We start from the raw sequence: 57,671 nt of genomic DNA on the forward strand, positions 1-57,671 counted from the left end.
ACTTCTGAATCGCATACCTTGTTGTAAATGCGTTAAATTGTCATCTACACAACAAAACACCCAAATGATAAAATCTTGCTGTGACATAGCCTTTGTTCCTTTATTTCTCTCAGTTTGGCGACTTAAAGTTATAAAGGAGCGGCTATGTCATTTCAACTCACCACGAAAGTCGAGCATCGCGTTATAAATCAAATAATAATTTAGCCACGGATGGCCACAATATTTTTTTATCTTGATCATCTTCAGCAATTATAACCCCTCCCATTTTGCCATATAGTCATATAGTTATTTCCCGTCTTTAAATTCTTCCTGTAACATAGCCGAAGTTGTTTTCGCAAAAAAAGAGCCTCTTTTTTTGTAATCAATAAGTTAATAAAATTTTGCATAGTTTGGATAACAAGCCTACTGTTAAGTAACAGGCTTTATCAAGAAAGGAGATATGATGGGGCTGAATCTGAAATCATACCGATCCCTGTATCGGATATTTGTGATGTTATTCATCACCATCACTGCCAGCACAGGCTTTATATTTTGGAGATTATTTTCCAATTATCAGGATAATATCCAACCAGATGTAGAATTTGCATGTGTATTTATTTTATTGTCTCTGCTTACGTTCATATCAGCGGTATTTTTTTATAAACATACCAAAACCATTACTATCCCAGAATATCGTTTGAAAAAAGCGATTAAAAATCAGCAATTCATCCCCTATATACAGCCCATTATTTGTAGTAAAAACAATGAAATCATTGGATGTGAAATCCTTGTTCGCTGGCAACACCCAATTTATGGTTTATTGACGCCAAATAAATTTATCGCACAAATTGAAAAATCAGATTTGATTATTCCCTTAACGCATAACCTAATCACCCAAGTGAGAGACTATTTTTCGCCTATTGCTCATCAATTACCGACAAATTTCCATTTTAACTTCAATATTAGTGCAAGACATTATAAAGATATTAGGTTAATTGATGATTGTCATTATTTTCTGACATCATTTCCAGCAGATTCCATCAAACTGATTTTGGAAATTACCGAACGAGAATTATTGGAACTCGATAATCATACTATTAGTTTATTCAATAAGCTGGATGAATTAGGTGTATTAATTGCACTGGACGACTTTGGCACAGGTTTTTCTAATTACAATTATTTACAAAAACTTAATGTTAACTTAGTGAAAATAGGACATAACTTTATTAGCAAAATGAATACCGATATGATTTCAAAAAATATTGTGGAAAATATCATTGACCTTGCCCAGCGATTGCATCTGGAAATTGTGGCTGAAGGAATTGAAAACCAAGAACAGATTAATCAGTTAACGAACTATTCTGTCGATTATTTGCAGGGATATTACTTTGACCATCCAATGCCGTTGGAAGAGTTTGTCAAAAAATGGTTATGACAAGAATTCTCCCTGCAAAAACGCTTTACGGGGCCTTTAGCTTTGACCATTTCTGTTCCATATGCTGTCCAATCGTAGCCGCTGAGGTTCTTTGGGAGCTTTTTGTAATGAAGTATTCGCCTTAATCAAAAAAGGAGAGATTAATTTCGGATGAATGGCAAGATATGACGCATCATATTGAAAATAAACTCCCTCTTTATTCTCTACCAATTGCCCTACAGGATATTACTTCCATCAGAAACTAAAAAGACGGATTGAGTACAGCCATGTACCTGTCCGTCACGGATATTATTATGTATCAACTCAAGAGATCGGTATTTAAAGTCTATTTTACCATTAAACCGCCATCAACGGGTAAACAACAACCTGTAATGAATTCCGCTCTGTTACCAGATAACCACATGATAGCATTAGCCACTTCTTCTGCTTCCCCAATCCGTCCAATTGGGTGGATGTCACTATACGCATCTAAATTATCACCAAACACACTGACTGACATATCTGTCCTGATTAATCCTGGACACACGGCATTAACCCGAATATTTAACTTTGCCACCTCTAAAGCAGCAGATTTTGTCAATCCAACCACCGCATGTTTACTGGCAGTATAGGCACACCCTCCTGCATAATTTGCTTTTAAACCTGAAACTGATGCGACATTTACTATTGCTCCACCTGATTGCTCCATTAACGGTATTTCATACTTCATACATTGATACACGCCCGTTACATTCGTCGCAATGACCTCATCCCATACTTCATCTGGATATTCGGTTATTTTAGTAAACGAAGCACCGAACATTCCGGCATTATTAACAGCAATGTCCAAACGGCCATAATGCTCTTTAATATATGAGAAGAGCCGCTTAATGTCTGACTGTTTGCTCATATCGGCAGAATAGAACTCACAATTAGCATTGTGTGGCATTTGTGCTATTGCTTTACTACCTTTATCAACATTTCTCCCTACCAAAAGAACTCTTGCATCCATTTTCGCAAATTCAATAGCAGTAGCCAGCCCTATTCCGGCTGTTCCTCCAGTGATCAATACCACTTTATTTTCAAATGAATTCATGACATATATCCCCTTATTAAATCAATAAATAGTTAACCTCTCCTTATTCCTTAAAATTACCGCACACCATAACTGTAATCAGAGTGAATTTCCCCCATAATAAAACTTTCACCTGATCTTATCTTACAGTGAACATTTTGAATTTTATGCCTAACGCTTTATATTTTATATGTTAAAAATCATCAGAGCCAAAATGCATTTAATTCATGAAAATATACCAATCCAACTTCAGGATGCGTGTTATATTTCCCCGCGCAGCGGGAAAATATAAGGCTTTGCGTCGGCCCACTTGTGTTCGATGGGATTCAAATACGAGCAGTTGCCGCATGCTGCGGGTGTTTTTCTGTTCAAAAAAACCCAGACAACGATGGCTGGGTTTTTTTAATAGTTTCTTTAGCTTATTGTTTACAGAACACTTATTGTTTACAGAACACTTTTCGCCTGCTGAACAATATCAATCAGCGGTTGTGGCCAAATACCAAGGATCAACACCAGTAATGCACTGAGCAACACCACAATCCCGCCAGAGGTAAATGCCCAATTGTGTGGTGTATCACGGTTTAGCGCTTTCGGGGCCGGCAGGTACAAACTCACCATCACGCGTAGATAGTAGTAAAGACCGATGGCACTACCCACGACAACGGCACCAGTCAGCCACCACAAGCTTGCTTCAACACCTGTCGCGATGACATAGAATTTGCCAATGAAGCCAAATGTTAATGGTATTCCCGCCAACGACAACATCATGACTGTCATTACCGCTGACAGGATCGGTTTATGCCAGAACAGGCCACGATATGAGAACAGTGAATCCGCATCTGGCCCTCTGTATGGGCTGGACATCAAGCTGACCACGCCAAATGCCCCGATACTGGCGAGCAAATAACCGACCAGATAAATACCTGCCGTCTCTTCTGCCAAAGTATGATCTTTGATGGCAACCAATACCACCAGCAAATATCCCAAATGAGCAATGGATGAGTAACCCAGCAGTCGTTTGATATTGCTTTGTGTTAATGCCAACAAGTTACCAAACAGGATAGATGCGATAGCAATCACCGTGAGCAGAATACGTAAGGTTGTGCTTTCAGCCACTGGTGCTTCAATGAATAAGCGCATGATCACTGCGAAAATCGCAACCTTACTTGCCGTTGCCAGAAAGGTCGATACCGGTGCCGGTGCACCTTGATAAACATCCGGTGTCCACAGTTGGAAAGGCACCAGGGAAAGTTTAAAGCCCAATCCTACGATCATCATCCCCAGGCCAGCCAGCACTAACGGTTCATGCAGTTTGCTATCGCTCAAACTCTTGCCGAGTGATGCGAAAGATAAATCACCGGATTCTGCATACAGCAATGCAATACCAAACAGCAGGAATGAAGATGCGGCCGCAGACAGCAACATATATTTGATGCCTGCTTCCAAAGAACGTTTCTGGCGATATGCATAACCCACTAAACCAAACAGCGGCAGGGTGATCAATTCAATTCCGATAAACAGTGATGCCATGTGGTTGGCCGAAGAGAGCAGAATTCCCCCAGCCGCCGCGATCAACACTAACAGATAAAATTCTTCTTTATTATCGGGATAATTTTCCAACCATGAGTAGGCAAATGTCGTTGTTGCAAGGCTCGCAATCAGCACAAGGGCAGTATAGAACATTGCAAAACGATCTACATGAATCAATGGCGTGACATCCATTGGCTCTTGTTGTCCCACAAAATAGAGAGAGAACAGAGCCAGGTTTAGACCAATCACCGTCAGGGTGACATTGGTGAAATGATCGCGTCGCCACGCAATGGACAACATCACAACCACCACCGTCAATCCGACGATCAATAGCGGCAACAGTGCGATCAATTGTTCAGGAGTTATTGTCATGGCGAATTACGGCCTTGTAGTTAAAAGTGAAGCTGAATACCCATTCTGGATGTGACTCATTGCTGCGGCTGAGGTATCAAGGATTGGCTGCGGGTAAACACCCAAAATCACCAGCAAGACGACCAACAACAGCAGAATGGAAATTTCACGTACATCCATTCTCTGTAAAGGTTTATCCGTTTTTGGTGTACCGTAATAAGCCTTCTGCATCAAGTACAGTGCATAAACGGAGGCAAAAACCAAACCGAACACGGATACCGTAGTAATCAGGGTAAATTTACTGAAGCTGCCAAACAGGATCATAAATTCCCCGACAAAGTTACCAGTTCCTGGCATACCCAATGTGGCTACCGCAAAAAACAGGGATATCGCAGGCAAGAGTTGAATTCTTCCCCATAATCCGCCCATTTGGCGCATGTCTCGGGTATGCAGGCGTTCATATAGCTGACCACACAGAATGAACAGCCCTGCGGCTGACAGGCCATGTGCAATCATCTGGATCACCGCGCCCTGATAAGCCAATTGGCTACCTGTGTAAATGGCGATAAGCACAAAGCCCATGTGAGAAACACTGGTATAGGCAATCAAGCGCTTGATATCAGTCTGGCTGAATGCCATCCACGCACCGTAGAAAATACCAATGACGCCCAGCCACATGGCAATCGGCGCAAATTCCGCAGAAGCTTGCGGGAACAGAGGCAAACTGAAACGTAACAAACCATAAGCCGCTGTTTTCAGCAAAATCCCCGCAAGGTCAACTGAACCCGCTGTTGGGGCCTGACTATGGGCATCTGGCAACCAACCGTGTAAAGGAACAACCGGCATTTTCACCGCAAATGCAATGAAGAAACCCAGCATTAGCAAGTATTGAACGGTGTGTGACATCGGCGTATCCAACAGTTTTTCATAGTTGAATGACCATTCGCCGGTTGCATCATGGTGAATAAAAGCCAGTGCCAGAATCGAAATCAACATCACCAAACCGCTAGCCTGGGTATAGATGAAGAATTTCGTTGCCGCAGTGATACGGGTTTTACCTTCTGAGCCTCTGTGTCCCCACAGGGCAATCAGGAAGTACATCGGTACTAGCATTACTTCCCAGAAGAAGAAGAACAGGAACAGGTCGATGGCAAGGAAAACCCCCATCACCCCCCCCAGTATCCACAACAGGTTCAGGTGAAAGAAGCCCTGGTATGGCTGGTTTTCATTCCACGAACAGAGGATCGCCATCAAACCCAGTAATGCAGTCAATACCACCATCAGCAAGGATAAACCATCCAGTGCCAGATGAATGCTAATGCCAAAACGTGGGATCCACGGAAGCAGGAACTCTGATTGCCACTGTGGTATGCCCTGTGGGTTGGTGAGTGTATAACCGCCCTGTAACCACAGGTACAGGGAGAGTAACAGCGTCAGTCCCATCGCCAGAAGCGCTATCCAACGCGGCATACGGGTGCCGAAGCGCTCGACCTGCCAACACAACAGGCCTCCGATGAAGGGCAGAAGAATTAGCCAAGGTAGTAGCATGGCGCAATGTGTCCCTTAATTAAACCAAAAGCAGCAGAGCTAAAACCAGCACTGCACCCAACCCCATAGAGGTAGCGTACCAACGGACTTGTCCGTTCTCACTCCAACGAAGCCCTTTATTGCCCCAACGTGACAATATGGCTGGAATGTTCATCAGTGAGTTCAAAGGATCACTTTGCAACAAACGGGTGATGCCCTTGAATGGTTTTACAAATACCCAGTCATACAGCGCATCAAATCCCCAGGCATGGAACCACCATGTGGAGAAGAAACGCCCCGCTGCACTGTTCGCTGTGGCATTGACCACACCACGTTTGCCCAGATACAAAGCAGCCGCCAGCAAGATACCGACAACGGCAACCACCCCAGAGATGATTTCCAATGTCATTTTGCCATCATGCCCTGCCGCGCTATTTTCTGACAAAACACTCTCAGGTAGGACGCCCGCCAGCGGTGGCACAATCAGCGCGCCCACAAATGTGGACAACACCAGCAATACTGACAATGGCAAGGTATGAGTAATGCCCTTGACTGGATGAGCATGGGTATTTTCTTTACCGTGGAACACGATAAAGATCATGCGGAAGGTATACAGTGATGTCATCAATGCCCCAATCAGCCCCGCCAGCATCAGGTTCATATGACCATTTGCCAACGCGCCCCACAGGATTTCATCCTTACTGTAAAAACCGGCTGTCAGTAATGGCAGTGCCGACAACGCAGAGCCACCCACCAGGAAGCAGAGATAAACAAATGGGATACGCTTACTCAGCCCTCCCATCTTGAAGATGTTTTGCTCATGGTGGCAGGCCAGAATCACCGAGCCAGAAGCCAGGAACAGTAATGCTTTGAAGAATGCATGGGTCATGAGGTGAAAAATTGCGGCATCCCACGCCTGTACGCCCAATGCCAGAAACATGTAGCCAATCTGGCTCATGGTGGAGTAAGCCAGTACGCGTTTGATATCTGTCTGTACCAGTGCCGCGAAACCGGCCAGCAGCAAAGTGATCGCACCAATAACACCGACCAAATGTAAGATATCAGGCGCCATCAAGAACAATGCATGGCTACGGGCAATCAGATAAACCCCAGCGGTCACCATCGTCGCGGCGTGGATCAGCGCAGAAACGGGTGTCGGACCGGCCATCGCATCAGCCAGCCATGTTTGCAATGGCAACTGCGCGGATTTACCGACAGCCCCCCCCAAAATCATCAAGGTTGCCCAGGTGATCGCACCAGAACCTGCTTCAATATACTGTGGTGCCAATACCGCCAATTCGCGGAAACTCAGCGTACCAAGCTGGTCGTAAAGGATAAACATACCAATGGCAAGGAATACGTCACCAACACGGGTCACAATGAAGGCCTTCATTGCCGCCGCGCCATTGGCAGGGGTTTTGTAGTAGAAACCGATCAACAGGTAACTGCACAGGCCGACGCCTTCCCAACCGAGATACATCAACAGCATGTTATCTGCCAGTACCAATACCACCATACTGGCGATAAACAGGTTGGTATAGGCGAAGAAACGGGAGTATCCCTCTTCACCACGCATGTACCAAGACGCGTAGATGTGGATCAGAAAACCCACGCCAGTCACCACACTGAGCATCGTCAGTGACAGACCATCCAGCACCAGATTAACCGGAATGCTGAAATTATCCACTGCCATCCAGTTCCACAACGTTTGGCTGTAAACCCGCCCCCCTGCCCCATCCTGTGCAAGAAAATCAAGTGCTACCCAGAATGTGACTAATGCTGCCAGCCCAACAGAACCTATCCCGATGGTGGCTGACATATTTTCAGACCAGCGGCCACGGGAAAATGCCAATAGCAAAAATCCCAGCAGTGGCAGCAGAATGGTTAAATAGAGTAAGTTCATCCGCGCATCTCACTGACTGTATCAATATTCAGGTTTTGGCGACGACGGTGCAGCTGTAGTAACAGTGCCAACCCGATACTCGCCTCGGCGGCTGCCAGAGTAATGGCCAGAATGTACATCACCTGACCATCAGGCTGGAGCCAATAGCTGCCAGCAACGACAAACGCCAGCGCTGAAGCATTGATCATGATTTCCAACCCGATCAGCATAAATAACAGATTGCGGCGGATAATCAGGCAGGTGAAGCCTAATATGAACAGAATAGCCGCCAGAATGAGGCCATGGTGTAACGCTATCATTATTGTTGGTCCTCCGTACGATTGCTGATCACTTCCCCTTGCCGATTTTCACGGCCGATGTGGTAAGCCACTACCAATCCTGCCAACAACAGCAAAGAGGCCAGCTCGACCGCCAGTACATAAGGGCCAAACAGGCTAATGCCCACTTCTTTGGCACTGACCACTTCACCACTGATTTCAGCGGATGGCAGTGTACTGATGGCATAAACCAGCACAATCAACAGCACAACAGACAGGATTGACGGGCCAATCCAGGCTCTGGGTTGTAACCAGCGCCGTTCCTGCTCGACAACTGATTTGCCTAAATTCAGCATCATCACGACGAAGACGAACAACACCATAATAGCGCCCGCGTAAACGATGATCTCCAAAGCACCCGCAAAATAGGCACCCATTGAAAAAAACACAACGGACAATGCCAACAAGGAAATAATCAGATACAGCAGTGCATGCACTGGATTCGTATGGGTTATCACCCTGAGTGTTGCCAGAATAGCAACCAGCCCTGCGACATAAAATGTAAATTCCATGAATATCGTTCCTTACGGCAACAGGCTTTTAACGTCGATAGGCTTGGCCTCATTGTCGGCTTCACCTTTGTCTTTGCCGTCAATCGCCATACCTGTCTTACGGTAAAAGTTGTAGTCAGGATATTTACCCGGCCCTGAAATCAGCAGATCTTCTTTCTCATACACCAGATCCTGACGCTTGAATTCACCCAGTTCAAAATCCGGTGTCAACTGAATAGCGGTAGTTGGGCACGCTTCTTCACACAGGCCACAGAAAATGCAACGCGAAAAGTTAATGCGGAAAAACTCAGGATACCAGCGCCCATCTTTATGCTCGGCTTTTTGCAGTGAGATACATCCTACCGGACATACCGCTGCACACAAGTTACACGCAACACAACGCTCTTCACCGTCAGGATCACGCGTCAGGACGATGCGTCCACGGTAACGGGGCGGCAGATAAACCGGCTCTTCCGGATACATTTTTGTTTCGCGTTTATGGAAGGCATGAAGCCCTATCATCCAAATACTGCGTACTTGGGTGGCGAAACCGACCACTAATTCTTTCAATGTCATGGTTCAATCGCCCCCTTTATTGAGCGTTGTATAAAATAACTGCGGCTGTCGCTAGCATATTCAGTAACGTTAACGGCAGACAAACTTTCCAGCCAAACGACATCACCTGATCATAACGAGGACGCGGCAAGGCAGCGCGGATCAAGATGAACATCATCATGAAAAATGCTGTTTTCAGCGCAAACCAGACGAACGGCGGCAAGAAAGGCCCATTCCAGCCACCAAAGAACAGCGTGACGATCAAAGCAGATACCGTCACAATCGCGATATATTCCCCGACAAAAAACAGACCGAATTTCATACCGGAATATTCAATGTGATAGCCGTCAGCCAATTCTTGCTCTGCTTCCGGTTGGTCAAAGGGATGACGGTGGCATACCGCTACCCCCGCAATGGCAAAAGTCAGGAAGCCAAAGAATTGAGGAATAACATTCCACACATGTTGCTGTGAGTTGACGATATCCACCATGTTAAAGGAGCCGGCTTGTGCCACAACGCCCATCATGGACATACCGAGGAAAACTTCATAACTCAGTGTCTGTGCGGATGCCCGCATCGCACCCAGCAAGGCATATTTGTTGTTACTCGCCCAACCAGCAAATAGCACGGAATAAACCGCCAGACCTGCCAGCATCATAAAGAATAAGATGCCGATGTTCAGGTCTGCGACCATCCATGTCGGGCTTACCGGTACAATCACAAAGGCCAGAAGCATTGAGCAGAATGCAATGACAGGAGCCAAGGTGAAAATGGCCCTGTCAGAAAAGCGGGGTGCCCAGTCTTCTTTAAAGAACATTTTGATCATGTCTGCAACAAGCTGCAATGAACCGCCCCAACCGACTCGGTTTGGCCCATAACGGTTTTGAAACAGGCCAAGGATACGGCGTTCAAAGAAACTCATGAATGCCCCGCAGATAACCACGACCAGTAGAATGACAACCGCTTTCAGTACAGCAATCAGGATTTCAATGACCTCGGGAGTAAACCAGCTCATTATGCAACCTCCCGTAAGTTATGGACTAATTTGCCTGCCAGGATCGGCGGTACACCCGACATTCCCAGAGGCAAGCCGATTTGCCCCTGGGCCAGATTACCACTCAAGCGCACGGCCAAACGCAGTTTCTGCCCTTCACAATCAAATGCCATTACTGCACCTTCTTTCACCTTCAAATGCTCCGCATCTTTATGATTGAACATCACATACGGCTCAGGCATACGCTCCTGTATTACATCAGAACGTTGGGACAGTTCTTCACTACCAAACAGATGGAAATAGGGCGCAACATGCCATTGATCTTTTTGCGCAGTGAATGCGGTCGGGATAGTGTCAAAATAGTTTAATCCACCATCAACCGTTTCAATTAAACGAACCCCCGGATCGCCAAAACGCAGCTTGCCACCGACTTCCGCCTGAAATTTATTCCACGCTTGTGGTGAGTTCCAGCCGGGTGCCCATGCAAATGGGATTTGCTGGCGTGGTGCATATGGGCTGTTGTTCCCTTCCATTGAGAAAGCAAATGCGGTATCGATATCCTGGGGTTGGCGCTGCTCATGGACACTGACATCAGCCAACATTGCCGTACGGCCGCTGTAACGATGAGGTGAACGCGCCAGTTTTTGCCCACGAATACGGAATGTCGCATCGGGTGCTGCATTTATAATGCCTTTGAATTGCGGCATCATTTTGACACAAGCGGCTATCACATGATCAAGCTGTGTCCAGTCAGTTTGGCACTGTGTATAAGTGGTATACAGGGAATGCATCCAGCGCCAGCTTTCCAGCATAACGATAGATTTGTCATAAAATGCCGGTTCGTAAACCTGGAAATAGCGCTGGGCACGACCTTCCTGATTCACCAACGTACCGTCACTCTCTGCAAAACTGGAGGCTGACAGAATCAAATGCGCCTTATCCATGATGGCGGTGCGCTGATGATCCACGACAATCAGGTTTTTCAGGCTATCCAGTGCGCGATCTATCTTATCCGCCGGTGCATGACGATAGAGATCGTTTTCCATCACAATGGCGGTGTCTGAATCCCCTTTAGCAATACGCTGCAAAGCAACATCCAATGGCTGCGCTTCCATCATTGCCAGCCCCAGACTATTGGCATACGCGGCAACATAAGAAAGGCCGACATCTGCGCCTTTATCTTTCAACGCCCATGCAATATTAGCGGCAGCCTGAATCAAGGCATCGCTGCCTGAATTGCTACCACTGATAATCAATGGCTTTTTCGCATCACGTAATGCCTGTGCAATGATTGCCACTTTCGATTTCAGTTCATCCGGCAGGCCATCAACCGCAGGAGCGATATTGTTCAGGGCATGTGCCACGGCAAAGCCTAAGCGAGCCTGATCATCAACCGGTGCACGGTAACTCCATGCGGCAATATCATCCAGTCGGGTTTCATCAACACTGGTCAGGAAAAGAGAATACTTGGCATGTTGACCAATATTCATCACAGCCGCAATCTGCCAGTCTGCCACTTTCTGAGCAGCCGCCATTTCTCGCGCTTTGCCTTTCACTGCCTGGCGCACAGATAACGCCATGCGGGCAGCCGTTTGGGTCAGGTCTTCCCCTAACACCAACACCGCATCATAATCTTCAATTTCACGCAGAGATGGCGTATAGACGCCCCCTTGCTGGAGAATTTCTAACATCGTATCAAGGCGATGTTGTTCTTCCGCTGAAATACCACTGTAGAAGTTTTCCGCACCAACCAATTCACGTAAGGCAAAGTTACTTTCAATACTGGCACGCGGTGAACCGATGCCAATGGCATTTTTCGCCTGACGCAAAATGTCTGCGCCCCCTTGCATGACTTGCTCGGCATTCAATGAAATCCATTGATCGCCACGCAATTGTTGTGGCTGGCGAGGACGGTCGTCGCGGTTGACATAGCCATAACCGAAACGCCCTCGGTCACACATAAAGTAGTGGTTGACAGTGCCGTTATAACGGTTTTCTATCCGGCGCAGTTCACCATAACGTTCACCGGGGCTGGTGTTACAGCCAATGCTGCACTGTTGGCAGATGCTTGGCGCAAACTGCATGTCCCATTTACGGTTGTAGCGTTCTGAATGTGTTTTGTCGGTAAATACCCCTGTTGGACAAATTTCAACGAGGTTACCGGAAAATTCACTTTCCAGTGTGCCACTTTCAGGGCGACCAAAATAGACGTTGTCATGAGCACCATAAACGCCAAAATCAGTTCCATCCGCATAATCTTTGTAATAACGGACACAACGGTAACAGGCGATACAACGGTTCATTTCATGAGCAACAAATGGTCCCAATTCCTGATTTTTGTGAGTACGCTTGGTAAAACGGTATTTGCGGAATGAATGCCCCGTCATTACTGTCATATCCTGCAAATGACAGTTACCCCCTTCCTCACAAACTGGACAGTCGTGGGGATGGTTGGTCATTAACCATTCCACAACACTGGCACGGAACTGTTTAGCTTCATCATCATCAATGGAAATATACGTGCCATCTGATGCGGGTGTCATACAAGACATCACCAGGCGACCACGCGTATCTTCCGCATTTTGATATTGCTTCACCGCACACTGGCGGCAAGCGCCAACGCTTCCCAGCGCTGGATGCCAGCAAAAATAAGGTATATCAAGCCCCAATGAGAGGCAGGCTTGTAACAGGTTATCAGCCCCGTTTACATCATATTCTTTGCCGTCTACATGTATCGTAGCCATAGTCAGCATGCTTCCCAATGGCCTGCCGCAGCAGGCGTTAATCAAAAATTAGCGCTGTCTGTTACCAACGCTGGTTGAGCAGGTTTGGTTGAATACCCGCAATCAGGTTGGTATTGCCGTAATCTTTGGTGACAATTCCTGCTTCAAATTCTTCACGGAAATATTTAATAGCACTCTGCAAAGGTTCCACAGCACCTGGCGCATGGGCACAAAACGTTTTGCCCGGTCCAAGAAAACGACAGAGTTGTTCTAATGTTTCAATATCACCTGGCTGGCCTTTGCCACTCTCAATAGCCCGGAGGATTTTGACACTCCACGGCAAGCCATCACGGCAAGGTGTGCACCAGCCACAAGATTCACGAGAGAAGAATTCTTCAAGATTGCGGGTCAGGGAAACCATATTGATCTCATGATCCACTGCCATTGCCAGCGCGGTTCCCAAACGACTACCCGCTTTGGCGATGTGCTCAAAATCCATTGGCAAATCCAAATGGTCTGCGGTCAGGAAATCGGTTCCTGCCCCTCCGGGTTGCCAGGCCTTGAATTGCAGGCCATCACGCATTCCTCCCGCGTAATCTTCAAGAATTTCACGGGCGGTTGTGCCAAAAGGGAGTTCCCAAAGACCCGGATTTTTGACCCGACCAGAAAAGCCCATCAGTTTAGTACCGGCATCTTTACTTTTGCCGGCACTCAGACCGATATACCACTCTTTTCCATGCTCAAGAATTGCAGGCACGTTACACAAGGTTTCGACGTTGTTGACGCACGTAGGTTTGCCCCATACGCCAGCTGTCGCAGGAAACGGGGGTTTTGAACGTGGGTTTGCCCGGCGCCCTTCAAGGGAGTTAATCAGGGCGGTTTCTTCACCACAGATATAACGTCCCGCACCCGTATGAACAAACAGTTCAAAATCAAAACCACTGCCCAAAATGTTCTTGCCAAGCAATCCGGCCGCTTTAGCTTCCTCTATGGCTTTGCGTAAATGGACAGCCGCTTCGACATATTCACCACGCAGAAAGATGTAGCCGCGATAGGCTTTCAATGCAAAGGCACTGATTAACATGCCTTCCACCAACAGATGAGGCAGTTGCTCCATTAATAGGCGGTCTTTGTAAGTGCCCGGCTCCATCTCATCCGCATTACACAACAAATAGCGGATATTCATGCTTTCATCTTTTGGCATCAGGCTCCATTTCAAGCCTGTTGAGAAGCCCGCACCACCACGGCCTTTTAAGCCAGCATCTTTAACCAGTGCGGTAATTTCATCAGGAGCCATGCCCTTCAGTGCTTTTTCGGCTCCTTTATAACCATTTTGGCTCCGGTATTCATCCAGCCAGACAGGTTGTTGGTCATCACGCAACCGCCATGTCAGGGGATGAGTTTCCGCTGTGCGGATAATTTCTTTCACTCCTGAATGCGTTGTCATGGATATTGCTCCAATAATTTTTCAATTTCTTCGGGTTTCACGTAACTGTGGGTATCCTCATCAATCATCATCGTTGGTCCCTTGTCACAGTTACCCAAGCAGCAGGTCGGCAACAGTGTGAAACGCCCATCGGCCGTGGTTTGCCCCGGACGAATGTCCAGACACGCTTCTATCGCTGCCTGAACCCCCTGGTAACCCGTGATGTGACATACGACACTGTCACAATAGCGGATAATGTGGCGTCCCACTGGCTGCCGGTAAATCTGGCTGTAAAACGTCGCCACCCCTTCCACGTCACTGGCCGGAATACCCAGTACCTCAGCAATGGCATAAATGGCACCATCCGGCACCCAACCACGCTGCTTTTGTACAATTTTCAGTGCTTCGATTGACGCAGCACGCGGATCTTCGTAGTGGTGTTTTTCCTGCTCAATGGCATTACGTTCGTCAGCACTCAATACAAACTCATCCGGTGTCTGAGCGTCCGTTACGTTAACCACATCAAGGCGTGCTTGCTTGTTTGCGTTAAATTCACTTTGCATCGTTAGCGATCCACATCAGACATAACAAAATCGATACTGCCCAGATAGACGATAAGGTCAGAAACCAGACTGCCGCGGATCACCGAGGGAATTTGCTGCAAGTGAGCAAAACTGGGTGTACGGATACGGGTACGGTAGCTCATGGTGCTACCATCGCTGGTCAGGTAATAACTGTTGATCCCCTTAGTCGCTTCGATCATCTGGAATGATTCATTGGCGGGCATGACCGGACCCCATGACACTTGCAGGAAGTGATTAATCATGGTTTCTATGTGCTGCAAAGTCCGCTCTCTCGGTGGCGGCGTGGTCAGTGGGTGATCAGCCTTGAATGGACCTTCCGGCATATTTTTCAGGCACTGCTCAAGGATGCGCAGACTCTGACGAATTTCTTCTACTTTCAGCATTACCCGGTCATAGCAATCACCGTTGTAGCCTGTCGGTACTTCAAAATCGAAATTTTCATAACCGGAATAAGGACGCCATTTACGTACGTCAAAACTAATACCCGTGGCACGCAGCCCCGCACCAGTCACCCCCCAGTCCAAAGCCTGTTTGGCATTGTAGGACGCAACCCCAACAGAACGCCCTTTCAGGACACTGTTTTTCAACGCGGCCTTGACATAAGAATTCAGACGTTTCGGTAGCCAGTCCAGCAATTCACGCAAGAGCTTATCCCAACCGCGTGGCAAGTCATGGGCAACACCTCCAATACGGAACCATGCCGGATGCATACGGAACCCGGTAATCGCCTCGACGACATCGTAAACTTTCTGCCGGTCAGTAAAGGCAAAGAAGACGGGCGTCATCGCCCCAACGTCCTGAATAAATGTACTGATATAAAGCAGATGGCTATTAATGCGGAACAGCTCGGACAACATGACCCGAATGGTTTTCACCCGATCGGGGACTTCAATACCGGCCAGCTTTTCAACCGCCAGTACATAAGGCATTTCGTTAACACATCCCCCCAAATATTCGATACGATCGGTATAAGGGATATAGCTGTGCCATGACTGACGTTCCCCCATCTTTTCGGCACCACGATGGTGATAGCCGATATCAGGAACACAATCGACAATTTCTTCGCCGTCAAGTTGCAGAATAATGCGGAATGCACCATGAGCTGAAGGATGGTTTGGGCCAAGGTTAAGGAACATGAAATCTTCATTATCCGTGCCCCGCTTCATGCCCCACTCTTCGGGTTTGAAAGTCAGCGCTTCCATTTCCAGATCTTCTTTCTGCTTAGTCAGGACGAAAGGATCAAATTCCGTGGCTCGCGCAGAATACTCCTTGCGCAACGGATGGCCTTCCCATGTCGGCGGCATCAAGATACGACGCAAATTGGGATGGCCGTTAAATGTGATGCCAAACATTTCCCACGTTTCACGTTCATACCAATTGGCATTTGGGAAAATTGACGTGACAGTAGGGATATTCAGGTCTTGTTCAGCGAGCGCGACTTTCAGCATGATGTCACGGTTACGCTCAATGGAAAGGAGGTGATAAAACACCGAAAAGTCAGCCGCTGGCAAGCCTTCCCGGTGAGAGCGCTGACGCTCATCGACGCCATGCAAGTCAAACAGCATGACATAGGGTTTGGGCAATTGTTTCAGGAACGTTATTACCTTCAGGAACGGTTCCCGCTTGACCCAAACAACGGGCATACCAGTACGGGTCGGCTGGATGGTAAAGGCATCCGGGCCAAATTGACGATGAAGCTCGCCGACAACAGGATCATCAAGATGATCTCGTGTTGCCCAGGCAGGCCGGGCGCTTTCTTGCGCTATCTGATCTGTCATCATTCTTCACCACAACGCTTGATCAGGGTTTTTGTGATCGCAACACATTGCTCTGGTTACGCTATATGGCTAAAAGCCTTAAATTTCGTCTGGAGTCCGCAGGTTTTTCACTGCAATACGTTCACCGCGTTTTCTTTCTCTTTCTGATTGCATATTGGCACGGTAAACTCCCTGATCGCCAACTACCCATGACAGTGGGCGTCGTTCTTTACCTATGGACTCCTGCAACAGCAGCAGTGCCTGCATATAGGCTTCTGGGCGAGGAGGGCAGCCAGGAATATAAACATCGACAGGGATAAACTTATCAACCCCCTGCACTACGGAATAAATATCGTACATACCACCGGAGTTTGCACAGGCTCCCATTGAAATGATCCATTTCGGCTCCAGCAATTGGTCGTACAGGCGTTGAATGACAGGTGCCATTTTGACGAAACAGGTCCCGGAAATCACCATGAAATCAGCCTGACGGGGAGATGCTCGCAATACTTCTGCACCAAAACGTGCAACATCGTGAACAGCGGTAAATGACGTCACCATTTCCACGTAGCAGCAAGAAAGCCCGAAGTTATAGGGCCACAGGGAATTTTTCCTCCCCCAATTCACCATATTATGCAGAGCATGTTCCAGTTTCCCCATATAGACACTTCGGTGAACATGCTGCTCTAAGGGATCGCTGACAGTTTCCTGTTTTTGCAGGGGATAACGGTCATTCTCACCGTTAGGATCTATGCGGGTGAGCGTATAATCCATCTTTATGCCTCGCTATTACTGCATGTGACTGTTGTTGGTATGGTTGCCAGTCGTGTTGATATAAGTATCAGCACTCGGTTTACTGACCTGACGTTTTGAACGTGCTGGTGTCCAATCTAACGCCCCAATGCGCGCCAGATAAACCAAACCTGCCAATAACACCAAAATGAAAATGCTTGCTTCGGCAAAGCCTAGCCAACCGCTCTCTTTGATTGAGACGGCCCATGCATACAGGTAAAGGACTTCAATGTCGAAGATAACAAAGAACATGGCAACCAGATAAAACTTCGCCGACAGACGCAAACGTGCACTGCCGACAGAATCGATACCTGATTCATAAGGTACGTGTTTTGCTCTGGCTTTCGCCCTGCCCCCCATGAAGTACCCACCCAATAACATGAATGCGCACAAACCAAGAGCACCTATTAGAAAAACCGCGAATGCCCAGTGATGGGCCAAAACTCCAGTGGATATCGACATACTCGTTGCTTACTCATCAAAAGTGGTGTCAAAGTGTCTGCTCTTTTTGCCGGCAGTGTTGCACCACATCGATTCATGGGAAGGGATAACAACCAAATCTGAAACAATGCTAATCAATCTATCTTCTAGCTTGAATCGTCTTGGTTTTTATTCCTCTCAACAAAATTTGCCATAACGGCAAAAGCACCTGCACTTTTATTTACAAACCACAAACCATTAATTAACGGATTGTGCTGGTATACCGCTAAAACGTGTCAGTCGTACAAAAAAACATCTTACCGACATAACTAGTCTAACCGATCACTCGACTTTACTACATCATTATCGCAGGAAAAACCTGTCTTTCCACTGTGCTGATTGGGGTATTTTTATGATCAAGTGCACAGTTTCATTGAAAAACATTCAACACTTGAATGTAATTTATTCAATTCTTAATAAATCGTTTCTAAAAAGAACGATTAAAGTGCGATAAGCGAACCATTCCTGAAAATGGCTTTATTTTATCAAGTTAGGAAAATGAAATTTGTTAACACAGCAACATTCTCTTAACTAAAATTCGAAAGGTATAGGAAAATTAGTAGGGTATATTTCTTGTTAGAAATATCAGAAATGGAAATGGAAATGGAAATGGAAATGGAAACTTGGGAGGATTATTAATAAGTCATTAGCAACAGGCTAATACTTCCATAAATAAAATGGAAATATTAGCCTATAAAACACATAATACTTATTCGTCTATATTTTCAACGGAATTGTCATCAACTGATTCAGTTGATTTAATGGGTTCAATAACGTCGATAGATTCATCCATTTCGTCGGATTCATCGGATTCAATAGTTGTTACAGTATAAGGTGTTTTCTTATTTTCTATCGCATCAAAAACAGTCAGAACAGATTCGTTCTGTTCGTTACTATTACAATATAAGAAGAATTGGATTTCCGGCAGACGTGGTAATCCTTCAATTTCACCTAAAATTCTCAGATCCGCATTCTGCATTTCCAGAGGGCGGGCGGTAATACCGACTTCCGCATTCACAGCCGCACGCACAGCGGACAAGGAAGCAGCTTCATACGCAATACGCCATGAAATGCCGGCCATATCCAGCGTTTCCTGAGCGATCTGGCGGAAAGGATTAGTTTCATCCATCACAACCAACGGGACAGATTCGTTTGTCTGCAATTGGAAATCTGGTGCACAGTGCCATAAGACAGGCGAAGAACGTAAGAGTGTTTTAGGATGGTAGTTGATTTTTGCTGTGGTTACTGCCAAATCAATCTCATGGTTATCCAACATGCTTTCGATAAACTGAGCGCGCTTAATGCGCACATCAACAGCCACACGTGGATAGACAGAGGCAATACGGTTCAATAAGAAAGGAAGCAGTGTATCAACAGCGTCATCTGATACACCTATTCTCAATTCACCGTCTGCATCATTGTAGGTTAATGATGCGGTTGCATCGTCATTGGCACGCAGAATTTGGCGTGCGTAACCAAGAAGTTGAAGACCATGTTCGGTCAGAAGCTTATTACGGCCGTGACGAGCAAACAACTCTCTCCCCACGAGGTGTTCCAACCGCTGCATTTGCTGACTCACAGCTGACTGCGTTCTAGAAACAGCTGCCGCTGCTGCTGCAAAAGTATTTAAGTCAGCAACAGCAACAAAAGTTCTTAGCAGATCGAGATCGAGGTTTATTATCTGACGATTTGCATTTATCATTGTTTATTCATCACTTTTTTTTGATTTTAATTACTAACTAACCTGGTGTTTTTACTTCAGCAGTATCAAATAAAATAATACCGATTGTGACATTACTCTACTCTATTAAATAGGGCAAAGGTTTACTGCATTTTTTTACTATTTAAATCATCATGGGTTTTATTTTCTCCTTTCTTAACAAAATTTATGCAATCCCAAAATAAGTCAGAGATAAAACCCTATTTACATCACATAATCACGAATTTCCAGTACAAATATCCTTTTTCTGACTTGCTTCAAAGAATAACTTAATCTGAATCAGGAACACTTAACATTATCAGATAGTATTAGCATTTTTAATAAATTAACATTTCACTGAATAGGCCCAGAAATGTTATGGGTAAAAACTCAAAAAATTTGTCAAAGTATCTGATGATAAAAACTTAAATTAACTTCAAGTCGATAACGATAAATTATAAGAATACATTATACAAATCTTCTTACTTTTATTGACAATTTGGTGTTCCTGAAAAAAAACGGCACATGTTCCCAGAAGCCCCGTCAAAATACCATCTCCTGTCAACTAAAAACTCGCCATTATGCAAATTTTAATTCCAATTTAACACATATGATTGAAATAAAACACCAATAAAAGACAATAATTCAGAGAGCAAACTGATTCATTTATTCTTAAAACAACCATTTTAACCAAAGATATCAGAGCCTCTTCAAAATACAGACTGAGAAGAGTACATTGATCATCACACTTTTTATGCCGGGTAATATCCATTTCGCCAAAGAGGTCGAGGCACCCTATGTTTTCCATTAATAAATCCAGTAAATTAGATAATGTCTGCTATGACATTCGAGGAAATACCCTCAAAGAAGCTAAACGACTCGAAGAAGAAGGTAATAAGGTACTGAAACTAAACATTGGTAATCCGGCGCCATTCGGATTTGAAGCGCCTGATGAAATTTTAGTTGATGTTATCCGTAATCTGCCAACAGCCCAGGGTTACTCTGATTCAAAAGGGTTGTATTCAGCGCGTAAGGCCATCATGCAGCATTATCAAGCCAGAAATATGCTGGATGTTACCGTTGAAGATATCTTTATCGGTAATGGTGTTTCTGAACTTATCGTTCAATCCATGCAGGCCCTGCTGAATACCGGCGACGAAATGTTGGTTCCTGCGCCTGACTACCCTCTCTGGACTGCGGCAGTATCACTTTCCAGCGGCAATGCCGTTCACTATCTATGTGATGAGCAACAGGGCTGGTTTCCTGACTTAGACGACATACGCCGTAAAATTACCCCGCGTACTCGTGGTATCGTTATTATTAACCCGAATAACCCAACCGGCGCGGTATATAGCAAAGAGTTGTTGCTGGAAATAGTAGAAATCGCCCGCCAGCATAATCTGATTATCTTTTCTGACGAAATTTACGACAAAATCCTCTACGATGATGCCCAGCACCACCCCATTGCAGCATTAGCACCTGATCTCTTTACCGTTACTTTTAATGGTCTGTCCAAAACCTATCGCGTTGCTGGTTTCCGTCAGGGCTGGATGATCCTGAACGGCCCTAAAAAGCAGGCCAGGGATTATATTGAAGGATTAGAAATGCTGGCATCAATGCGCCTTTGTGCCAATGTGCCAATGCAGCACGCAATCCAAACAGCATTAGGTGGTTATCAAAGCATCAGTGAATTTATTTTCCCAGGTGGCCGGCTCTATGAACAGCGCAACCGTGCATGGGAGCTGATTAACCAGATCCCAGGGATTTCCTGTGTGAAACCTATGGGTGCTCTCTATATGTTCCCGAAAATAGACACCAAACGTTTCAATATTTATGATGACCAAAAAATGGTCCTCGATCTCTTATTACAGGAAAAAGTTTTACTGGTTCAGGGCACCGCATTTAACTGGCCAGATCCTGACCATTTCCGCATTGTTACACTACCACATGTCGCTGACTTACAAATAGCAATTGAAAAATTTGCCCGATTTATCGGTAACTACCGCCAATAACCATAATCTTTATCATTAAAGCCAATCCCATTAATATTAACAAATTAATGGGATGACTCTTCTCTGAGATAAATACTTATTTCTTACTTATTGCTATTTTTTCCATAAATGAATTTTCCGCGAGTGAACATTCCCGTCTTTTTTCAAGTTATCGATACTCCGCTCACAATTAATCATATTATTCCGCTACAATTTTGCTACAAATTAATCGGCTACAAAGAGGAAATTATGAGTCATTTTTTCGCCCAATTATCCCGCCTAAAATTAATTAACCGTTGGCCTCTTATGCGAAATGTGCGCACAGAAAATGTTTCAGAACACAGTTTGCAGGTTGCTTTTGTCGCACACGCTTTAGCAATAATCAAAAACCGTAAATGCAACGGCAATGTCAATCCTGAACGGATCGCCCTGTTGGCCATGTATCACGATGCCAGCGAAGTCATCACCGGGGATTTGCCAACACCCATTAAGTACTACAACCCCCAAATTGCCCATGAATATAAGAAAATAGAAAAAATAGCCCAACAAAAATTATTGGATATGTTACCGACTGAATTACAGGATGATTTTCGCACCATCCTGGATGAGCATCTCCATAGTGAAGAAGAAATCCATATTATCAAGCAAGCTGATGCATTATGTGCTTACTTGAAATGTCTGGAGGAACTCTCAGCAGGCAATACTGAATTCAATCAAGCTAAAAAACGATTGGATAAGACACTGGCAGAACGTCGCAGTGAAGAAATGGATTATTTTATTGCTGTGTTTGTACCGAGTTTCAGCCTCTCCCTCGATGAAATCAGCTCATAGATATTATCCGACTATAATCATAACGCAGCTCCCTGCCATACGGAGCTGCCCGATAGAAACATTAAAATGGAAAAAGTATTGGGATCACCGCAACACTAATCCCCATCACAATTAACGTAAAAGGTACGCCAAGTTTCACGAAATCGGCAAACTGATACCCACCCGGCCCTAACACTAATGTATTAACGGGAGATGAAACCGGTGTCATAAATGCTGCCGAAGCCGCCACACCAATAATCATCGCAAAGGGCAAGGGAGAAACAGCCATCTCATTCGCCGCCGCAATCGCAATCGGCGCCATTAGCACGGCTGTCGCAGTATTGGAAATAAACAACCCAATCATGGCGCAAAGTACAAACAGGCTCACCAACATCACCCGTGGTCCCATATTACCTGCGATATCCATCAATCCCCGGACAATGAGATCAATGCCTCCCGTCTTCTGCAATGCCAGCGCAAAAGGCATCATGCCAACAATCAAAATAATGCTCGGCCAGTGAATGGAACGATAAGCACTTTCCATATCAATACAGCGGAATTTTCCCATAAGCAGGCAGGCAATTAACGCGGCAATAAAATTCGGAATTTCATTGGTCAGCATCAGGGCAACCATCAGGGCAAGGCAGAATAAAGCATGAGGAGCCTGTGAGGCAGCAGGAGCCGCACTTTCTACTTCAACAGGCAGATTTAGCACAATGAAATCAGGGGATTTTGTTTTTAACGCGATGATCAATTTCCAATCGCCAATTAACAGCAGAGTATCACCGAGCAACAAAGGTTCATCCACTAACTTCCCTTCTAACGCTTTTCCCCCGCGACGGATCCCCACGACATTGAGACCATAACGGGTGCGAAATTTCATATCACGCAATGATTGTCCCAAAAGTTCGGACTCAGGGAGCACTGAAACCTCAGCCATGCCAACATTACGCGAGTGCCCGGAAAAATATTCCCCACGCAATACCATCGGTTCTAGCTGTTGCTCACGGCAAAATTCCCGTAAATCAATATCACTATCCGACATATCCACCAGCAAGACATCCTGCCTCTGCAATTCCATATCTCCAGTGGCAGCCACCATCACCCGACGGAATTTACGCCAACGTTCAATACCAATGACATTGGCACCATAACGGGCGCGCAGCCCTAATTCATCCAATGTGTGTCCAACCAGAGGTGAACCTTGACGGATAGTCAGACGACGAGCACGACCCGACAATTTATAATCACGTATCAAACCACGAAATGTCCGGTGATAACGCTCGTCCGCTGTCTGGTGGTTTGCTCCCCCTAGCCAGCGACGCGCGACTAACATATAAACCACGCCAGCTATTAACACGAATATGCCGATCGGTGTAATGGAGAAGAAATCAAACCCCCGCAGACCTTCGCGCACCAACTCACTATTGACGACCATATTGGGTGGCGTTGCCACCAGGGTCATCATGCCACTGATCAAACCGGCAAAGCCCAATGGCATCATCAATCGCCCCGGAGAGGTTTTCATTCTGGCAGCCACGCTCAGGACAACAGGGATAAATATTGCCACAACCCCCGTAGAACTCATGAATGCCCCCAGTCCAGCAACGGATAACATTAACCAAACCAACATCTTGGTTTCACTGTTACCCGCGACACGAACCAGCCAGTCTCCCATCTGATAAGCAACCCCGGTTCTCACCAACCCTTCGCCAATAACAAACAGGGCAGCAATCAACAATACATTGGGATCACTAAAACCGACAGTAGCTTCACTTAACGTCAGTGTGCCACTCAAGACAAATGCGATGATCAGCAATAAAGCCACAACATCCATTCTGACTTTATTAGTGGTGAAAAGCACAATGGCTATCAATAGCAGGGTTAATACCCACAACAGTTCGCTATTCAATCTGGCCTCTATCAACAATACCTTTCAAATATGACTCTCCGCACGACCAATCTGCTCATAAGCAGACTGGCTATCTATCAAAAGCCTACAGGTACAAACGTTAACAAAGTCAGTAAGCCATGTTTCTCAGAGAAAATCCCTCGTTCTGATCAAGGAACTGGTATATACCCATCCAACTTCAAGATGCGTGTTATATTTCCCCGCGCAGAGGGGAAATATAAGGCCTCGCGTCGTCCTGCGGATTGCAACTTGAAGTTTATCGCGTATAAATCGATACATAACTGCCTGATTTAACAATTTCAATATCTTCCAGATTATTAATTGTCAACTGGATTTCATCGCGGCGTGGAATATCCGGGGAATCGTGGACCACAACAACCTGACAGCCCGCATCCAGCCCAGCATGGATCCCCGCAGCAGCGTCTTCAAACACCACACACTCCTCCGGCAATAATCCCAGTTTCTCAGCCCCCAACAAATAAGGCTCAGGATTTGGTTTTCCATTTGTAACAGACTCTGCCGTCACCCAATGAGCAGGTTCCGGTAATTCCGCTACTTTATGACGCGCAGAAGCAAGCGGAACCGTTCCCGATGTCACAATGGCCCACGGAATATCCAGCGCATTCAGCTTATCAATCAGGGCGATAGCACCCGGTAAAGCTGTAATGCCTGCCGTATCTTCTGTTTCAATTTTTTCAATCCATTTGAAAGTGCCGGCGATCTCCTCTTCACTCGCATCTGGCATAAAATGCCGGAGAGATAATATCGCCGGCGTGCCATGAACATAGTTCAGCACTTCATCCCTATCGATACCCATTTTATCGGCAAACTGAATCCAGGCCCGCTCAACCACAGGCAATGAATCAATCAGCGTACCATCCAAATCGAATAAAAAACCTCTACATTTCAGAACCAAATCCGACTCCTTTAAACATCATTATTTGTTAATCATTATGTGATAATAAAATACTTACTCCACATAATTCCTATGGATTAAATATCATCAATAAAAGAGTTGTCCAATTGCTTAAAAGCCCGTTTAAGCAATTCAGCCAATGAAAAGTAGGTCGGGACACGTTCTATTGGTGCCATTGCAATACCTGCCTGAGCAAATTTTTCCCGAATTTCATAAAACCAATGCAATAATTTTTCCGGTAATGGTGTCGCCGCACGTTTTCCCAGCCACCATAATCCCTGTAATGGCAAACTACAGGCAAACAGTGCCGTTGCCACCGATGGTCCCAATTGCCCCCCCAGAGCGATTTGCCATGTCAAAGTAAAAATTGCCAATGGCGGCATAAACCGAATACCAAAGCGAGTCGCCTTAATCACACGATTTTCAGGAAAAACAGGCGCAAGTTGCTTTTCCAATGGCCAGGTTTTCAAATATTGCTGTCCTAATTGCATACGCTTGAACCAACCTTGGCTAACAGGCGGTGTCGTGTTCATCATGACCTCAATCAATTAAAGGTATAGTTTTTAAAAAATCCCTACAAAAGATAAAATCTTTTTTGTAGTATTAATCCTATTAAGTATATTTTGTCTTTATTGCTAGCAAACGGTATCCTACACAGACTTTTATGTTGTTGCAGTAGCAAAACAGGAATTTTGCCCTTTTTCGCAACAATTGGGTTCGGTTTGTTAACAAATTATTTTATTTTTAACATTGTTCTTATTTAAGATTAGATCACAACAAGATAATAGGTATTTCCATGTCAAGTAAGCTGGTACTGGTTCTTAATTGCGGTAGCTCCTCCCTGAAATTCGCTATCATCGATCCTGCCAATGGTGAAGAATATCTTTCTGGTTTAGCCGAGTGCTTTGGCCTGCCTGAAGCCCGTATTAAATGGAAAATGGATGGTGCGAAAAACGAAGCTGCCTTAGGTGCCGGCGCAGCACACAGCGAAGCACTGAACTTCATTGTTAATACTCTCTTGGCCGAAAAGCCAGAACTCTCTGCACAAATCTCAGCCATCGGTCACCGTATTGTTCATGGTGGTGAGAAGTTCACTTCTTCCGTGGTTATCACCGATGAAGTTATCGCAGGCATTGAAGCGGCTATTCCATTTGCTCCACTGCACAACCCGGCCCACCTGATCGGTATTGCTGAAGCGAAAAAAGCGTTCCCTCATCTGCTTGAGAAAAATATTGCCGTATTTGATACCGCATTCCACCAGACCATGCCTGAAGAAGCTTACCTGTACGCACTGCCTTACAACCTGTACAAAGAGCATGGCATCCGTCGTTACGGTGCACATGGTACCAGCCATTTCTATGTTTCCCGTGAAGCAGCCAAGATGCTGAACAAACCCGTTGAAGCACTGAATGTCATCACTTGCCACCTGGGCAACGGTGGTTCTGTTTCTGCCATTGTCAACGGCCAGTGTGTTGATACTTCTATGGGCCTGACCCCGCTGGAAGGTCTGGTCATGGGAACCCGCAGTGGTGATATCGATCCCGCTATCGTATTCCACCTGCACGATGCAATGGGTATGAGCATTGCTCAGATCAACACCCTGCTGACCAAAGAGTCTGGTTTCTTAGGTCTGACCGAAGTCACCAGCGATTGCCGTTATGTAGAAGACAATTACGAAACCAAAGCTGACGCGAAACGTGCTATGGATGTTTACTGCCACCGTCTGGCTAAATACATCGGTGCATACAGCGCATTGATGGAAGGTCGTCTGGACGCCATTATCTTCACGGGTGGCATCGGTGAAAACTCCGCGCTGGTTCGTGAACTGACCATGAAGAAAGTGGCACTGCTGGGCTTTGAATATGATCATGAGCGTAACCTTGCTGCTCGCTTTGGCAAATCAGGTGTTATCACGACAGATAACAGCCGCCCTGCTCTGGTTATCCCAACCAATGAAGAATTGGTGATTGCTCAGGATTCAGCACGTCTGACCGCATAATCAGCATAATTTTAGAACCGCCGGCATTGCTGGCGGTTTTCACGAAGATATCACACTGAGTCACATTTATTGACTGACGAGCAACCGTTAAAGAGGTTTCCGTGTCCCGTACAATTATGTTAATTCCTACTGACACCAGCGTTGGTTTAACCAGTGTCAGCCTGGGTGTTATTCGCTCCATGGAGCAAAAAGGCGTTCGTCTGAGCGTTTTCAAACCTATCGCACAGCCACGTCACACTGGTTCTCAGGATCAAACCACTTCCATTATCCGTTCACACTCCAGCATCCATGCAGCTGAACCTCTGGATATGGCGTATGTGGAGTCACTGCTGACCACTAACAAAAAAGACGTATTAATGGAAGAGATCGTGGCGCGTTACCACGAAAACGCCAAAGATGCGGAAGTGGTTCTGCTCGAAGGTTTGGTTCCGACCCGCAAACACCCGTTTGCCCAATCCCTGAACTATGAAATCTCCAAAACACTGAACGCAGAAATCGTGTTCGTGACAGCCCTGGGTACTAACAGCCCAGAGCAACTGAAAGAAAGAATTGAACTGAGCCGTGCTGAATACGGTGGCAGCAAGAACCAAAACATTATCGGTGTTATCGTCAATAAACTGAATGCACCGGTTGATGACCAAGGCCGTACTCGCCCGGATTTATCCGAGATCTTTGACGAATCAACCAAAGCGACGATTACCAACGTCGATCCAAAAACTATCTTCAAAAACAGTCCACTGCCTATTCTTGGTTGTATCCCGTGGAGTTTTGATCTGATCGCTACCCGTGCAATTGATATGGCTAAGCACCTGAAAGCTAGCATCATCAATGAAGGTGTCATCGAAAGCCGTCGCATCAAGTCCGTGACTTTCTGTGCCCGCAGCATTCCTAACATGCTGGAATACTTCCGCCCGGGTTCTCTGCTGGTGACTTCGGCTGACCGCCCTGACGTACTGATCACGGCATGTCTGGCAGCCATGAATGGCGTTGAAATTGGTGCCGTGTTGCTGACCGGTGGTTACTCAATTGATGATTCTATCCGTGAACTGTGCGAACGTGCATTCAACACCGGCCTGCCCGTTTTCACTGTGAAGACCAATACATGGCAGACTTCCCTGAACCTGCAAAGTTTCAGTCTGGAAGTACCCGCCGATGACCACGAGCGCATCGAAAAAGTACAGAACTACGTTGCACAACATATCAGCAGCGAGTGGATCGATTCTCTGGCGGCTGCATCAGAGCGTCCAAACCTGCTGTCTCCGCCAGCATTCCGCTATCAGTTGACCGAACTGGCTCGTCAGGCTGGCAAGCGTATCGTTCTGCCGGAAGGCGACGAACCACGTACTGTCAAAGCAGCGGCTATCTGTGCTGAACGTGGCATTGCAGAATGTATCCTGCTGGGCGATCCAGAAGAGATCCGGCGTGTAGCGGCGGCTCAAGGCGTTGAACTGGGCGCAGGTATTGAGCTTGTTAGCCCTGCGTCAGTACGTGAACGCTATGTGCCACGTCTGGTTGAACTGCGCAAGAACAAAGGCATGACCGAAGTTGTTGCCCGCGAACAACTGGAAGACAACGTTGTTCTGGGCACCATGATGCTGGAACAAGGCGAAGTTGACGGTCTGGTTTCCGGTGCGGTTCATACCACAGCAAACACCATTCGCCCGCCATTGCAGTTAATCAAAACGGCACCCAATAGCTCTCTGGTTTCTTCTGTCTTCTTTATGTTGCTGCCAGAACAAGTGCTGGTTTACGGTGATTGTGCGATCAATCCAGACCCAACCGCAGAACAACTGTCCGAAATCGCAATCCAATCTGCGGATTCTGCGAAAGCATTCGGTATTGAGCCTCGCGTTGCGATGATCTCTTACTCCACCGGTAACTCTGGTGCAGGCAGCGACGTTGAAAAAGTGCGTGAAGCAACCCGTTTAGCACAGGAAAAACGCCCAGACCTGATCATTGACGGCCCATTACAGTACGACGCGGCTATCATGGCAGATGTAGCGAAATCCAAGGCACCGAACTCACCGGTTGCAGGACAGGCAACCGTGTTCATCTTCCCAGACCTGAACACCGGTAATACCACTTACAAAGCGGTACAGCGTTCAGCCGATCTGGTCTCTATCGGGCCAATGCTGCAAGGCATGCGCAAACCCGTTAACGACCTGTCCCGTGGCGCACTGGTTGATGATATCGTTTATACCGTTGCACTGACTGCAATTCAGGCAACTCAGCAAGAAAACGCGTAATTTTTTCTCGCTGCATAAACATGAGATAGCCCTACGCTGTTAGCATAGGGCTATTTTTTATAATAAAATTCCTCATCTTTGTTATGATGAAACCGATGCCAGAAAGGCATTTTTCATGGTATTCAGGATCTGGCTAAGTTCTCTTAAAGTGAGTTATTTCTCGTCATCAACCACCTCTACGGCTTGCTGTTTTATGAATTGATGAGGTTAATTTCTCTAACAACAGCCCTGCCCGTAGCCCAACAGCAACATGGGCATTAGGAAACAAAATAAAGTTTGCCGGAGACTCAATCTTCCAGGATTGATGTTGCTGGCGGGCGATTTCAAAACCTGACGGTAGTTCAGTAAAGTTTTTCGTCTCCTCCGGGATATTGAGCTGAAAGCTAGCATGTTGTTTGATAATGGCATCAACCACACGATAGCGTTCAAGCGCCGGTTTAGCCCGCCTGCCGGAAGGCAAACCGGCGAGCAAATCCTGCAAGGCAGTGGTTATATTGCTGAACCTTGCCAGATCATTTTGTCCAAAAGGCAGCGCCTTACCGATTTCCAACGTGCAGCTATCTACGTTGAAATGCTCGCTGGTAAAGTGACTGAACGTTCCCCCGACTGAGTTATGAAATACCAACGCATCAAGATCGCTCTGTTCCAGCCATTGTAAAAAATCCGCCGCATATTCACGCGCCTGATAGGGCAACAGGGCGAACTGTTCATGGCAAGAACCTCGGATTGCGGTGTGAAGATCGAAGTGCCGATATTTCGTTGACGCCATCACCGCCGGTTCACTGAAAAATTGCCGGATAACAGATTCCAGCACCCTCGCACGCTTCGATTCATTCCCCAAAGGAAAATTTTGATAACGACCACTAAACATACGGTTGAGATCATGATCAATATATCGTTGCCCGGCATACATGGCGGATAAATTGCCAAATATCAGCAGGAGATTATGTTGCAATGGCAATTTTCCCTGCGCCAGTTGTGACAATAACTGGATAAGCATTTCCACAGGGGCCGTTTCATTACCATGAATTCCGGCAGAAATAATCAACGTATCGGCAAAGTTTTCTTGCGAGGATGAGAGTTGTACTTGTGGCGATCTTTGCGGTAATAGCTGTAATACCCCTTCCGCCAACCATGATGACTGAATCGTTGGCGGAAAACACACGTGATTTTCGATTTTGTTTTCAAACAATAAAGTCAGTAAATCCATTTCATCTCCCGATCAATTCTGAAACGCATAAATCGAACCCAATTTGAGGATCTGTGTCAGTTCATCAAGGGCAGAATAAGTTTCCCTCAATAACTGTGGATCAGCGAGATCGGCGACATACAGGGAATCCCGATAATGGCGTTCAACCCATGTGGTCAGCCGTTGATACAGTTCTGGTGTCATCAGGGTCGCTGGATTTACCGCCGCCAACTCTTGTTCGTTCAACACCACTCTGAGTCGCAAACAAGCCGGCCCACCGCCATTGCGCATACTTTCCCGCAAGTCAAAAAAATGGAGCTTCTTAATGGGAGAATATCCTTTCGCTACCAACGCTTGCAAATAAGCTGAGACATTGTGATTTTGTTGGCACTCTTGCGGCAAAATCAGCATCATGTCGCCATCCGGCTGGCTCAACAACTGACTGTTAAACAAGTAAGATTCGACCGCGTCCTGAAGGGTGACTAGCTCCGTAGGCACTTCAATCGCCACCAAGCTGTGCCCACGCTGAACCATTTTTTCCCTCAATTCAGCCAATACTGATTGCTGATTTAAAAAAGCCTGCTGGTGATGAAAAAAAACATTACGGTTGCTCACTGCGATAACATCGTTATGAAACACACCACTATCAATGGCAGCGGGATTTTGCTGGGCAAATACGGTTCCGGGTTCTGCAAGCTGATGCAGGCGAGCAATCGCCTGACTTGCTTCGAGTGTCTGTCGGGCGGGATAGCGCTTAGGTGCAATTCCTTCCTGCAATGCCTTGCGTCCATAGACAAATAACTGCACGCCAGCTTCATCATATTCGCCACAAAAACGATTATGGTTTGCCGCACCTTCATCCCCCCAATCCGCATGTTGTGGCAGAGGATCATGGTGAGCAAAATAGCTTTGATCAGAAAAAGTGGCTTTCAGGGCGCGTGAAGTCGTGGTGCTTTCCAACGAACGATGTAACTTATTATTTAAATTTGCCACCGTGAAATGGACACGTTGATCCGCACTGTCTGATGAAGGGGAAACCGTTGCCGCATTTGCCGTCCACATGGAAGAGGCGGAACTGAGGTTAGACAGTAATAACGGAGAATATTGTGCGGCTTTATTTAATACCTGTTCATCACTGCCGGTAAACCCTAGCTGGCGCAATGCAGGCAGGTCAGGACGCGGTTGCGGGGGTAAAACCCCCTGAACTAACCCCATATCAGACAGCGCCTTCATTTTCATCAATCCCTGAAGTGCGGCTTTGCGAGGATTGGATCCTTTCCCCTGATGATTGATGGAGGCTTCATTACCCGTTGACAGTCCGGCGTAATGGTGTGTCATTCCCACCAAACCATCAAAATTTGCTTCAACTCCTGACATAACCACCTCTGACATCCTATTGATTGATGAAAAAATTAAGCCCTGGTGCCAGCGTTTCAGGCAAAACCAAACTTTCAGCCGTCAGGGAAGCCATCGGCCAGGCACAATAATCCGCAGCATAATAAGCGCTGGGACGGTGATTACCGGATGCCCCAACCCCCCCAAACGGTGCCTTGCTGGATGCCCCTGTCAGCGGCTTATTCCAGTTAACGATCCCCGCTCTCGCTTCTTGCTGTAGCCTCTCAAACAGGCTGGCGTCAGGAGAGATTAGCCCGGTTGCCAGCCCAAATCGGGTATCATTTGCCATTGAAATGGCTTCATCGAAAGTGGTATAGCGTTTCACGGTCAACAGCGGGCCAAAATATTCTTCATCAGGAATATCTTTGATAGTGGTGAGATCAATGATGCCGGGTGTCATAAAGGTCGCATGCGGATCAGGCTGCGTTAAGGTGAGCAAAGCGCTTCCCCCTAAATCCAGCAACTTGGTTTGAGCTTGCAGCAAACTTTCCGCCGCCGCCAAAGAGATGACCCCACCGATAAAAGGCTGAGGATCAGCATTCCAATGGCCGGGCACAATCTGGCCTGCCACACCAACTAACCGTTGAATCAACGCATCGCCCCTCTCCCCTTGCTTCACCAGCAACCTCCGGGCACAGGTACAGCGCTGCCCTGCGGAAATAAATGCCGATTGGATAAGCGTGTAAACCGCAGCGTCAATATCATCATAATCGTCCACAATCAGGGCATTATTGCCTCCCATCTCCAGAGCCAGCATTTTTTCTGGCTGACCGGCCAATAGACGATGGAAATGAAATCCCGTTGCCGCACTACCGGTAAACAGCACTCCATCAATTTCACGATTATCCAGCAAAGCCCCACCGGTCTCTTTGCCCCCCTGCACCAAATTCAGCACCCCAACAGGCAATCCCGCCTGAATCCACAATTCCACGGTTTTCTCCGCCGTCATCGGCGTTAATTCACTGGGTTTGAACACCAATGTATTACCGGCAATAAGCGCAGGGACAATATGTCCATTCGGTAAATGCCCCGGAAAATTATAGGGACCGAAGATAGCCATCACGCCGTGGGGACGATGCTGTAATATCGCTTTTCCGTCTGGCATCGGTGTTTCGGAATACCCCGTTCGCTGTTCCCATGCTTCAATTGAAATGGCTATTTTGCCTATCATAGATTGGACTTCGATCCGTGTTTCCCACAAAGGCTTACTGGTTTCCTCACTGATCACTTGGGCAATCGTGTCTTTTTCTTGGGTCAGCAAATCAGCAAATATCTGAATAATCGCAATCCGTTTTTCAACCGCCAATCCAGACCATGCAGGAAATGCTTTGCGGGCAGTCTGGCAGGCTTCATCAACCTGATGGACAGAAGCGCCATTCGCCTGCCATAAAATCCGTTGATCGACAGGAGAATATTTAACGACAGGCAGACCTTGCCCTGCTATCCACTCACCGCCAATGTAATTTGCTTGATGATTCATTGTGACATTCCTCAATTGCAACAGCGCTTAATGACAAAGCTGTTCATTGTGAAAACAGTTAATTGTGAAAACAGCTAATTGTGAAAACAGCTAAGAGAAAAGAGAAGCGAAGCGTACCGGATCGCCATCATCCACATGCAGCACCTCCATTTCGGCGGAGGTAAGCCACAATTCATCGCTATCCAGAGATTCAGAAACAGACAAAAGGAGTGCTTTAAACGCCTGAAAATTCAGGTTCGAGACAATGCATTGTACACCGTCCGGTGATCGGGAAACCTGATCGCTTCTTTTAACATGCACAAGCCGGCTGGCTTTGACAGTGCGTACATTATCAATCTCAGCATCCAGGATGGCGCCCGCATCAAAAATATCGACCGCATCGTGATAAGCAAAACCCTCTTTTTCCAGAATAGCGCGGGCAGGCAGCGTATTTTCATGTACCTGACCAATAGTCTGGCGCGCTTCTTCGGGCAACAAGGGGACATAAATGGGATGAAATGGCATCAACTCTGCAATAAACGTTTTGGAACCAATGCCGGTCAGGTAATCAGCTTCCGCAAAGGAGACATTGAAGAAATGTTTCCCCAGCGCATTCCAAAATGGCGATTCACCCTGTTGATCCGTAATACCACGCATTTCGGCAAAAATATGTTTCGAGAACAAATGCCTAAAGGCGGCAATAAACAAAAAGCGGCTTCTGGAAAGAAAAACACCATTGCCTCCCCCGTGGTAATCGGGATCAAGGAACAACGTACACAATTCGGTGCATCCGGTATAATCCTGCCCGACAATCAGCGTTTCAAATGTGTTATAAACACCCAATTCTCGGGAAGCCCGCACTGATCGGTGTACGCGAAAATTGTAAAAAGGTTCCTCCAGCCCAACAGCAACTTCCAGTGCACTCACACCAACAACACGATGCTTTTCCGTATCTTCCAAAGTAAATAAAAATCCTTGTTGTGCTCGTCCCTTTGCATCGTTGAAAGAATCAATACTGCGTGAAATCCGTGACGTCAAATGTTCCTGATTATTGGGTAAGGTCGTCAGGCCAATTCCTGCACGGGACGAAAGATTGAGGATATCCCCCAAATCTTCATATTGAACGGATCTAAATAGCATCATGATATCACCTCAAATCGGCTTTATTCCTGAACAAATCGCTTGAGGGCGTTTTCAAGGCGGATGAAACCGTCATTGATATCCTGCTGTTCGATATTTAACGCAGGCGCAAAACGCAACACATTAGGGCCGGCTATCAAAGCAATCAATCCCTCTTCCGCAGCGATATTAATCAGGGTTTTCGCCTTGCCCTGATATTTTTCAACCAACTCTGCCCCTAGCAATAACCCCTTGCCACGCAACTCACTGAATACCTGATAACGTTGATTAATCTCGGACATCCGTCTCATAAATTCATGGTGACGCTCTTGCACCCCGGCAAGAAACACCGGTTGGTTCACCAACTCGACAACTTTGTTAGCAACAGCTGCCGCCAGCGGATTTCCGCCAAATGTTGTGCCGTGCGATCCTGGTTGGAAAGCCTCTGCAATATGTTGCCTGACCAGCATGGCACCTATCGGGAATCCTCCACCCAGCCCTTTGGCACTGGTCAAGATATCCGGCTCTACCCCAACCCCCTCGTAGGCATACAAATACCCGGTGCGACCCATGCCGGTTTGGATTTCGTCAAAAATCAGCAACGCTTGATATTGATCACATAACTCCCGCAATACTTTTAAAAATGCCGGCTCGGCAGGGATCACCCCGCCTTCCCCAATGATCGGTTCAACAATCACAGCGCAGGTTTTTTCCGATATATGAGCCTTGATAGCATCAATATCGTTAAAGGGCAGGTGAGTAATTTGCTGCGGCAATGGCGCAAAATCTTGAGAATATTTAGGTTGCCCTCCGACAGTCACAGTAAATAATGTTCTGCCGTGGAAGGAATTCTCAAATGAAATAATTTCGTTCTTATGATTTCCATATTTATCCAGCGCATATTTTCTGGCAATTTTTAATGCGGCTTCATTCGCTTCCGCCCCGGAATTACAGAAAAAAACTTTATCGGCAAATGTATTTTCAACCAGAGCTTTCGCCAGTTTTAAAACAGGTTCATTGGTATAGCCATTTCCGATATGCCACATATTCTCCATTTGAAAATTTAATGCATTCTTTAATTCATCATTGGCATGTCCAAGTGAATTCACCGCAATTCCACCGGCAAAATCAATATATTCTTTACCACTCTGATCCCAGACACGCGAGCCTTTGGCGACAACCGGGATAAAATCTGCCGGCGAAAAACAGGGAACCATATACTGGTCAAACCAATTTCTTTGAATCATGTTCGGCATTTGTTTTTCCTCAAATGATTAAGGTATAAAAATAAGAGCAATTTTATATATCATTAAATTTAACTTTTAATAATTGATCTTATTCAAGTTAAAAATTCACTGTTTCGAGAAGTTCCCAATGACATTATTACAGGATTCCTTTTTATCTGTTTTGATCGTGAATTTCCCTCATAATCCCTTTGAGATTTAACAAAGTCAACACAATATAATCACAATTAATTTACTTTATGATGTTTTTCACAATTTATAAAAATGCTTTTATTTTCAATTTATGCATTATTTATGCATAAAAAATAAATAAAAAGAGGGATGGAATTGAGGATAGTGGAAATGATGTCTTTCTGTTTAATAATTATTCAAAATAATGGTTATAAGTTATACCCATAAATTTAAAAATGTATTTGCAATTAGTAATTTTTATTCTGGTAAATCATATTATTTAAAATCAATTAGTTACAGGTTGTTGTGCCTGTTTTTAATGAATAGTCAGGGCGACTTTGGCCGATGAACATACAAGATAAAACCAAGGATGGGTGCGAAGTGGTTTCACCCAGGGATGCTCCGGCCAAACGTAAGCGGATGGCCGGCAATGAATGGATGCCATGTTCCCTGCCGTGCAATAAACAAAAGCGTTTAAAGGAGACGCCCCATTGTTCAGTCAACTTGTTTTTTATCCAATCGATCTTAGATGCGAACACCTGTTCCTACCTCAGGGACTCAATACCTATCAGCCACGCTTCACATGGGGACTGGCAGGTACAGGGCGAAACAGAAGACAAACTGCTTACCGTATTATCGTTGGCACCGACAAAAAAGCGGTGGCGAATGGAGTGGGAGAACTTTGGGATAGTGGACGGATCGAAGCAACTGATTCCGTGCTGGTTCCCTATGCAGGCAAGGTACTGAAATCCGATCAAGTCTTGTATTGGTCAGTACAGGTCTGGGATGAAACCGGTGCCGTGTCCAAATTTGCTGATCCGGCGATGTTGTTTACCGGTCTTATGGATCCCTCCGATTGGAAAGCCGGTTGGATCACGCGCTCATTCTTTCCCCCTGACGGGCGTACCCCACCTCAAGACACACCGTATGATAACCCATATTCCGCCCTACCCGCAGATTACCATCGGCGGGAATTCGTGCTGTCCACCCCCATAAAACGGGCAACAGCCTATGTTACTGCACTGGGTCTTTACGAATTTCGCATCAATGGTCAGCGGGTGGGAGATCAAGTGTTGGCCCCTGGCTGGACCGACTTTCATAAACGTATCGAATATCAAAGTTATGACGTCACCAGCCTGCTGTGTGAAGGACGCAACGTGCTTGGCGCGATTGTGGGAGAGGGATGGTATTGTGGGCGTGTTGCCCTTAATCACAAACGTGCCGGCAGTCATTACGGTTCTCGTCCGGCTTTTCTCTGTCAATTACATATCGAGGATAAAGACAATAACGTCAATTTTATCGTCACGGATCCGCAATGGAAATGCGCCAACGAAGCGATAATTTATTCTGACCTATTGATTGGAGAAAAATATGACGCACGGTTGGAACAGCAAGGTTGGGATTGCCCTGATTTTGACGATCAAGACTGGTGGAATTCGCAAATCCTAGACGTTTTACCGCAGCCGCCGGTGCTTAATGCAGCGCGTAGCTGTCCAATTCGGAAGACATCTCAATTTGCAGCAAGGCTTTTGCATAAGACAAAGAATGGCGAATTTATATTCGATATAGGGCAGAATATTGCCGGAATTACCAGAATGGAACTGGACGCGCCGCACGATGCCGTTTTCGTATTGCGCCACGGTGAAGCACTGCAACCTGACGGCACGTTGTACACAGCCAATCTCCGTTCTGCGCAAGCCACGGACATTTATATCTCAAAGGGCGGGAAACAGGTTTTTGAACCCAGATTTACCGTTCATGGCTATCGATATATCGCGCTGTCGGCACCTGAGAATTTTGACGTGGCAAAGATAAATTTAACCGGCATTGCTGTTCATTCCGATCTGCCGATTGCAGGATCGTTCACCAGCGGTAGCCCGATGCTCAATCAACTTCAATCCAATATTGTTTGGACACAGCGCAATAATTTTTTATCCGTTCCCACTGATTGTCCCCAGCGTGACGAACGGATGGGCTGGCTGGGTGACGCTCAGGTTTTCTTCAATACGGCTGCCTATAATTTGGACACATCCTCGTTTTTCGATAAGTGGCTATTGGACATTACGGATGCACAGACGAATGATGGTGTCTTTCCAGACGTTGCGCCTTCGATTGTTTATACCCGTTTTGCCCCCCTGCCGCCGCGCGGTGCACCAGGGTGGGGAGACGCGGGCGTTATTCTTCCCTGGCGGATTTATGAGCAGTTTGGTGACGTGGATATTTTAGTGCGCAATTATGGTGGTATGGTTCGCTGGATGGATTTCATTGAGCGAAACAATCCCAGCTATATCCGTTGCAAGGCTCTGTTCAGCAATTGGGGAGATTGGCTTTGCCTTGGCAAAACGACATCAAAACCTCTATTCAGCACCGCATACTGGGCACATATGGCCGATATCATGACATGTACAGCCAGACTGTTGAACAGACGGCAGGATGAGGCGCGTTTTACGGCGATGCATCGTGACATTTGCCACGCATTCCAAAAAGCTTTTGTATCTGATGATGGCGTGCTGGAAAGCGATACACAGACTGCGTATCTGATGGCGATCAGTTACACATTGCTGGATGAACCCACCCGCGTGAGAGCTATTTCGCATCTGTTGCGCACCATTGAGGAAACAGGAGGTCATGTTCAGGCTGGTATTCACGGGATCCGCCTTATCTGTCCCGTTCTTGCCGAGTACGGTCACGCCGACACTGCATATGATTTGCTTATGAAAGAGACTTTCCCCTCGTGGGGTTTCACTATCCGCAATGGTGCGACAACCATCTGGGAGCGTTGGGACGGCTGGACACCAGAAAACGGCTTCCAAAGTGCTAACATGAATTCGCTAAATCACTATGCGCTCGGTGCAGTCGGGGAATTCATGTTTTCCCGCGTGGCGGGTATCGAAATTGTACCGGGTTCCGCTGGCAGGAAGCTTCGTTTGCGGCCACTCACAAACCGTAAGATCGGTTTTTGCAAAGCGTCGTACCGCGCTCATGTCGGTGAGATAGTGAGCCATTGGCGATTTGATAAAGATTGTCTTTTATGGGATGTGAAAATTCCGCCAAATTGTATCGCAGAGGCAGAGCTGCCGGAAACACAGGAAGACTGGAAGCTTGACGGTAATAATATACCCGAAGACATGATCCGCCCCGACATTTCAGGGCGTAGAAATCGTCTGGAAATCGGTTCGGGAAGTTACCGTTTCTCTTTGGATTGGAGTCAATAAATGGTCACGTATTCAACCCACGGGATGTAGCCACACTGCCAATTCGCAAAACGACGCGAGGCCTTATATTTCCCCGCAGCGCGGGGAAATAGAACACGCATCCTGAAGTTGGATTGGTATAGTATGCCCTATTTAATAAACTGATATCACGCCCCAGGTATTCAGCGTTTACGCAATGCGCTCAGCCGCATCGTCAGGATGAACAGGGGTACGCCAATGAGTGTGAAGCTTAACCCGATAGGGAGAAAGACTTCTGAAGGTACTGCTTTCGTCATGATATCCGCGGCGACGACCAAATTGCCGCCCACCAGAGCGGAAAGAAACAGTCGGGCGCGGCCTGTAGCTGATGAAATAAAGCTAGCCAGATGCGGTGCTAATATCCCCACAAAGCTCAATGGCCCTACTGTGGTGACAGATGCTGCGCTTAACAGAACAGAAAACATCATCAGCAACGGGCGGGAATATTTGATAGGCTCCCCAAGGGACATGGCAAGTTCGTTTCCAAGCTCATAGCGGTTTAACGCGGGGCCAGTGAGCAGAATTCCGATAATACTCAATAAGAATAATGGCATGAATGATGCGATAATTGACCAATTGGCCTGAAACAACGATCCCTGCATCCATCCAGAAAGATTCAAGGATAACTCTGTCGGAAGATAGAGAATAAGAAAAGAACTGACAGAGCTAAGAACGGATGAGACGGCAATCCCCATCAGCAAAATTGCCAAGCCACTTGCGCGATTATTGCCAACGAGCAAAGTCAAAAACAACGCAACAATCAGTCCGCCACCTAGTGCAGCAATGACGATCAGCATTTTAGGTGCGGAAGGAATAAACGCCAGCAAGACTATGATCATCGTCATAGATCCCTGACTTATGCCCAAAAGGCTGGGGTCAGCCAGTGGATTGCGGGCAATCGGCTGTAAAATAGCACCAGCAAGGGCTGCGCACCAACCCACCATCAAACCCAATAAAATATGAGGTATCCGTACAACCCAAAGTGCATAAAATTGGTGGTGATCAAGGGAATACCCGAAAAGCATATGCGTGAATTCACGGATACCAACGTTCGTAACCCCGACGTTTAAAGAAATAACCACGAGTATGATCGTGATGGTAAATAGGTATAAACCGACTTTTATATCACGGGTACGCATCTGCAACCCGTTGGCGAAACGTAATACCCTTTGTCCGTCTGTTGCCTGACCGAAATTCATAACGATCTCTCCGATGTTACTGAAAGATAGCGCTTTCTTATGATCCAGATAAAAAACAACCCTCCCAAAAAATCCATCAGAATGCCGGTATGTATGACATAAGGCTGGAAAAGTGTCTGTGCACAGAGATTAGCAATCAGGCAGATACTGGCCCCCGTCAGAGCACAAGCTGGCAGCGACAGCATAAAATTCTGACCAACCAGAGGCTTGACAATATGGGGGACAACCAGCCCCACGAAACCAATAGGACCACATATGGCAACGGCAGAACTGGATGCAACTATGGCTGCAATCAGTGCAATGCGTGAAACAATCGTGGCATTTGCACCAATCGAAAACGCCTTTTCGTAACCGAGCAGAATAAGAGTTAGTGGGCGTGCCAGTAATAAAAGTACTATCAAGGCCAGGATACCGAACCACCAGAAATGGTGAAGTCTTGTGATATAGGCATGATTGATGGCCCCTGCTAACCAGCTCAAATATTCGGTTCGTAATGCAGGATAGGCAAGAAGAACAGCATTACTTATTCCAAGATAAAGCATCGTTATTAATGTGCCTGACAGTATCAGTAGCAAGTCACGAGAAACGCCGTTAACACCAGCCAGGCGAGATACCGCAAGAGATGACAAAAAACCAAATAATCCGCCGACAAGCGCGGCTATGCCTTGTAATGTCAGGTCAAACTCAAAGCTGATTGCGCCTACGATGACAAACAGTGCCGCACCGGCATTGATTCCCAATGTTGATGAGGAGGCCAGTGGATTGCGGATAAGCCCCTGAAAGACGAGACCACTGCATGCCATTACCGCACCGACATAAACAGAAATCAAAGCCCGTGGCAGTCGCTGATATAAAATAACTGCCTGCTCATAGTTCTGCGGTTCGGGCTGTGTTAAGGCCGCATAAATTTGCGAAACTGACGCAATATTCACGCCAAAAGAGAGACTGGAAAAAAAGATCAGCAGCAATACAAAAGGGGCGAATATAAAAAACAATCTGGATTTCATTGTCATACTCTAGGCTGATTTTCAGGATGGTTTATGCCCGGATAAGGCTGACAGATAATGCTGCCGTTGTGACTGAAAATATCGGCCGGAATATTGAATACACGCCGGATATTATCTACCGTTATCGTTTTATTGACAGCACCTGCTGCAATGACGCTGCCAGTATTCAGCATCACAACATCATCGGCAAAAGTCGTTGTTAGATTTAAATCATGTAACACCACAACGACGGTTTTTCCGTGCTGGAGTGAGAGATCGCGAACCAGTTTAAGCACCGTGTATTGATATTTGATATCCAGGTGGTTCACTGGCTCGTCCATAAGAACGATATCAGTGTCCTGTGCAAGCACCATCGCCACCCAGGCGCGCTGGCGTTGCCCTCCTGAAAGGGCATTGACTTGAGAACCGGCTTTATCGGCCAAGCCGACGATTTCCAGTACATCCTGAAACAATTTGCGATCCCGCGAGGATGGTCCACCGAAAAGCGAATTGCGCCCACAAGCTGCCAGCTCGATCAACTCTCCCAGTGTCATGTAATCCGGGCAGTGGCATTCCTGCGGCAGATAAGAGATTCTTCGGGCCAGTGCTTTACGACTTATCCCTGTAATCAGCTTACCTTCCAACAGAATTTCTCCGCTTTTCAGGGGAATGAAACCCATGATGGACTTCAGAAGTGTCGACTTACCGCAGCCATTAGACCCGACGAGTGCAGTGATACGCCCTTGGGCAAAGTCTACTGACAAATCATGCAATACGGTTTTCTTGCCGTAAATTGCGGTGATATTTTTTGCTGTAAGCACCAAAGACTCCTTCAGTTTATCTTATATAAAATAAATTACAGTGTAATCGTTATGATTTGGCTAACATACCAAAATCACAGGGTAAGCCCCAATGTCGTTGTTTTTACCTCTCACATGACAGCATCCTGCACTTGAACTATATGACGAGATTCCGCAATAACACCGTTGATTAATGCGTCAATTTTACGACTGTCACGATGATGTGCCGTGGTGATTAGATGTGCAACATCCCCCGACGTTGCCAGACAATACTTCTTCCAGACGGCTGCCGACGGACATGGAAATACCACTGTAATGGAGTTGTCATGACGCCAAGCGTTTATCCCGGCGGCACGGAAACGCTCGACGGCATATTGTGCCATCTCCAGGCAGTGTTTGGTGCGGCGCTGCCAATCGGCAAACGAGTGACTGCAAATGGCTGCCCATATCATTAGTGGTGTCTGGCCATTACGTGAACCTGATATGGTTCTGTCCTGAGCCGAAATGTAATCAACATCGACTGCAATACGCTCAACGTTTTTCCGTTTTGCAACAACAATCCCGCAAGGAATGGGGGAACCTATCATTTTGTGCCCGGAGACACAAATGGAGTCGATACCATCTGCAAAGGTAAAAGGCTGCGGGTTATCTACGAACGGCAAGATCATCCCACTTAAGGCAGCGTCGGCATGTAGATAATAATTCTCACGAGCGATACCGATTTGCTGCATACGTTGTTGAATAATATTTATGTTATCCACCGCACCACGCAGTGTCGTGCCGATATTGGCAAAGATGATTGGATGTGGTTCTTTATGAGCAATGATCTTCTGCATCAGGTCATTATCATCTATTTCACCAGTGGGTAAGGATTCTACTAAACAAGATTTGATACGCAGTAACTTGACGATTTTAGCTACCGAATAATGCGTATCTTTTGAATAATAAAGTGTCCCTTCCGGGAATAGTTCTCGCCCAAGATAGCAGCCGAACATATTACCTTCCGTTCCTCCGTTGGTAACATAACCCCAACTGTCTTCGAAAGGGATTTTGAACAGTTCAGCAAAGTATTTCATGACCTCTTTTTCGAACTCAAAAGAGTTTAAGAGATAGTTGCACTCCGCTCCCCAGTCACCACAATTGTTGATAGAGAACTGCATGAATCTCTGTAAATAAGAATAATCAAAGTCTGAGGACTCAGGATAGCCGATATTGAAATACTGGTTTTTAACACAGTAATGCCAAAACGCATCTAGCTTGTTCTTATCCGCAAGGGACAATGTCATCTTTATCTCCTGTATCGTAACACTATGATAGATCAAAGCTCTGGAATGATGAGTTTTTAGGCAAGTGATAATACTCTCGCCCAAGAAGCTGGTTGGCAATAATCCCATTGCGATACGCGCCAAGCCCCAGATCGGGAGAGCCAATACCGTGCTGAAAAATCTCAGCATTCTGGACGAAAATAAAGCCTTTTCCTTTGTCAAGGCGCTGAGCGCTAAAGTCCTCTTTTACAATAAAATCGCCATAATCGTCGGTTGCAAGCACGGTATTTTTGAGTCCTTCTAACCATTCGGGGCTGGTATGCTCATAACCTGTAGCAGCAACAATAGCATCGGTTTCAATGACGCCGACTTTATCGAGATGCCGATGACGAAAAACGACCCGCAACGCCTCAGAGTCTCCGGTGTTTTCTACCTGCTCGACTTCGCAATTTGAAACAAGCAAAAGTCCTGGATCACGGCCACCGATGGAGCCTTCATACAAAATGTCGAAAATATCTGCGATAGTTGAGACGCTGATACCTTTATAAAGTCCCCCCTGACCCGACACGATCTTGCGGCGTTTCTCTCTTGTTATATTGTGAAAATGGTTCATGTAGGCCGGCGTGAAACATTCCTGACCGAGTTTCGACGATTCCATAGGATGAAAACCGGCAGATCGGGTGATCCACTGGATTGAAGCACCGGCCTCTATCATTTCAGGCGTCAATGCATTGTGGAGCGCTAGCACGCATTCGGCAGCACTTTGCCCTGAACCAATTACCGTGACACGCCGGCATGTTGAGAGCTGTGCACGCCTGTTTATGAATTCTGCCGAATGTAAGATAGGCGCTTTGGTCTGGATTTTAGCCCACTCAGGCAGAAACGGAGCGGTTCCTATACCGATAGCAAGATGACGACTGTAATACTGATGCGTCGGTCCCGTATGAGGTTTACTTTCAATCATGAAATGATCGGAAACCGGATCATAAGCCACATCAGTAACGTTTTCACCGAATTGGCAGGAGGGAAGCTGTTGCGTCACCCATCGGCAATAATGGTCATATTCCTGGCGCGGGATTTGAAAGTTTTCATAATAATAGAATTTGTAAAGACGATCATGTTTATGAAGATAATTAAGAAAACTCAGAGGGTGTGTAGGCTCCGCCATTGTTACCAGATCCGCCAGGAATGGAACCTGCAACGTTGTACCGGGTAACAGGAGCCCCTCATGCCAGCGAAACTCAAGCTTACGTTCGAGGAAAAGGCTGGTCAGATCAGAGTGTGACGAAAGCAGCGCCGCTAATCCCAGATTGAAGGGGCCAATACCAATACCGATCAGGTCAATATTATTCATATTAATAATCCGTGTTGTTTTCTAAAATTTTTCCATTAAGTGCTGTTCGACTTCTGCTACGTTACGGCAACGCAGCAGTTGCGAGAGCGAGAGCACGATCGCAAATTTCTCATAGATACGTGCTGAAATTGTTTTCAGATGTTGAGGGCGCAGCCCCATGCTGATGAAGTCGCTGTCTCCATCGATGTGGCTAGCGTGTGATTGGCCGAGCACGTCCAGATAAATTTCCAGCACCTGTTTTTTCATCGCTGTTTCTCTAGCTGGGAAAGCGTCGCGCTTAATAGATGGTTGCTCATGCACCGATTCCGTCAGCAGGCTGTGTGCTTTAACGCGATCAGGCTTACCATTTGGTGAGAGCGGTAATTCAGGGACCGGTAGGAGCCGTGTTGGAATATGCGATGCTGGCAGACATTGGCAGGCATATTGGCGCAATTCTGCTCCTGATAAAGCACCCTCTTGTTGCGGCACATAAAGTACGCCGATGGCGGTCTCACCGTGCATTTCCTCGCCATAATCCACCACAAGAACGTGCTTAACCGACGGGTGGCGAACCAGTTCATTCTCGATGTCCGGCAACGAAATACGTACTCCACGCACCTTGACGTAACCGTTGACACGGCTATCAAAGACAATAATACCATCACGACGATAGTGCCCGTGATCACCGGTCCGGAACGCACGGAGCTCTTTTCCGTTCGTGTCCTTGATGGTCACAAAATTGGTCTGGGTGAGGCTTCCGTTTTCCAGATAACCCAATGCGACATTGACGCCTGCCGTATGAATAAGGCCAGTAACACCCACCGGACAATGATTGCCACGCTCGTTTAGCAGAAAATAGCTGTTAGCCGGTAAGGGCCTTCCATAGGGGATCTGGCTAACGTCGTCCAGCCCTATTTCATGCCATATACTCCATATAGTCGTTTCTGTTGGTCCCCCCAACGAAATCAACCGTACTGATGGCAGGAGTGTACGCAGACTACCAATAACCGCCGGTTTGATGTAATCGCCACCCTGAGCAATCAGCCGCAGGCTTTTCAATTCATTCCCCTGGCGGCACGCGAGAAGCATTTCCAGAATAGCGGGTACGGAGCACCATAATGTCACCTTGTGTCTGGCAACCAACTGGTTCCAGCGTAGTGCATCCTTTTCTTCACCGATAGCGGGAAGAACAAGGGTCGCACCTGCTGTCAGACAACCAAAAACGTCGAAGACCGACATATCATGATGCAAAGGTGTGACAGAAATGAAGACATCCCGATGCGTTACAGACCATTCGTCAAGGGTACTGGTGATGACATTCGATGTTGATTTATTGGATAAAACAACACATTTCGGCCTTCCGGTTGTCCCGGATGTGTAGAGGTAATAGGCGGGCGCTTCGCTTGATGAGAGAGCATCAAGCATAAGAGGAAGCTCCGCCAACGGCTCGGCAGACAAGAGTTTTTCAGGTGTTTCTGCTGGATATTCAATCTCTTCTCTTTTTGTCGTTACCACAAGGTCCGGATGGCAGTTTTCAAGGAGATAGCGCAGTCGCTCTGAGGGCGAATCTGCGTCTATCGGAACCCAGATCACTCCCGTCAACGCACAGGCTAGGGTCACAGCCGTGTGCTCAGGCCCACGGTGCATACAGAGGGCAACGACACTTCCTTTGGAAAGCCCTTTCTCCATGAAAGCTCCCATTATTCGACGCACATTACATCCCAGTTCAGCGTAGCTGACATGCCTGTCGCCACTGATAAGTGCCGTTTTAGTGTTTTTGCTGTCGAAGATATTGGTGGCTATCCGACTGAGAAATCGCCCGCAGTGAAAATCAGTTTCAATGCCGTTAAATCGATAGTGGTTCGTATCGATAATATCCCGTGCCGAAATTGCGAATACGCCTGAAGCTGCGATGACCTGTATTGCTTTGCTTATAGCTCCTAAAATGTCTCGAACGAGAGCCGATTCAACCGCTGCAATAGCATAATCGATGTCAAAAACAAGCGCTTTATCTGCATTGATCGAAAAACGAATATCCATCGCAACTTGTGGTGTCTGAGTTAGCCCACTATGCAACTGCATACAACTTTCGTGACCTGATACCGGCCACGAAAGTCCGTTGGTAATCACCACCGGTAAAACAGGGCCTGCACCATGCTTTTCAACCAGAAGTCGGGTAATGTCTATACCTGAGAATGCAAGATGTCCGAGCCCTTCCAGCACATCATTCTGTAGAGTGTTGGCTCGCTCAGAAAGATTGCCCTGCTCAACATTCCAGTTAACCACAATAAAACTTGAACGATTGCACAAAACACCGGATACCTGCGGTGCGACGGGAACACCAATGAACAAACTCTTCTCATCGATCCAATGGGACATAACCTCAAGTACCAGCGTCATGATGGTAGAATTCTTGAAAAGCATTTGTTTGGCACCGGCTTTCGACACTGCGGTATAATCTTCCCGTGCTACAATCAGGCTTTGCCGTGCATAGAGGGAAGTCTCTATTTGTGCCAGTGGTTTTGTCCACGGAAATCGTAGTGGACCACTGATTGTCTCAAGCTTTGTTTTCCAATACGCTTCATCTATCTTGCGCCTTTCAGAGATATCTTCCTCATCCAAGGGGGCACCAGTATCCTCCATGATTGATACCTTGCCCTCGAAAAGTTCTACCATCAGGGCAGCTATCGATCGTCCATCAAGGATCAGTGCGTCAAAACGAACAAACGCGATCAGGTTATTCTCTTCCGGTTGATTCTCTGGCAAACGAAACAACGTGATGTCCCACGGAGAACGCTCCAAGTCGAAAAGCGCATGTGCAAATGCTTCACGGTGGTTTTCCACATGACGGAGTGCCTCTTCCCGTGACAGGGTACTCAGGTCGATTTGCTGTAAATTGATATCCGCTTCTACGCTAACACATTGGACGAGTCGCTTTACATCTATCCGGGTGCGTAAACTTTCATAACGCTGAACCATATCCGCTAGGTGATTTCGCAGATGTTCCAAGTCCATGCGCCCGCGATACTCGCGAAATTCTTGCATCGCAACGCCACCAAGCGGTAATTCTGCCCGCCGCCCAAGCAGATATGCCAGTTGCAGGGAGGTTAGTGGTTTTTCCATGCTATTCTTTCGATCGATTTTTACAGTAGAGTCAGTGGCTTCAATTCTGACTCTCGGTGATGGGGCTGTTATTGCATCGGGTGAATGTATTGCCTCATCGAAGCGTTGCGGATATGTGGCGATTTCACGGACGAAATTAACAAAACTGTCGAACATTGGGGTTATCCATTCTTCTGGCAGTATATCCAGACGAATGTCCCAGTTGATGAGAATACCCCCGTCGGCGGAAGCAACTTGTGCGTCGAGCGCAACTTGCGGACCTTGTGAGATAACCCAGTTCATGGGACCAAATGCGCGCCTGACCCGATCTGAGAGAAGTTCTCCCTCCGGTATATCCAGCGCCGCGGTGAAGACGACAGGAGTCAATTGCGTCGCGCCATGATGCCGGGAAAGATCGCGCATCAGATTCACACCAGGATAAGCCGAATGGGCAAGCAAATCTGTCAGTTGCCCGCCAAGTCGTTTACAAAGGTCAGCAGGGCTTTCTGTTCCATTAATATCTACACCGAGGATGAGCACATTAGAGAAATCGCCGACGATCCTCTCCACGCCATCCACAAGGGGGGAACGCCAGAACATCGGTACATTGAGCCGAAAGCATTTATCTCCGGTATGCCTTCCAAGAACAATAGAGAAAAGTCCCAGCATCAAGCTCGACATGGTTACCCTGTGTGTTCGGGCAAGTTTTTTCAAGGCCTGACGCTCGTCTGGCTGGAGCCATGCCGCCAGCCGATGGCTGCAAGCCTGATTGGGCAAGGTTTTGTTAATCGGCAACGCGGGGGCAGGCGGAATGTGCGGAATACGTGAGCGCCACCAGATTCTGTCCCTTTCACGGGCAGCTTTTAGATAGGGATCGGTGCGCACCTGATCGCACCAGTTGAAATACGACGCGATTACCGGAGCCGGCTGATCCGGGTTATCATAAAATATCGCCAGATCCTCCATTAATATCCTGAAACTCGAAGGATCGATAGCTATCATATCTGTATCGACATGCAGGCGAAATTTTCCGCCATCTCGCAGACTGAGTGAAAAACGGGACGCCTGACCAGAAGAAAGATCAAGCTTCTGATGGGTCCACTCCATGCGTTTAACAAGAAGTAACCTTGCCTCCTCTTGTTCTGGTAATCCCCTAAAATCCTCAATTTCCAGTAACAACGACTCACCGGATGGAATAACAGACTGAAGCCCTTCAGCGTTGACGCAGAGTTTTAGCATGGGGTGCAGAGAACAAACACGTTCCAGAGCCTGTTTAAATCTTTCTATCTCAATGTCATGGCCGTCGAATTCGGCATAAAGATGTGCGGCAATACCTCCCAAATCGGTCTGAACGTTACGTCCGACCCAGCAGGCTGCCTGCATTGACGTTAATTCTCTCATAGTTTATTCACGTGGTTGAAAAATCCGGATTAATAGAAGCAAGTATAAAAATAAGTTGAATTCACATAGCCTCTGGCTGACTAGATTATTTTATTGCTTTGTCTTAGCCCATTCTCCCACGGCTCTGAGAGTATGTTCCGCACTGGCAAACGTGGGGGTAAAAACTTCGCCCGCATTAAGAAAAATAATCCGTTTTTCGCGAGCGGGTTTCATATAGTGAGTCCATCCAGGCACAATCCGATCAAGTGCAGAGCGAATAGCGTTCTCATCGTGCTCCTTACTGCCCCAACTGTTGAGTACTACCAGAACGTCCGGATTGAGTTCGCCTAATTTGTCAGCACTCAACTGTAAAAGCAGTTGAGATGAGGTGACCGAAAGACCGCCTTGTGCCGAGAGTTTCAGGCGGGTGAAACCAAGATCTTCCAATGCCTGAGTGAAACCGGTCGCTTCGCCGACGACATTGATCTGATCTGTTATAAGGATCGGCAGATAGGTCTTATTAGCCGTATTTTCCGGCAAAAGGGCGCGCGTTGCCGCTACGCGCTGTAAATACATGTCCCGCCGTTTTTGAAAATTCTGCTCACGTCCGGTAAGTCTGGCCAGATTTTCTTCAATCTTGAAATGATGGAATTTTCCAGAAAGGAAATTTTGCAGATAGACAGGAGCAACCGTTGAAAGCTGTTTTACCTTGTCGATATCGAATTCGGTTCCAATAATGAGGTCGGGTTTAAGTGCATAAAGTTTTTCCAGATCGATTTCCCTGCCAGCACTGATGCCTTGTGGTTTCGTGTACCCTTCACCGAGCACACTATCGACGAAATCTGCACCAAGCTGATAAGTGCCATCTTCCGAACGGCCATAACTGCCGACCGGTTGAACGCCCAGCTCCATTAGGGGCAGACCGAGAGCAGGCTCGCTCATCACCACAATACGTTGTGGCTCCTCAGGAATAACGACTTCCCGTCCCATAGTATCCGTGACCTGCCGCGTTGCGGCAAAGGCCGATGTCCCCATCAAGCACAGTAATATGACAGTAATAGCAGATCGCATAATATTTTCTCTTTCAGAGCGAAGTAGGGTTATATGGCTCGGTCAGGCAACAAACCTCCCCTGACCTAACCACATCACATCCATAATGATTGGTTCATCACCCCATAGACATCACACAGGAACTTGAGCAAGGGGGAGGCTTGAAACATCAGGTGTTGTGAAGAATGTGAAAACTTTATCTATGGTTTCACAGATGCGCTGGACGTGTTCTTCAGGGTAACGATCCGCACGGTAAGTTATCACCAGTCGCATTATTCTTTCTCCATCAATGACATCTTCCATGATCTCGAATTGAAGACCAAACATGGATTCTTTTTTATCAGGATCGATTTGCCGGTAGCGTATATCGTTACCAGACGGGGTCTTAAGGGCACCATTCAGTGCATTATTGGCATGAATCTGAATATAAACGTCGAAGATCAGACCATCCTCCGGTGTCATCCCTAACGATTGTTGGATAATATCGAGCGGTATATCCGCATACGGCATGGAATTATTGATAGTGTCTCTGGTGTTTTCGATCAGTGCGCCGACGGATTGCTCTGGATAGAACTGCAGCCGATGGGCAACCATGGTGGTAAAGTAGCCTACTGTTTCATAGGTATCGGGATCAGTACGACCCGACGCAGAAGTACCTATCACAATATCCTTCAGATTGCCAAGCTTGTGTAGCGAAAGCGCAATTGCAGCGTAGACAACACTGAACAGGGAAGCATTATTCTGTCGAGCGAAGGAATAAAGACGATGAGTGATTTCAGGTTTAGGTTTGTATTCGATCCAACCAGCTTTTGACGAACTTTCATGCGCTGAGATAGTCTTCCGGTTGTCAGATAAGGCGAGTTCTAACCCGCGCGTTGCATCACGCAACATGTTAGTCCAGTAATCAAGATGCTTTTGATTAAAGCCATTTGCCTGCTGTTGTAGAGCAAACTTATGGAATGACAATGCGGTTTTTTTCCAGACAGGAGCCATACCTACAGAACGCGCTAAATAAGCCTGGGCAAGTTCCTCTATCAGAACGTTCAACGACCATTCATCAATAACCATATGATGAACGAGGAATGACAATATTTGGCGTCCGGTTTCTGGATTGCGGATCAGCCGTATTCTGATTGGCAATTCGCGGGAAAGATCGAACTTGTAAGCAGCTTCGTCATCAAGACGTATACTTTTACTTTCGTGACTGTACCAGAACCACTTATTATTATTCACGTCCGACATGGCGACAATCTGCTGACAGGCCTCACCATTTTGAACATGGAATAGGGTGCGCAGGCTGGAATGACGCTCGATAAGATCAGAAAAAGCCTGCTCAAGGAGCGTTTCGTCAACCTCATCAAGAAAATCCAGCGCGAAGGGCAGGTTGAAGATGGTGCTAAATTCATAAGCGTTATAGGCATTCCAAAGAGAGGTTTGTGCGAGTGCCAAAGGTGCCGTCAAACGATCGTTTTGCGTCTGCGCCGAAGGCTCCGTATCCTTACTCTGATTTGTTATCACTGCGCGTGATGCCAAGGCGGCAGCAGAAGGATGACTGAAGAAATCACCGAAGTGCACTTCCAGCCCGTGCGTGCCGAGTAGTTTACCGATAATGCGCGTTGCCAGCAGAGAATGACCGCCACAGTCAAAAAAATCATCATCCAGCGTCATATCTGTAACGGCCAAAGTTTCACGGAACTCTGACAATATGATCGCTGCTATTTCATCAGTACCAGCAGAGATCTCCTTGCCGGGGGCGTTGTGAGCAGAGTGCACAGCAGCGCCAGGCACAGAATTCGCGACTAAACCTGCAATGGCATCTTCACTGCCTTTAAGAAATGACACAAAATGATTTAGCAGAAACTCGCCAATGTGACCGGAAATCGCCTGGCCGGTTGTTAATATAAGGCTAATTTCTTCTGTACCTTCACACTCTGTTGCCAGTTCAAAATCGGGACGCATTTCATAGGTTGGCAATAGGATAGGATGGCTCAGTAAACTCTGTTGTTCAACCAGGCCATTCGGACGAGATAGCAACCGAACATATACCCAGGACTCATCACTCCCTGTTACAGGAGTACCGGAGAGAAGATTATCTTCGTCTGGTTGCGCCTGAAGCCTATCCATGACGGATTTGATGATCTGTGTTTCCGCCATGCCACACTCGATAATAATGCGGCGGAAACCGTCCGGCTGTAACAGGCAAAGTGCAATCTTTTCTTGACCGCCGAGCAGGCCAATGAACTGGGCGAATCTGGCTGAAATCATAGCCGACACACAGTGGGATAGTTTGTCGCGGGAAAGGGACGTTTTCAGTTCATTAATTTTAAGTCTTGTTTTCCAACGCAGTGCGAGCCGATCTTTACTCAGGTCAGTTGTGACATCAAAAGAGGAATGAATAATGCTGTTCTCACTCTTGCAACAGCGCAGCCAGGATACGAGAGAAGCCGCTTTTCCGTCGAAAGGTAGTAAGGAAACACGTTTTAGAGATGGCGGTTCTACACAGTGACCGGCATAAGCGCGGATCAGTATTTCGAGTATCTCTTTTTCATGACAAATTTGTGCCAATATTTCGTGCAAAATAAGAGATAAAACAACTTCATTATTTTTTTGTATTATCAATATTTTAAAAGGTGGATGCTGTTCAGGAATCCAAGCAGATGCTTGTACAGCCAGTATCTGCTTGATCATGTCTGCATGTGAGCTGGCATGGAAAAACTCAAGGCATGTCTGCCAGCCCATGACTCGGGTTTTATGTAATTCACCGTCATCATTTAACTCATAGCGTACGTTCAGATCCGGTATTGCTTCAATAACAGACTGAATAGCGTGTATCAGCATTGAAATATTAACATCGTCATGAAGCCGCCAGGCTGAGAGCTGCTTGAGAATGCGGCCAGAGTTTTGTTGCTGTAGTAGCCAGATATGTTCTTCGTAACGGGATATGGCGGTGTGCGATAACTTTCCTGAATCAATATTCAACATGGATTTTCTCGTTTTATCAAACTGAACAGTCATTTATTACAATGCATTAATACGAGCCAATATCCATTAAATGCCACATAGGAGGACTAATGCTGCCTGCAGAATGTGCGTTGCAGTGGCTGCCGTATTTGAATTGACAAAAATATACAATTGACAAATGAGAAGGTTAACATAATATTGTCATCTTGCGAACATTAATGATAATGATAATGATAATGAGAATTATATCTATAAAAATAACTCCGCCTATTCGTGTAAATGGGTGGAATCTGCTTTTTTCACGCAAAAAAGTGTTACTTAGCAGTGCGATTTTGTTTTCCTTATCATCCTTGGGAAGTCAAGCTGCCACTTTGACTCAACCAGAGAAAAACAAAACGGGGAGTGATGACGCCGATGTCATCACGGTAACAGGTGAAAAAACAGAAAGAACTCTGCAGAGAACGTCAAGTTCAGTCACAGTTATTTCCGGGCAACGGATACAGAATAAACCTGAGGCGACAACCATCGTTGATATTTTGCAGGGTATACCTAATGTGCTTTATACCAGCAATACAAGTGCACCGAGTATTCGTGGTATTGAGACAAATGGGCCTCTCGTAGGAGGAAATACCTTTCTTTCTAAACCCATACCACGAGCGACCATCAGTGTTGATGGGCGGTATCTCAGCTCCGCAGAATTTAGTTTGGGGAGAGGATCTGTTTGGGACGTAAATTCAGTAGAAGTATTCCGTGGCCCACAAACGACGACACAGGGCGCGAATAGTATCGCCGGTGCAGTTATTATCAAGACTAACGATCCCACCTTTACCCCCGAATTCGATGGGCAGATTTTATACGGAAGCCACCAAAAGAAACGGGCTTCTTTTACTGTCAATGGCCCATTGACAGATGATCTCGCAGTACGCCTCGCCATGGATTACAGCGGTAGAAATACGTTCATTAAATATACCAATCCCGGTTTCGTCGATTCTGATATGAACAAAGATTTCGAAAATCTGGATATCCGTGTTAAGGCACTTTGGCAACCGCTGGATAGCCCTTGGTTGGCCAAACTGACTTACTCCCATATGACAGCAAAAAATCCTGACAGTGAGTCGGCGTCATTGCCCTACAGTGATTTGAAAAACTCGACGCTAAGCACCAACAGGGCTAAGACCAGCAGTGATGTCGGTATTTTAGATCTTCAATATACGTTTGAAAACGATATGGTGTTCTCCAACCAGCTCCAATATTCGGCCTCGCAGTATCGTTACACTTTCACGAAGAGGGCTCTAGGTATCGCAAATCGTGATTCTAACAATGTTTCCAACGAAATACGTTTGAACTTCGGTGATGAATATTCAATCTGGAGTGGAGTAACAGGGTTTTATTACTCGCGTGACAAGGCTTCGAATGTGCTTGATAATCTGTTGGGCAAGGCAGACGCCGATCTGACGAATACCAGTGTCGGCCTTTTCTCAGAGACGACCAGGCGTTTTGCGGAAAAATGGGCTCTGACTGGCAGTTTGCGTTATCAATATGACCAGGTCAAGCATGAAGGGGTCACCAGCTATGTGCCTGGCGTCTATCATGAATATAGTAAAGGGTTCCATGCTATTCTGCCGAAAGTTTCTCTCGCCTATGACGTTACTGATGATATAACCGTCGGTACTCTGATAAGCAAAGGCTATGCACCGGGTGGTACAGGTGTGAATTTCTCTGGGCATTCCTATTACACCTTCGCGCCGGAGAAGGCTTGGAATTACGAGTTGTTTGCACGTGGTAAAGCACTCAATAACCGATTGCTGGTAACCGGTAATATCTTTTATACAGATTATAAAGGGTTCCAGAGTGCTGTAGAGGATTATACGAAAGACAGACCTAATAACGGTTCTATCCTTGTCAACGCCGATAAGGCGGTAACCTATGGACTTGAGCTGGGGGCAGATTATCGGGCTCTGGACAATCTTCGCCTACGTGGTGGGCTTGGATTGCTTCATACTGAAATCAAAAAATTCGCCGATTATCGAGGCAACTTGTTTGAAGGAAAACAATTCGCTAAAGCGCCCGGCTACATGTTTAACGTCGGTGCTGACTGGAACATCACGGAAAAAGTTCGTCTAAGTAGCGATCTTCGTTACGTGGATCGTTACTTCTCAAATGACCAGAACGATCCCGAATTGCGAGTCAGTGCCTATTTAGTTTCCAATCTCCGTTTATCCTATAATCCGACCAAAAATCTGGAACTGTTTGCTTACGGAAATAACGTCTTTGACAGACGTGTGCCGACAAATAAATACCAGGATAGTACGGGGGGGCCTTCAGGATATATGCTGGAGCCGCGTGAAGTGGGTATCGGTGTGAAAGTACGCTTCTAAAAAATCAGCATTGACCGCACCGACTTGTAGGTGGTAGAAGCAAGGGGGAGCCAATTAGCCGCTCCCCCTTTTTTCCATCTTAAATCACGCGTGGCACTTATTATCTGACTTCACAACCTGACAATGTTTATTAATAATTTATTGGCCTGAATTCGCGACTACATAGGGTTCTATTAATAGCAACTTGGTTAATTCTTTGGATGAAGGCTTACTTTCTTCCCCTTTAGGTACCACAAAAAACTCACCTTGCTTTATTATTACGTGATCATTTTTAAAATCTATACGAAGTTCACCTTCAATAACCATAAATACCTTGTCTTCATCTTCATGTGTGTGCCACATAAAATCACCGTCAGCGAGCAAGATGATTATCTTATATTCATTTGTTTCAGCTATCACCTTCGGTGACCAGATTTCGTCTATTAAATCAAATTCTTGTTTTAAATTATTAACTTTTCTCAATGCGGTAATATGGCTCATGTTATATCCCTTTCCTTTAACTCGTTTTTGGTTTAGGTTTTTAATACTTACCCATTCCCTATAATTATAGTCTTTCCGTTCTTTATAGTGGCATACAGGTAAACAGATTTAAACATTCGGATTATCAAGCACCGAGTGTAGCGCCCCCATCAATGACAATATCTTGCAACGTTATATGGCTTGCTTGGTCGGAGGCCAAAAACAAAATGACGTTGGCTATTTCGTCGGGCTGGGCGATTTTCCCAAGTGGAATGCCGAGTTTAAATTGTTCAGTAAAGCCGTTGATCAGACGCTGATATGCTATATCATCATCGTTGAGCATTCCCTTCAGCATTGGAGTCAGCGTGGAACCGGGTGAAACAATGTTACATCGCACCCCAAAAGGTGCCAGTTCCAATCCCACACTCAGGCACAGACTACGCATCGCAGCTTTAGAAGCGCAGTAAACTGCCATATTAACGCGCGGCACGTGAGCTGCGTTGGAGGCTATTGAAACGATATTGCCGCTGCGCTGACGCTGAAAGTGTGGAATGAGGATTTTAAACAGATTAAATACTGCGCCTGCATTAACGTTGATTGAGCTTTCCCAGTCTTCACGGCTTAACGTTTCAGCAGAGCCGAGACGCAGAATTCCCGCACCGTTAACCAGCACATCCAGCCCATTTTCCTTCAGCAATGGAGGGCAGATTTTTTGCACCGCATGAGCATCGCTGACATCCAGAATGAGCGTCTCAAACGGCATTGAATCAGAAAATTTCAGATCGAATCCAAAAACCCTGGCTCCTGCCTCGTGAAAACGGAGGGCTGTTCGGAAGCCGATACCATTTCCAGCTCCTGTTACCCAGACAGTTTTTCCCTTGAAATCGTTCATTTCTCTTCCAAATCGCCGTTCAGCAGTGCAAGCCAGTTTTGCAACGTTGGTTGTTTCATCAGCGTGATAAAATCAATTTCGCATCCTTCCTGGCGGCACTTTGAGACAAAGGACATTGTGCGTAACGAGTCTAAGCCGTAATCAAGCAGGTTTTCGTCATCATCAATGTCATGTGCATCTTCGTCCAGCGCGGGTTGCAGTATGGCAAGCAGACGTTCACGATCCCATCTACGTTCTACTGCGGGAGGAATAAGTGCCGACAACGCCATAGAGGTACTCAACACGCGTCCGGAACGACCCGCAGTATAGCGAAGCGCCATCATATGCTCTTCCCGGCTGAAATCCGCCAGCGCATCGCTTATCATAAAAGCCTGTATATCGCGCATAAAGGCATCAGTGGCAGTGGTTAGGCAACCGATATGGGCGTACACGCCACAGATCATAAGCTGGTCGCGCTTACATTCTTGCAGATAGGTTTCCAAGTCAGAGCGCTGAAACGCACTGTAGCGCCACTTCACCAACACAGTGTCCTTCGGTTCGGGGGACAATGCTGCTACGATTTTTTGCTGTTCTGGATAGCGGTTC

At 46.5% G+C, this 57,671-nt stretch carries 42 protein-coding genes (1 of these 42 running past the window's edge); 7 read left to right on the top strand and 35 right to left on the bottom strand.

All coding sequences use genetic code 11. The annotated features are described in order from the left end of the window. Positions 1–490 precede the first annotated feature (490 nt). Positions 491–1,414, top strand: a complete 924-nt coding sequence (locus tag ABLA76_RS04960; RefSeq protein ID WP_348987089.1) for an EAL domain-containing protein — start codon at positions 491–493, stop codon at positions 1,412–1,414. A gap of 325 nt (positions 1,415–1,739) precedes the next feature. Here ABLA76_RS04960 and ABLA76_RS04965 read toward each other — a convergent pair whose 3' ends face one another. The 15 genes from ABLA76_RS04965 to hexA form a co-directional block, all read right to left on the bottom strand. Beyond that, positions 1,740–2,489 carry an SDR family oxidoreductase gene (locus ABLA76_RS04965; RefSeq protein WP_348987090.1) on the bottom strand — a complete coding sequence of 250 codons (750 nt, stop codon included), beginning with the start codon at positions 2,487–2,489 and terminating at the stop codon, positions 1,740–1,742. A 423-nt stretch (positions 2,490–2,912) separates the two neighbouring features. Next, complete coding sequence (gene nuoN, locus ABLA76_RS04970; RefSeq protein WP_348987091.1) at positions 2,913–4,370, bottom strand: NADH-quinone oxidoreductase subunit NuoN; 1,458 nt, start codon at positions 4,368–4,370, stop codon at positions 2,913–2,915. Positions 4,371–4,376: 6 nt separating this feature from the next. After that, positions 4,377–5,897, bottom strand: coding sequence for an NADH-quinone oxidoreductase subunit M (nuoM, locus tag ABLA76_RS04975; RefSeq protein WP_348987092.1), 1,521 nt, complete (start codon positions 5,895–5,897; stop codon positions 4,377–4,379). A gap of 19 nt (positions 5,898–5,916) precedes the next feature. Beyond that, positions 5,917–7,779, bottom strand: a complete 1,863-nt coding sequence (nuoL, locus tag ABLA76_RS04980; protein WP_348987093.1) for an NADH-quinone oxidoreductase subunit L — start codon at positions 7,777–7,779, stop codon at positions 5,917–5,919. Next, a complete protein-coding gene (gene nuoK / locus ABLA76_RS04985; RefSeq protein ID WP_045971435.1) occupies positions 7,776–8,078 on the bottom strand; it encodes an NADH-quinone oxidoreductase subunit NuoK in 303 nt (100 codons plus the stop codon). Before nuoK ends, nuoL begins: the two co-directional genes overlap by 4 nt. Further along, the gene (nuoJ, locus tag ABLA76_RS04990; protein WP_348987094.1) at positions 8,078–8,608 is read right to left on the bottom strand and encodes an NADH-quinone oxidoreductase subunit J; all 531 of its coding nucleotides are present in this window, start codon (positions 8,606–8,608) and stop codon (positions 8,078–8,080) included. The genes nuoK and nuoJ overlap by 1 nt, the downstream gene beginning before the upstream one ends. 12 nt (positions 8,609–8,620) lie before the next feature. Further along, the gene (gene nuoI / locus ABLA76_RS04995; RefSeq protein ID WP_047769406.1) at positions 8,621–9,163 is read right to left on the bottom strand and encodes an NADH-quinone oxidoreductase subunit NuoI; all 543 of its coding nucleotides are present in this window, start codon (positions 9,161–9,163) and stop codon (positions 8,621–8,623) included. Between the two features lie 16 nt (positions 9,164–9,179). After that, positions 9,180–10,157 carry an NADH-quinone oxidoreductase subunit NuoH gene (gene nuoH / locus ABLA76_RS05000; protein WP_047769408.1) on the bottom strand — a complete coding sequence of 326 codons (978 nt, stop codon included), beginning with the start codon at positions 10,155–10,157 and terminating at the stop codon, positions 9,180–9,182. Next, complete coding sequence (gene nuoG, locus ABLA76_RS05005) at positions 10,157–12,880, bottom strand: NADH-quinone oxidoreductase subunit NuoG (protein WP_348987095.1); 2,724 nt, start codon at positions 12,878–12,880, stop codon at positions 10,157–10,159. Before nuoG ends, nuoH begins: the two co-directional genes overlap by 1 nt. A 61-nt stretch (positions 12,881–12,941) precedes the next feature. Then, complete coding sequence (gene nuoF / locus ABLA76_RS05010; RefSeq protein ID WP_348987096.1) at positions 12,942–14,306, bottom strand: NADH-quinone oxidoreductase subunit NuoF; 1,365 nt, start codon at positions 14,304–14,306, stop codon at positions 12,942–12,944. Next, the gene (nuoE, locus tag ABLA76_RS05015) at positions 14,303–14,848 is read right to left on the bottom strand and encodes an NADH-quinone oxidoreductase subunit NuoE (RefSeq protein ID WP_348987097.1); all 546 of its coding nucleotides are present in this window, start codon (positions 14,846–14,848) and stop codon (positions 14,303–14,305) included. Before nuoE ends, nuoF begins: the two co-directional genes overlap by 4 nt. A 2-nt stretch (positions 14,849–14,850) precedes the next feature. Beyond that, positions 14,851–16,650 (bottom strand): NADH-quinone oxidoreductase subunit C/D, encoded by a 1,800-nt coding sequence (nuoC, locus tag ABLA76_RS05020; protein ID WP_200897770.1) that lies wholly within the window; start codon positions 16,648–16,650, stop codon positions 14,851–14,853. 75 nt (positions 16,651–16,725) lie between these two features. Then, the gene (locus tag ABLA76_RS05025) at positions 16,726–17,400 is read right to left on the bottom strand and encodes an NADH-quinone oxidoreductase subunit B (protein WP_348987098.1); all 675 of its coding nucleotides are present in this window, start codon (positions 17,398–17,400) and stop codon (positions 16,726–16,728) included. A gap of 15 nt (positions 17,401–17,415) precedes the next feature. Continuing rightward, positions 17,416–17,880 carry an NADH-quinone oxidoreductase subunit A gene (locus ABLA76_RS05030; protein WP_348987099.1) on the bottom strand — a complete coding sequence of 155 codons (465 nt, stop codon included), beginning with the start codon at positions 17,878–17,880 and terminating at the stop codon, positions 17,416–17,418. A gap of 727 nt (positions 17,881–18,607) precedes the next feature. Beyond that, a complete protein-coding gene (hexA, locus tag ABLA76_RS05035; protein WP_348987100.1) occupies positions 18,608–19,600 on the bottom strand; it encodes a transcriptional regulator HexA in 993 nt (330 codons plus the stop codon). Between the two features lie 794 nt (positions 19,601–20,394). On the opposite strand from hexA, the gene ABLA76_RS05040 reads away from it, so the two are divergent. Then, positions 20,395–21,609, top strand: coding sequence for a pyridoxal phosphate-dependent aminotransferase (locus tag ABLA76_RS05040; protein ID WP_348987101.1), 1,215 nt, complete (start codon positions 20,395–20,397; stop codon positions 21,607–21,609). 228 nt (positions 21,610–21,837) lie between these two features. Then, positions 21,838–22,419: a 5'-deoxynucleotidase gene (gene yfbR / locus ABLA76_RS05045; RefSeq protein WP_348987102.1), complete on the top strand. Its 582-nt coding sequence runs from the start codon at positions 21,838–21,840 to the stop codon at positions 22,417–22,419. Between the two features lie 61 nt (positions 22,420–22,480). Here the strand turns inward: yfbR and ABLA76_RS05050 are convergent, their stop codons facing one another. The 3 genes from ABLA76_RS05050 to yfbV all read right to left on the bottom strand — a co-directional run bounded on the left by ABLA76_RS05050 (position 22,481) and on the right by yfbV (position 25,759). After that, the gene (locus tag ABLA76_RS05050; RefSeq protein WP_348987103.1) at positions 22,481–24,310 is read right to left on the bottom strand and encodes an SLC13 family permease; all 1,830 of its coding nucleotides are present in this window, start codon (positions 24,308–24,310) and stop codon (positions 22,481–22,483) included. Between the two features lie 256 nt (positions 24,311–24,566). Further along, positions 24,567–25,226: a sugar phosphatase gene (locus tag ABLA76_RS05055; protein WP_348987104.1), complete on the bottom strand. Its 660-nt coding sequence runs from the start codon at positions 25,224–25,226 to the stop codon at positions 24,567–24,569. A gap of 77 nt (positions 25,227–25,303) precedes the next feature. After that, positions 25,304–25,759 carry a terminus macrodomain insulation protein YfbV gene (gene yfbV / locus ABLA76_RS05060; protein WP_285810019.1) on the bottom strand — a complete coding sequence of 152 codons (456 nt, stop codon included), beginning with the start codon at positions 25,757–25,759 and terminating at the stop codon, positions 25,304–25,306. A gap of 263 nt (positions 25,760–26,022) precedes the next feature. On the opposite strand from yfbV, the gene ackA reads away from it, so the two are divergent. Then, entirely contained in the window at positions 26,023–27,225 is a 1,203-nt protein-coding gene (ackA, locus tag ABLA76_RS05065; RefSeq protein WP_348987105.1) for an acetate kinase, read from the top strand. Between the two features lie 101 nt (positions 27,226–27,326). Continuing rightward, on the top strand, positions 27,327–29,471 hold the full coding sequence (gene pta, locus ABLA76_RS05070) for a phosphate acetyltransferase (RefSeq protein WP_348987106.1): 2,145 nt from the start codon (positions 27,327–27,329) through the stop codon (positions 29,469–29,471). 166 nt (positions 29,472–29,637) lie between these two features. On the opposite strand, the gene astE is transcribed toward pta, so the two are convergent. The 6 genes from astE to ABLA76_RS05100 all read right to left on the bottom strand — a co-directional run bounded on the left by astE (position 29,638) and on the right by ABLA76_RS05100 (position 36,551). Beyond that, complete coding sequence (gene astE / locus ABLA76_RS05075; RefSeq protein ID WP_348987107.1) at positions 29,638–30,681, bottom strand: succinylglutamate desuccinylase; 1,044 nt, start codon at positions 30,679–30,681, stop codon at positions 29,638–29,640. A gap of 12 nt (positions 30,682–30,693) precedes the next feature. Next, the gene (gene astB, locus ABLA76_RS05080; protein WP_348987108.1) at positions 30,694–32,037 is read right to left on the bottom strand and encodes an N-succinylarginine dihydrolase; all 1,344 of its coding nucleotides are present in this window, start codon (positions 32,035–32,037) and stop codon (positions 30,694–30,696) included. 16 nt (positions 32,038–32,053) lie between these two features. Continuing rightward, on the bottom strand, positions 32,054–33,535 hold the full coding sequence (astD, locus tag ABLA76_RS05085) for a succinylglutamate-semialdehyde dehydrogenase (protein ID WP_348987109.1): 1,482 nt from the start codon (positions 33,533–33,535) through the stop codon (positions 32,054–32,056). Positions 33,536–33,625: 90 nt separating this feature from the next. Beyond that, a complete protein-coding gene (gene astA, locus ABLA76_RS05090) occupies positions 33,626–34,654 on the bottom strand; it encodes an arginine N-succinyltransferase (RefSeq protein WP_348987131.1) in 1,029 nt (342 codons plus the stop codon). A 23-nt stretch (positions 34,655–34,677) separates the two neighbouring features. Next, complete coding sequence (locus tag ABLA76_RS05095; protein WP_348987110.1) at positions 34,678–35,889, bottom strand: aspartate aminotransferase family protein; 1,212 nt, start codon at positions 35,887–35,889, stop codon at positions 34,678–34,680. Positions 35,890–36,338: 449 nt separating this feature from the next. Next, positions 36,339–36,551: a hypothetical protein gene (locus tag ABLA76_RS05100; RefSeq protein WP_348987111.1), complete on the bottom strand. Its 213-nt coding sequence runs from the start codon at positions 36,549–36,551 to the stop codon at positions 36,339–36,341. Here ABLA76_RS05100 and ABLA76_RS05105 point away from each other — a divergent pair. Then, positions 36,540–39,263 (top strand): family 78 glycoside hydrolase catalytic domain, encoded by a 2,724-nt coding sequence (locus ABLA76_RS05105; RefSeq protein ID WP_348987112.1) that lies wholly within the window; start codon positions 36,540–36,542, stop codon positions 39,261–39,263. The two genes, ABLA76_RS05100 and ABLA76_RS05105, sit on opposite strands and share 12 nt — an antisense overlap. Before the next feature lie 161 nt (positions 39,264–39,424). On the opposite strand, the gene ABLA76_RS05110 is transcribed toward ABLA76_RS05105, so the two are convergent. From ABLA76_RS05110 to ABLA76_RS05145, 8 genes are all read right to left on the bottom strand, one after another. After that, positions 39,425–40,480 carry an iron ABC transporter permease gene (locus ABLA76_RS05110; protein ID WP_348987113.1) on the bottom strand — a complete coding sequence of 352 codons (1,056 nt, stop codon included), beginning with the start codon at positions 40,478–40,480 and terminating at the stop codon, positions 39,425–39,427. Next, positions 40,477–41,487: an iron ABC transporter permease gene (locus ABLA76_RS05115; protein ID WP_348987114.1), complete on the bottom strand. Its 1,011-nt coding sequence runs from the start codon at positions 41,485–41,487 to the stop codon at positions 40,477–40,479. The genes ABLA76_RS05110 and ABLA76_RS05115 overlap by 4 nt, the downstream gene beginning before the upstream one ends. Before the next feature lie 2 nt (positions 41,488–41,489). Continuing rightward, positions 41,490–42,287: an ABC transporter ATP-binding protein gene (locus tag ABLA76_RS05120; RefSeq protein ID WP_348987115.1), complete on the bottom strand. Its 798-nt coding sequence runs from the start codon at positions 42,285–42,287 to the stop codon at positions 41,490–41,492. A 110-nt stretch (positions 42,288–42,397) separates the two neighbouring features. Next, positions 42,398–43,552: a histidine decarboxylase gene (locus tag ABLA76_RS05125; protein ID WP_348987116.1), complete on the bottom strand. Its 1,155-nt coding sequence runs from the start codon at positions 43,550–43,552 to the stop codon at positions 42,398–42,400. A 22-nt stretch (positions 43,553–43,574) separates the two neighbouring features. Next, a complete protein-coding gene (gene basC / locus ABLA76_RS05130) occupies positions 43,575–44,885 on the bottom strand; it encodes a putative histamine N-monooxygenase (protein ID WP_348987117.1) in 1,311 nt (436 codons plus the stop codon). Positions 44,886–44,906: 21 nt separating this feature from the next. After that, complete coding sequence (locus ABLA76_RS05135) at positions 44,907–49,367, bottom strand: amino acid adenylation domain-containing protein (protein WP_348987118.1); 4,461 nt, start codon at positions 49,365–49,367, stop codon at positions 44,907–44,909. A 90-nt stretch (positions 49,368–49,457) separates the two neighbouring features. After that, positions 49,458–50,417 (bottom strand): ABC transporter substrate-binding protein, encoded by a 960-nt coding sequence (locus tag ABLA76_RS05140; RefSeq protein WP_348987119.1) that lies wholly within the window; start codon positions 50,415–50,417, stop codon positions 49,458–49,460. 111 nt (positions 50,418–50,528) lie between these two features. Next, on the bottom strand, positions 50,529–53,378 hold the full coding sequence (locus ABLA76_RS05145; RefSeq protein ID WP_348987120.1) for a condensation domain-containing protein: 2,850 nt from the start codon (positions 53,376–53,378) through the stop codon (positions 50,529–50,531). Between the two features lie 215 nt (positions 53,379–53,593). Between ABLA76_RS05145 and ABLA76_RS05150 the strand changes: the two genes are divergently transcribed. Continuing rightward, a complete protein-coding gene (locus ABLA76_RS05150) occupies positions 53,594–55,735 on the top strand; it encodes a TonB-dependent receptor (RefSeq protein ID WP_348987121.1) in 2,142 nt (713 codons plus the stop codon). 138 nt (positions 55,736–55,873) lie between these two features. On the opposite strand, the gene ABLA76_RS05155 is transcribed toward ABLA76_RS05150, so the two are convergent. The 3 genes from ABLA76_RS05155 to ABLA76_RS05165 form a co-directional block, all read right to left on the bottom strand. Continuing rightward, positions 55,874–56,215 carry a cupin domain-containing protein gene (locus tag ABLA76_RS05155; protein ID WP_348987122.1) on the bottom strand — a complete coding sequence of 114 codons (342 nt, stop codon included), beginning with the start codon at positions 56,213–56,215 and terminating at the stop codon, positions 55,874–55,876. 124 nt (positions 56,216–56,339) lie between these two features. Then, complete coding sequence (gene dhbA, locus ABLA76_RS05160) at positions 56,340–57,086, bottom strand: 2,3-dihydro-2,3-dihydroxybenzoate dehydrogenase (RefSeq protein WP_348987123.1); 747 nt, start codon at positions 57,084–57,086, stop codon at positions 56,340–56,342. Further along, positions 57,083–57,671, bottom strand: partial view of an isochorismatase family protein gene (locus ABLA76_RS05165; protein WP_348987124.1) — the 3' portion only. It continues 296 nt past the right edge of the window; only the last 589 of its 885 coding nucleotides appear in the window; its start codon lies off the right edge, out of view — the gene reads right to left on this strand; its stop codon occupies positions 57,083–57,085. The genes dhbA and ABLA76_RS05165 overlap by 4 nt, the downstream gene beginning before the upstream one ends.

Source organism: Xenorhabdus sp. SGI240 (assembly GCF_040081915.1).
Classification (GTDB): Bacteria; Pseudomonadota; Gammaproteobacteria; order Enterobacterales; family Enterobacteriaceae; genus Xenorhabdus; species Xenorhabdus bakwenae.

Bases quoted from the DNA above. Each gene is read 5' to 3' on its own strand.
- ABLA76_RS04960 (WP_348987089.1), top strand. From the start codon at position 491: ATGTTATTCATCACCATCACTGCCAGCACAGGCTTTATATTTTGGAGA.
- ABLA76_RS04965 (WP_348987090.1), bottom strand. From the start codon at position 2,489: ATGAATTCATTTGAAAATAAAGTGGTATTGATCACTGGAGGAACAGCC.
- nuoN (WP_348987091.1), bottom strand. From the start codon at position 4,370: ATGACAATAACTCCTGAACAATTGATCGCACTGTTGCCGCTATTGATC.
- nuoM (WP_348987092.1), bottom strand. From the start codon at position 5,897: ATGCTACTACCTTGGCTAATTCTTCTGCCCTTCATCGGAGGCCTGTTG.
- nuoL (WP_348987093.1), bottom strand. From the start codon at position 7,779: ATGAACTTACTCTATTTAACCATTCTGCTGCCACTGCTGGGATTTTTG.
- nuoK (WP_045971435.1), bottom strand. From the start codon at position 8,078: ATGATAGCGTTACACCATGGCCTCATTCTGGCGGCTATTCTGTTCATA.
- nuoJ (WP_348987094.1), bottom strand. From the start codon at position 8,608: ATGGAATTTACATTTTATGTCGCAGGGCTGGTTGCTATTCTGGCAACA.
- nuoI (WP_047769406.1), bottom strand. From the start codon at position 9,163: ATGACATTGAAAGAATTAGTGGTCGGTTTCGCCACCCAAGTACGCAGT.
- nuoH (WP_047769408.1), bottom strand. From the start codon at position 10,157: ATGAGCTGGTTTACTCCCGAGGTCATTGAAATCCTGATTGCTGTACTG.
- nuoG (WP_348987095.1), bottom strand. From the start codon at position 12,880: ATGGCTACGATACATGTAGACGGCAAAGAATATGATGTAAACGGGGCT.
- nuoF (WP_348987096.1), bottom strand. From the start codon at position 14,306: ATGACAACGCATTCAGGAGTGAAAGAAATTATCCGCACAGCGGAAACT.
- nuoE (WP_348987097.1), bottom strand. From the start codon at position 14,848: ATGCAAAGTGAATTTAACGCAAACAAGCAAGCACGCCTTGATGTGGTT.
- nuoC (WP_200897770.1), bottom strand. From the start codon at position 16,650: ATGATGACAGATCAGATAGCGCAAGAAAGCGCCCGGCCTGCCTGGGCA.
- ABLA76_RS05025 (WP_348987098.1), bottom strand. From the start codon at position 17,400: ATGGATTATACGCTCACCCGCATAGATCCTAACGGTGAGAATGACCGT.
- ABLA76_RS05030 (WP_348987099.1), bottom strand. From the start codon at position 17,880: ATGTCGATATCCACTGGAGTTTTGGCCCATCACTGGGCATTCGCGGTT.
- hexA (WP_348987100.1), bottom strand. From the start codon at position 19,600: ATGATAAATGCAAATCGTCAGATAATAAACCTCGATCTCGATCTGCTA.
- ABLA76_RS05040 (WP_348987101.1), top strand. From the start codon at position 20,395: ATGTTTTCCATTAATAAATCCAGTAAATTAGATAATGTCTGCTATGAC.
- yfbR (WP_348987102.1), top strand. From the start codon at position 21,838: ATGAGTCATTTTTTCGCCCAATTATCCCGCCTAAAATTAATTAACCGT.
- yfbV (WP_285810019.1), bottom strand. From the start codon at position 25,759: ATGAACACGACACCGCCTGTTAGCCAAGGTTGGTTCAAGCGTATGCAA.
- ackA (WP_348987105.1), top strand. From the start codon at position 26,023: ATGTCAAGTAAGCTGGTACTGGTTCTTAATTGCGGTAGCTCCTCCCTG.
- astE (WP_348987107.1), bottom strand. From the start codon at position 30,681: ATGGATTTACTGACTTTATTGTTTGAAAACAAAATCGAAAATCACGTG.
- astB (WP_348987108.1), bottom strand. From the start codon at position 32,037: ATGTCAGGAGTTGAAGCAAATTTTGATGGTTTGGTGGGAATGACACAC.
- astD (WP_348987109.1), bottom strand. From the start codon at position 33,535: ATGAATCATCAAGCAAATTACATTGGCGGTGAGTGGATAGCAGGGCAA.
- astA (WP_348987131.1), bottom strand. From the start codon at position 34,654: ATGCTATTTAGATCCGTTCAATATGAAGATTTGGGGGATATCCTCAAT.
- ABLA76_RS05095 (WP_348987110.1), bottom strand. From the start codon at position 35,889: ATGCCGAACATGATTCAAAGAAATTGGTTTGACCAGTATATGGTTCCC.
- ABLA76_RS05110 (WP_348987113.1), bottom strand. From the start codon at position 40,480: ATGAATTTCGGTCAGGCAACAGACGGACAAAGGGTATTACGTTTCGCC.
- ABLA76_RS05115 (WP_348987114.1), bottom strand. From the start codon at position 41,487: ATGAAATCCAGATTGTTTTTTATATTCGCCCCTTTTGTATTGCTGCTG.
- ABLA76_RS05125 (WP_348987116.1), bottom strand. From the start codon at position 43,552: ATGACATTGTCCCTTGCGGATAAGAACAAGCTAGATGCGTTTTGGCAT.
- basC (WP_348987117.1), bottom strand. From the start codon at position 44,885: ATGAATAATATTGACCTGATCGGTATTGGTATTGGCCCCTTCAATCTG.
- ABLA76_RS05135 (WP_348987118.1), bottom strand. From the start codon at position 49,367: ATGAGAGAATTAACGTCAATGCAGGCAGCCTGCTGGGTCGGACGTAAC.
- ABLA76_RS05140 (WP_348987119.1), bottom strand. From the start codon at position 50,417: ATGCGATCTGCTATTACTGTCATATTACTGTGCTTGATGGGGACATCG.
- ABLA76_RS05145 (WP_348987120.1), bottom strand. From the start codon at position 53,378: ATGTTGAATATTGATTCAGGAAAGTTATCGCACACCGCCATATCCCGT.
- ABLA76_RS05150 (WP_348987121.1), top strand. From the start codon at position 53,594: ATGAGAATTATATCTATAAAAATAACTCCGCCTATTCGTGTAAATGGG.
- ABLA76_RS05155 (WP_348987122.1), bottom strand. From the start codon at position 56,215: ATGAGCCATATTACCGCATTGAGAAAAGTTAATAATTTAAAACAAGAA.
- dhbA (WP_348987123.1), bottom strand. From the start codon at position 57,086: ATGAACGATTTCAAGGGAAAAACTGTCTGGGTAACAGGAGCTGGAAAT.